At 61.8% G+C, this 43729-nt stretch carries 45 protein-coding genes; 26 read left to right on the top strand and 19 right to left on the bottom strand.

What is annotated here, in order from left to right; genetic code table 11:
* Positions 1–196: hypothetical protein (locus AC0L2C_RS24885; RefSeq protein WP_473524666.1), on the top strand; the 196-nt coding region annotated here is incomplete at its 5' end.
* 106 nt (positions 197–302) lie between these two features.
* Here the strand turns inward: AC0L2C_RS24885 and AC0L2C_RS24880 are convergent.
* Positions 303–2822, bottom strand: coding sequence for a caspase family protein (locus tag AC0L2C_RS24880; RefSeq protein ID WP_473524665.1), 2520 nt, complete (start codon positions 2820–2822; stop codon positions 303–305).
* A 1249-nt stretch (positions 2823–4071) separates the two neighbouring features.
* The gene (locus tag AC0L2C_RS24875) at positions 4072–4290 is read right to left on the bottom strand and encodes a hypothetical protein (protein ID WP_128172239.1); all 219 of its coding nucleotides are present in this window, start codon (positions 4288–4290) and stop codon (positions 4072–4074) included.
* Positions 4291–4447: 157 nt separating this feature from the next.
* Here AC0L2C_RS24875 and AC0L2C_RS24870 point away from each other — a divergent pair, with 157 nt between their 5' ends.
* Complete coding sequence (locus AC0L2C_RS24870) at positions 4448–4687, top strand: hypothetical protein (RefSeq protein WP_128172238.1); 240 nt, start codon at positions 4448–4450, stop codon at positions 4685–4687.
* 12 nt (positions 4688–4699) lie between these two features.
* On the opposite strand, the gene AC0L2C_RS24865 is transcribed toward AC0L2C_RS24870, so the two are convergent.
* A complete protein-coding gene (locus tag AC0L2C_RS24865; RefSeq protein ID WP_023801272.1) occupies positions 4700–5059 on the bottom strand; it encodes a response regulator in 360 nt (119 codons plus the stop codon).
* Positions 5056–8154, bottom strand: coding sequence for a CheR family methyltransferase (locus AC0L2C_RS24860; protein WP_473524664.1), 3099 nt, complete (start codon positions 8152–8154; stop codon positions 5056–5058). The genes AC0L2C_RS24865 and AC0L2C_RS24860 overlap by 4 nt, the downstream gene beginning before the upstream one ends.
* A gap of 167 nt (positions 8155–8321) precedes the next feature.
* Between AC0L2C_RS24860 and AC0L2C_RS24855 the strand changes: the two genes are divergently transcribed.
* Together AC0L2C_RS24855 and AC0L2C_RS24850 are read left to right on the top strand one after the other, a co-directional pair.
* Complete coding sequence (locus tag AC0L2C_RS24855) at positions 8322–8519, top strand: hypothetical protein (protein WP_473524663.1); 198 nt, start codon at positions 8322–8324, stop codon at positions 8517–8519.
* A gap of 1 nt (position 8520) precedes the next feature.
* Positions 8521–9117: a response regulator gene (locus AC0L2C_RS24850; RefSeq protein ID WP_287050427.1), complete on the top strand. Its 597-nt coding sequence runs from the start codon at positions 8521–8523 to the stop codon at positions 9115–9117.
* Between the two features lie 78 nt (positions 9118–9195).
* Here the strand turns inward: AC0L2C_RS24850 and AC0L2C_RS24845 are convergent, their stop codons facing one another.
* Entirely contained in the window at positions 9196–9465 is a 270-nt protein-coding gene (locus AC0L2C_RS24845; protein ID WP_027153502.1) for a hypothetical protein, read from the bottom strand.
* A 229-nt stretch (positions 9466–9694) separates the two neighbouring features.
* Between AC0L2C_RS24845 and AC0L2C_RS24840 the strand changes: the two genes are divergently transcribed.
* The 21 genes from AC0L2C_RS24840 (at position 9695) to AC0L2C_RS24740 (ending at position 29066) form a co-directional block, all read left to right on the top strand.
* Positions 9695–10801: an NAD-dependent epimerase/dehydratase family protein gene (locus AC0L2C_RS24840; protein WP_287237170.1), complete on the top strand. Its 1107-nt coding sequence runs from the start codon at positions 9695–9697 to the stop codon at positions 10799–10801.
* The gene (locus tag AC0L2C_RS24835; protein WP_287237169.1) at positions 10798–11865 is read left to right on the top strand and encodes an NAD-dependent epimerase/dehydratase family protein; all 1068 of its coding nucleotides are present in this window, start codon (positions 10798–10800) and stop codon (positions 11863–11865) included. Before AC0L2C_RS24840 ends, AC0L2C_RS24835 begins: the two co-directional genes overlap by 4 nt.
* Positions 11862–13154 carry a TIGR04295 family B12-binding domain-containing radical SAM protein gene (locus AC0L2C_RS24830; RefSeq protein ID WP_287237168.1) on the top strand — a complete coding sequence of 431 codons (1293 nt, stop codon included), beginning with the start codon at positions 11862–11864 and terminating at the stop codon, positions 13152–13154. The genes AC0L2C_RS24835 and AC0L2C_RS24830 overlap by 4 nt, the downstream gene beginning before the upstream one ends.
* Positions 13139–14239 (top strand): glycosyltransferase family 4 protein, encoded by a 1101-nt coding sequence (locus tag AC0L2C_RS24825; protein WP_473524662.1) that lies wholly within the window; start codon positions 13139–13141, stop codon positions 14237–14239. The genes AC0L2C_RS24830 and AC0L2C_RS24825 overlap by 16 nt, the downstream gene beginning before the upstream one ends.
* Before the next feature lie 2 nt (positions 14240–14241).
* Positions 14242–15372: a CgeB family protein gene (locus AC0L2C_RS24820; RefSeq protein WP_128245351.1), complete on the top strand. Its 1131-nt coding sequence runs from the start codon at positions 14242–14244 to the stop codon at positions 15370–15372.
* The gene (locus tag AC0L2C_RS24815; RefSeq protein WP_128245350.1) at positions 15369–16463 is read left to right on the top strand and encodes a CgeB family protein; all 1095 of its coding nucleotides are present in this window, start codon (positions 15369–15371) and stop codon (positions 16461–16463) included. The genes AC0L2C_RS24820 and AC0L2C_RS24815 overlap by 4 nt, the downstream gene beginning before the upstream one ends.
* Positions 16460–17569, top strand: a complete 1110-nt coding sequence (locus tag AC0L2C_RS24810) for a CgeB family protein (RefSeq protein WP_473524661.1) — start codon at positions 16460–16462, stop codon at positions 17567–17569. The genes AC0L2C_RS24815 and AC0L2C_RS24810 overlap by 4 nt, the downstream gene beginning before the upstream one ends.
* 23 nt (positions 17570–17592) lie before the next feature.
* Positions 17593–18639 carry a UDP-glucuronic acid decarboxylase family protein gene (locus tag AC0L2C_RS24805; RefSeq protein WP_473524660.1) on the top strand — a complete coding sequence of 349 codons (1047 nt, stop codon included), beginning with the start codon at positions 17593–17595 and terminating at the stop codon, positions 18637–18639.
* 161 nt (positions 18640–18800) lie between these two features.
* The gene (locus tag AC0L2C_RS24800) at positions 18801–18950 is read left to right on the top strand and encodes a hypothetical protein (protein WP_084646751.1); all 150 of its coding nucleotides are present in this window, start codon (positions 18801–18803) and stop codon (positions 18948–18950) included.
* A 163-nt stretch (positions 18951–19113) separates the two neighbouring features.
* On the top strand, positions 19114–20217 hold the full coding sequence (locus AC0L2C_RS24795) for an inositol-3-phosphate synthase (RefSeq protein ID WP_091590805.1): 1104 nt from the start codon (positions 19114–19116) through the stop codon (positions 20215–20217).
* The gene (locus AC0L2C_RS24790; protein WP_287227002.1) at positions 20214–20810 is read left to right on the top strand and encodes a histidine phosphatase family protein; all 597 of its coding nucleotides are present in this window, start codon (positions 20214–20216) and stop codon (positions 20808–20810) included. Before AC0L2C_RS24795 ends, AC0L2C_RS24790 begins: the two co-directional genes overlap by 4 nt.
* Before the next feature lie 13 nt (positions 20811–20823).
* Positions 20824–21939 carry a CgeB family protein gene (locus AC0L2C_RS24785; protein WP_236378483.1) on the top strand — a complete coding sequence of 372 codons (1116 nt, stop codon included), beginning with the start codon at positions 20824–20826 and terminating at the stop codon, positions 21937–21939.
* Positions 21939–22745, top strand: coding sequence for a sugar phosphate nucleotidyltransferase (locus tag AC0L2C_RS24780; RefSeq protein WP_473524659.1), 807 nt, complete (start codon positions 21939–21941; stop codon positions 22743–22745). Before AC0L2C_RS24785 ends, AC0L2C_RS24780 begins: the two co-directional genes overlap by 1 nt.
* 2 nt (positions 22746–22747) lie before the next feature.
* Complete coding sequence (locus AC0L2C_RS24775; protein WP_027153515.1) at positions 22748–23509, top strand: TIGR04290 family methyltransferase; 762 nt, start codon at positions 22748–22750, stop codon at positions 23507–23509.
* Complete coding sequence (locus tag AC0L2C_RS24770; RefSeq protein ID WP_023801253.1) at positions 23502–24434, top strand: glycoside hydrolase 5 family protein; 933 nt, start codon at positions 23502–23504, stop codon at positions 24432–24434. The genes AC0L2C_RS24775 and AC0L2C_RS24770 overlap by 8 nt, the downstream gene beginning before the upstream one ends.
* 7 nt (positions 24435–24441) lie before the next feature.
* Positions 24442–25293 (top strand): PIG-L deacetylase family protein, encoded by an 852-nt coding sequence (locus AC0L2C_RS24765; protein WP_287227008.1) that lies wholly within the window; start codon positions 24442–24444, stop codon positions 25291–25293.
* Entirely contained in the window at positions 25290–26354 is a 1065-nt protein-coding gene (locus AC0L2C_RS24760) for a glycosyltransferase (RefSeq protein WP_473524658.1), read from the top strand. The genes AC0L2C_RS24765 and AC0L2C_RS24760 overlap by 4 nt, the downstream gene beginning before the upstream one ends.
* A gap of 9 nt (positions 26355–26363) precedes the next feature.
* A complete protein-coding gene (locus AC0L2C_RS24755; protein WP_023801250.1) occupies positions 26364–27353 on the top strand; it encodes a GNAT family N-acetyltransferase in 990 nt (329 codons plus the stop codon).
* Positions 27350–28384 (top strand): class I SAM-dependent methyltransferase, encoded by a 1035-nt coding sequence (locus AC0L2C_RS24750; protein WP_473524657.1) that lies wholly within the window; start codon positions 27350–27352, stop codon positions 28382–28384. The genes AC0L2C_RS24755 and AC0L2C_RS24750 overlap by 4 nt, the downstream gene beginning before the upstream one ends.
* 66 nt (positions 28385–28450) lie before the next feature.
* Positions 28451–28630, top strand: coding sequence for a hypothetical protein (locus tag AC0L2C_RS24745; protein WP_287258420.1), 180 nt, complete (start codon positions 28451–28453; stop codon positions 28628–28630).
* 253 nt (positions 28631–28883) lie between these two features.
* Positions 28884–29066 (top strand): hypothetical protein, encoded by a 183-nt coding sequence (locus AC0L2C_RS24740; protein WP_023801247.1) that lies wholly within the window; start codon positions 28884–28886, stop codon positions 29064–29066.
* Here the strand turns inward: AC0L2C_RS24740 and AC0L2C_RS24735 are convergent, their stop codons facing one another.
* The 8 genes from AC0L2C_RS24735 to AC0L2C_RS24700 all read right to left on the bottom strand — a co-directional run bounded on the left by AC0L2C_RS24735 (position 29067) and on the right by AC0L2C_RS24700 (position 34451).
* Positions 29067–29630, bottom strand: coding sequence for a sigma-70 family RNA polymerase sigma factor (locus AC0L2C_RS24735; protein ID WP_128245339.1), 564 nt, complete (start codon positions 29628–29630; stop codon positions 29067–29069). It abuts the gene before it with no gap.
* Between the two features lie 143 nt (positions 29631–29773).
* On the bottom strand, positions 29774–30268 hold the full coding sequence (locus tag AC0L2C_RS24730; RefSeq protein ID WP_023799486.1) for a hypothetical protein: 495 nt from the start codon (positions 30266–30268) through the stop codon (positions 29774–29776).
* Between the two features lie 339 nt (positions 30269–30607).
* Positions 30608–31135 carry a YciE/YciF ferroxidase family protein gene (locus AC0L2C_RS24725; protein ID WP_023799488.1) on the bottom strand — a complete coding sequence of 176 codons (528 nt, stop codon included), beginning with the start codon at positions 31133–31135 and terminating at the stop codon, positions 30608–30610.
* Between the two features lie 188 nt (positions 31136–31323).
* Entirely contained in the window at positions 31324–31497 is a 174-nt protein-coding gene (locus AC0L2C_RS24720; RefSeq protein ID WP_245277671.1) for a hypothetical protein, read from the bottom strand.
* A 118-nt stretch (positions 31498–31615) separates the two neighbouring features.
* Positions 31616–31837: a hypothetical protein gene (locus AC0L2C_RS24715; RefSeq protein ID WP_023799490.1), complete on the bottom strand. Its 222-nt coding sequence runs from the start codon at positions 31835–31837 to the stop codon at positions 31616–31618.
* A gap of 20 nt (positions 31838–31857) precedes the next feature.
* Positions 31858–32262 (bottom strand): SpoIIAA family protein, encoded by a 405-nt coding sequence (locus AC0L2C_RS24710; protein WP_287227018.1) that lies wholly within the window; start codon positions 32260–32262, stop codon positions 31858–31860.
* 55 nt (positions 32263–32317) lie between these two features.
* Positions 32318–33481: a DUF3182 family protein gene (locus AC0L2C_RS24705; RefSeq protein ID WP_023799492.1), complete on the bottom strand. Its 1164-nt coding sequence runs from the start codon at positions 33479–33481 to the stop codon at positions 32318–32320.
* Positions 33482–33926: 445 nt separating this feature from the next.
* A complete protein-coding gene (locus AC0L2C_RS24700; RefSeq protein WP_023799493.1) occupies positions 33927–34451 on the bottom strand; it encodes a metallophosphoesterase family protein in 525 nt (174 codons plus the stop codon).
* A gap of 113 nt (positions 34452–34564) precedes the next feature.
* Here AC0L2C_RS24700 and AC0L2C_RS24695 point away from each other — a divergent pair, with 113 nt between their 5' ends.
* Positions 34565–34819 (top strand): DUF982 domain-containing protein, encoded by a 255-nt coding sequence (locus tag AC0L2C_RS24695; protein ID WP_023799494.1) that lies wholly within the window; start codon positions 34565–34567, stop codon positions 34817–34819.
* 108 nt (positions 34820–34927) lie between these two features.
* On the opposite strand, the gene AC0L2C_RS24690 is transcribed toward AC0L2C_RS24695, so the two are convergent.
* The 6 genes from AC0L2C_RS24690 to AC0L2C_RS24665 all read right to left on the bottom strand — a co-directional run bounded on the left by AC0L2C_RS24690 (position 34928) and on the right by AC0L2C_RS24665 (position 43707).
* The gene (locus tag AC0L2C_RS24690) at positions 34928–37474 is read right to left on the bottom strand and encodes an NAD-dependent epimerase/dehydratase family protein (protein ID WP_473524656.1); all 2547 of its coding nucleotides are present in this window, start codon (positions 37472–37474) and stop codon (positions 34928–34930) included.
* A 251-nt stretch (positions 37475–37725) separates the two neighbouring features.
* Positions 37726–37995 (bottom strand): hypothetical protein, encoded by a 270-nt coding sequence (locus AC0L2C_RS24685; RefSeq protein WP_023799497.1) that lies wholly within the window; start codon positions 37993–37995, stop codon positions 37726–37728.
* Positions 37996–38077: 82 nt separating this feature from the next.
* Positions 38078–39388: an HlyD family type I secretion periplasmic adaptor subunit gene (locus AC0L2C_RS24680; RefSeq protein ID WP_473524655.1), complete on the bottom strand. Its 1311-nt coding sequence runs from the start codon at positions 39386–39388 to the stop codon at positions 38078–38080.
* A complete protein-coding gene (locus tag AC0L2C_RS24675; protein WP_084833729.1) occupies positions 39388–41142 on the bottom strand; it encodes a type I secretion system permease/ATPase in 1755 nt (584 codons plus the stop codon). Before AC0L2C_RS24675 ends, AC0L2C_RS24680 begins: the two co-directional genes overlap by 1 nt.
* Before the next feature lie 84 nt (positions 41143–41226).
* The gene (eglC, locus tag AC0L2C_RS24670; RefSeq protein ID WP_023799500.1) at positions 41227–42618 is read right to left on the bottom strand and encodes an endo-1,3-1,4-beta-glycanase EglC; all 1392 of its coding nucleotides are present in this window, start codon (positions 42616–42618) and stop codon (positions 41227–41229) included.
* A 267-nt stretch (positions 42619–42885) separates the two neighbouring features.
* The gene (locus AC0L2C_RS24665; protein WP_023799501.1) at positions 42886–43707 is read right to left on the bottom strand and encodes a D-glutamate cyclase family protein; all 822 of its coding nucleotides are present in this window, start codon (positions 43705–43707) and stop codon (positions 42886–42888) included.
* Positions 43708–43729 lie beyond the last annotated feature (22 nt).

Here is a 43729-nt window from a genome sequence, read left to right as displayed (position 1 = left end):
TCTTCCGCCACCCCCGCCTCCTCCCGAAGAAGGAATGATTACGGGAGGTGCGGCAGCAGGCTCGTCCGCGACCGGTTTGACCACTTTCCTGGCGGCCACCGGTTTGGGAGCCGGGTTGACGACCTTCCGCGGAGCCGCGGCTCTGCGAACGACCTTCGGCGCCGGCGTGGGCGTCGCCACCAGCGGCATCGGCTGAAGGGGCGGCCAGGATGTGCAGCCCATGACCCCCGCCAAGGCGATGGACAGAGTTATCCCGATTGTTGCCTGCTTCAGATTTCTGCCCACCATTGCCTCCTTGTTGATCAGAACAAATCCCGACGCGGATTGGCTTGTTCCCAGACCGCCCTGGCCGCTTTGACCAGTTGCTTGTCGACAGAGCCGCTCAACGGAATCTTCGACTTGAGTTCCCCACGCAGCTGCTTCAACGCCGCCGCTTTCGGCTTGGCCCCGAATTGCGCCAACGTCGCCCGGGCGTCAGGCAGCTCATTGCGAAGATCGAGCGCAACTGTGAATGCCAGGAAACGCACGGCGACGGCCTGGTCGGCCTTGTCGCCCTTTTGCATCTCGAGGGCCGCGCGATCATAGGCGCCGGACTGGTCACCGCGCGAGGTTGCCAGTTCAAACAGACGTTGGGCTTCATCAAGGTTCTGCTCCACGCCAACGCCATCACGGTACATGCGCGCAAGACTGCCCGGCGCATAGGGCTGGCCGAAGTCCATGGCCTTCTGAAAAAGCGCCAGCGCAGCCTTCGGATCCTTCTCGACGCCCCGGCCGCTGAGGTAATTGCGACCGAGCAAGTTCATCGAATACATGTCCTGGCGTTGGACTCCGGCCTCCAGGAACGCAACGGCACGGGCCTGATCGGCGGGCACGCCGTTGCGGCCTTCGGTGAAGATCGCGCCGAGATCGTTCATGGCATAGGTGTGCCCCATCGCGGCCGCCTTGAGCAGCAGGTCCAGCCCCTTGCCGGTGTCGCGCTCGACGCCGTAGCCATGGAACAGGGCACGGCCCCATGACGTCATCCCGTAGGGATCGCCCTTGTCGGCCGCAGCCGCGTAGAAGGTGTTGGCCTGCTTGCGGTCGACAGCCTGGCCCGTTCCCGTCGCATGGAGGTAGCCGAGTTCGAACACCGCGCGCACGTGCCCCCTGTCGGCGGCCTGCTGTATCGCTTTCCTGGCCTGGTCGACCTTGCCGGCTGCAAGCAGCGCGCGTCCCAGTTCATAACGGAAGCGGGCGACATCGGGATACGCCTTCACCGCGGCCTCGCACAGCTTGACCGCGTCGGCGCCGATTTCATTTGGCAGCAAGCCGGGGACGACGCCTTGAAGGTCGAGAGGTTCGCCGGCAGCCAAATCGCACGGATCGACGCTCGGCGACAGTTTCATCTTGGCGGGTTTGGCTGTGCCGCTGTCCGCCCGAATTTCGAAGGCGATCTCGACTGGTGCGCTGGCTCCGATCTGGGGTTCATAGCGCAACCCCTCGACTTCGCCGACCGTCAAGCTCGATTCGGGCGACAGGGTGCGATCCGGCAGGGAGAGCGTCCCCGTTGCCGGATAGTTTATGACTTTCAGGCTGACCGCCGCATCGTCTGTCGGGACGTCGAGGTTCAGGGCAACGGCGCCGACGCCGACCGGAACGTCGACGTCCCGGTTCTCGATCGCCTCGGCCGCACCGGTGACATGAATGCCGCGCTGCAGCACCTGCTGCTTCTGCTCGGCTTCGAGCGAGGCCATCACCTGTTCGCCCTCGGCTCCTTCGCCGCTCTTGACCCGGAACACCAGCATGCCCTTGGCTTCGCCGCCCCAACTGTCGCGTGCGGCATAGGCCAGCATATCCATCTCTTCCGGCTCGCCAGTTCCCTTGGGGACATCCAACTGCAAACGCGGCAGATCCTTGCCCTGGATCAGGTCTCCCGCCTCGATGACCTTGCCGTCCAGCATCAGGCGTCCCAAGGCGGGTGGTCTTTCGATGCTGACGGTTATTGTCCCGCCATCGACCTGGACCGGTTCCGGGAGGTCCAGATCGATAGGGCCTGCCCCGGACAGCACGACTTTCTCCAATACCGGCGGCAGCGATGGGCGGCTGATGCGACGCATCAGAACGACTTCGTCGATCAGCGAAGAGTTCTCCCAGGGAACCTGCAGGCCCTTGGTAGCCTCAACCACATCCCGGCGGACGGCCGACATGACCGTGCGGATCTCCTGGTTCGGGGCGAGCGCGCGACGAGAAAACGCCGATGAGAAAGGACTGAGGTCGCCGGCGCCGTCGTAGGCGACCGCGCCGGGTTCGGTGGCGAAAGCAATCAGTGTGTTCAGTGAGCTTCTTACTTGCGCAAGGCCGGTGCCGCTGGCAGTAAGAAGCTGGTCCCTGAGCCAATAGTCCTTGCGAGGGAATGGATTGTTGCGGCAGGCATCGAGGATGATCACCTGGATCTTCGATTTCGAACGCATCTGCTGCAGCACATCGTTCAGCTTGATTGCCTGGACCTCGATGTCCGCCGCATCTTTCAACGAGGCGTCGACTGGGATCAGGAAATTTTCGCCGCCGATCTGAAAGCCGTGGCCGGAATAGTAGACGACAGCTACGTCCGCGCCGTCCACGGCGGCAAGATAGTTGCGGAACTGATCTTCAAATTGCAGCTTTGTAAGATTGCTGGCGACGAAAACATCAAAACCAGCCGCTCGAAACGTGTTGGATACGTCCACCACATCCTTGGCCGGGTTCTTGAGGGCCGAGATTTCCTGGTAATCGGAGTTGCCGATTACAAAGGCGACCCTTCGTTCGACTGCAGAAGCGTCGAAGGTCGCGACGCTTGCGAGCATCAAGGCCGCAACGAATGCGCAACGTCGGAGCATGGCAAATCCCTTAACCGTCGTTACCTGGCGACCACAAGAACACAGCTTGCAGTGCCAAGGTCCGTTAGAGAGCATGCTATCTGCCGAGACAGAAAAGAGAGAAAAGCCGTCGCGACAGCGGTATATTCCTCACTTGATCGGTCCCTAAATTACATCAGAGGCCGAGTGTCCGCAATGATCGTCAAAAGGTTTCTCAACTATTTGCCCGTGGTCGATTTGGCCCCCTCGGGCCGCGCGCGGCCGGCATAGCCTTGACTTGCGCATGCATCACGCGTCAGGGCGCCTGGGGTTTTCCACTGCTAATGTCGGCCTGCCCCTGATTTTTCCTAGCCACCATTTCCGCGACTCAATTAGCGTCTGCTTATGGAGCATCGGCACGCCATTCGACGGAACAAGGAAGGGCTTTGGGAGGTCTACGATATAGACGACGATAGGGTGGTCTTCGCAGAAGGGGTGGCTCTGACAGATTTGCTGGATGAGGAGGCGCTCGACGCCCTGGAGTTGCTAAAAGGTGGATTCCTGGTCCCGAGCAGCGCTCCCAAGGCCAGTTGACACTTCCCCAAGGGATACGCCGAGGCGCCGCGAGATGGGGCTGAAGGCGGATCGCCGACACGCAAAAGCGCCGCCGCCTGGCGGGCTCCTGGATGCGTTCGCTCGTCGAGATCTATTTTCGGCCACGTCGCAGCCGCGATACAGACGGTGTGGATCAATTTGCGAGGCTCAGCGCGCCGCAGCGTGGCAAAACGAAAAATTCTCCTTCGTTTGGTTGATGCCGGAACAGTGCTTCGTCCGTAAGTTCGTGCTATATATTAGCAGGAGCTGTTATGAGGTTTTTGCCGGTTCAGGAGCCTACCAACACATGGGCCGTGTTCGACACGACGGTGGATGTGCCGGCGCACTTCGCTGGTATTTGCCTTATCGGCTTGCCGCGGGAGCGGGCAGAGTGGCTCGCAGCAAGGGCCAACCAAGATGCGTTGGCAAGAAGCAGCAGGATCGGCCGGCTCTCGTCTCCGGAGACTGAGCACGCCGTGCTGCCGATACGCAAATGCCAGAAATCGCTTACATCAGCAGGAGGGGTTTCAATGACGGGGGAAGAGGCCGCGGCGTTGGCAGCCGGGTACCAGCAGCCACCGTAAGTCCGATATCACCAGCGATACAGCCATTGGTTCTGGGCAAGACCATCCAGCTTGCCCGGTTCCTGCCGGAAAGATCGCGGTTATTGCTGATCCGGCATCTCGGTATTCTCTTGGGGGTTCTTTTCGATGCCCGCGGCAGGCGAGGTGTCGGCCGGGGCGTTCCCACCCTGGTTTTGCTCAGGGGCTCTTGTGAGTGGCGAGGTGCGCCAGCCCATGTCGGCATACAAAAAGCCAATGAGAAAGCCGACGATAATGATCGCTGCTATGACCAGCGAAAGTATGGCGTTACGTCGCTCCATGTCCGGCTCCTTCCTGCGAGCCGAACAGCCAGTATCGAAAATGGTTCCCATCCAGCGGCAGGTCGTGGAACTTCGCACCGTGCCGGCGGTTGACACGCAGGGCTGCGACCGGTGAACGAAGCCTCCGTTGTTTCCGTCGCAGCAGGAAGGAGACACCATGGCCCACAAGAAAACTACATCGAAACCGGCAATCCGGCAGGCAAATGCCGCTGGCTTGCGTCGTCCAAGGCGGGATGCTGACGATACGGATGCCGGAGCCAGGCCACCGACGCCGAAAAGCGCGGGAGCCTCGAAGCCCTCGACCGCTCCGCTGGACAATCCGGTGGCCAACCGCAATGCCGGCCGGCCGCGCCAGCAAGGCGCCACGCCCCGACCGACCGAAAAGCCGCTGGACTGAAGGGCAAACGAGCTAGGACGTCGGGACCAATTCCGCCAAGGCTCTGAGAATGGCCGCCTGATCTGCCGGCTTGCGAACAAATCTAGCGTTGGCGAACGCGGATGGAACATCGCGCGGCCCAAAGCCGGTCAGGCACGCGAACGGAATATGGCGGGTTTTTAGTTCTTCTGCGATCGCCAGGCTCGTTTCGCCATGCAGTTGAACATCCAGCAGCGCCACGTCGACAGGATTTTCGCCGATAAGACGAAGGGCCGCCGCCACCGAAGGGGCCGGGCCGATCACCTGATGTCCCGAATCGCGCAGACAAGCAGCGATGTCCTCGGCGATGAGCCATTCATCCTCGACCACCAGAACGCGCAGCGGGTCGGTCACGGCGTCTCCTTGCGCAGCATCGGGAATGTGATCTGGACCTCAAGACCGTCACGGTTGAAGGTGGTCTCGACGTTTCCGCCAAGCCGGTAGCCGATCTCACCCTGCAGCAGGGAAAGCCCGAAGCCGCTGACTTCAGGTTTTCTGACCGGCGGCCCGTGTCGCTCGCACCAGGTGAGCGTGAAAACATCGCCGTCGCCAGACCATTTCAGCACGACCCTGCCCTCGGGCGTCGACAGCGCGCCATATTTGGCGGCGTTGGTCGCCAGTTCATGAATGACCATGCTAAGGGAAAGGCTCTGTTGCGGGCTAAGCTTCACTTCAGCGCCGTTAAGTTCGAACCGGTCAATGCTGAAAGGCTCGAGCTCCTGATGCAGCAGTTCGTTGATCGAAGCTTCTTTCCAGCGTTCCTTCGACAGCAGACCGTAAGCCCGCGACATGGCGTGCAGGCGACCAATCAGCGCTTCGGCGAACTCTTCCTTCGATTCCGAACTTTCACGGGTGCGGTTGGCGATGCTGGCGACCACCGCCAGCATGTTCTTGACGCGGTGGTTCAGCTCCGAAATGAGCACCCGGTTTTGCTCTTCCGTCTCGGCCAATGTGGTGACATCGACCAGCGTGACCACGACGCCCTGGATCCTGTCGTCCTTGTCGCGATACGGATTGATGCGAACCATATAAAACCGGCCCTGGTTGTCGCGCGCCAGATGATGGTTCAGGGTCTCTCCGGTTTCGAAGACGGCATCGATATGCGGTTTCAGCTCGGGATAGTCGAGCTGGCTCGAAAGCTCGGTCAGCGGCCGGCCGACGTCGGAGGGACGCAGGCTGAAGAAGGACGAGGCCGGCGGAGTAAAGGTCCGCACCACCAGATTGCGATCGAGGAAAATGGTTGCGATCTTCGTGCTCTCGAACAGATTGCGCAAATCGCTGTTGGCGCGATCGAGCTCCTCTATCTTGTTGGTCAGTTCCGAATTGATGGTGTTGAGTTCCTCGTTGAGCGACTGCATCTCCTCCTTCGAGGCCTCGAGCTCCTCATTGGTCGACTGCGCCTCCTCGTTGACGGAGACCAGTTCCTCGTTCGAGGATTTCACTTCTTCCAGTGCGGTTTCGTACTCCTCGATCGTCGATTGCAGTCGCTCCCGCGTTTCGCGCAGCTCCCGCTCGAGATCGGCAGTGCCTTCGCTGCTACGGTTTTCGGGCCCAACATCGGACCGCGCCTGCACCGGCCCCGTCGGTTCGAACAGGACGAGATAAAGCCGTTCGCCCTTGCCGCGTTCCGCCAGGGGCTCGACAGTGAGTTTGATCGACAGGGCCTGTTCGTCGTCCTCGTCAACGACGACATTTTCCCGCACGACGGTGCGGCGCGTCGTGGCGGCTTCCCGCAATGCCGCGCGCAGGTCGAGCCTTATCCCGGAGCGGGCCAAAGTCAGCACCTGCCGGCTCGGAATGCCTTGCGGCGCTTCGAGATATCGGCCGGTCCGCGCCGAATAGTAGACGACGTCACCGTCGCCATTCACCACGACATGCGGCGGCGCGAAACGCTCCAGCACCTGTGCCTCGACCGCCTGTCGAAGCGGATAGCTGGCGGTTCGCTTGTTCGGCCCCGTTCCTTCAGGCAGGAAGGCGCCTGAACGGCCATCGCCGATCAGCATCGGCAGCCTAATGTGTGGCGAGGCATGTTCCCGCGCCTGAAAAATGCGCTGCTTCTTGTCGACGGTGGCGAAGAGGTTGTCGTGCTGGCCGACGCTTTCGGACGTGCCGAGGAAAAGATAACCGCCCGGCTTCAGCGCGTAGTGGAAGATCGGAATCACCCGGTTCTGGATGTCCGAGCCGAAATAGATCAGCAGGTTGCGGCATGAAACCATGTCCATGCGTGAAAACGGCGGGTCGCGGACGACGCTGTGAGGGGAAAAGACGCACAGCTCCCGGACCTCGTTGGCAAGCACGTTGCTCTCGCCGTCGCTGCTGAAAAAACGCTGCCTGCGCTCGGGCGAGACGCCCTGCAGCAATGCCGCCGGGTAACGCGCCGCGCGCGCCACCGCAAGCGCGGGCTCATCGATGTCGGTCGCAAATATCTGGACGCGCGGCACAACCGAAAGCGTCTCCATGTGTTCGCGCAACAGCATGCCGATCGAGAACACCTCCTCGCCGGTGGCGCAGCCAGGCACCCAGATCCTGACGGCGTCGCTGGCGGTCTTGCCCTCGAACAGCTGCGGTACGACCTTCTCCTCGAGCAGCTTGAACGCGTCGGGATCACGGAAAAAATCGGTGACGTTGATCAAAAGGTCACGAAAAAGGTTCGCCACCTCGCGAGGGTCCTTCTTCAGCCATTCAACATACTCTTCAATGGAATCAAGCTGTCCGATTTGCATGCGCCGCTTGATGCGCCGCAGGAATGTCTTGGTCTTATAGCCTGAGAAATCGTGGCCGGATTGGCCCTGCAGAATGCCGTAGATCTCGTCGCGGAGCCGATCCAGTTCTGCCGTCTCGTGCTCGCCGTCTCCGGCAACGCCGTTCAGCATGTCGAAGCTGCGGGCGAACCCCTCGAGCTTCGCGCCGATCTCCTCCGCCGGCGCCGCAATGTCGATCAGCCCGCTGGAGATCGCACTTTTCGGCATGTCCGGGTTGCGCGGACCGTAGCCGTCGGGAGCCTGGGCGACCGTCAGTCCGCCACGCTCCTTGATCGCCTTGGCGCCAAGCGTGCCATCGGAATCGCCGCCCGACAAAATGACGCCAACCGCATATTCGCCCTGATCCTCCGCCAACGCGCTAAAAAAGATATCGATCGGCTTGCGCTCGCGGCTGAGCACGTTGGATGGCCGCAGGTGCAGCACTCCCCGCTCGATCGTGAGAACGACGTTTTGCGGCATCACATAGACGTGGTCGGACAGGATAGTGGTGCTGTCCTCGACGACGACAACCGGGAGTTGCGTGTAACGTCCGACGACCTCATGAAGCAGGCTTTCGCGCTCGGGGCTGAGATGGGTGACGATGACGAACGCCATGCCGGGCTGGCCGGTGATGCCTTTGAACAGGCCCTCCATTGCAGGAATGCCGCCGGCCGACGCGCCGACGCCCACAATTGGAAATCTCTTCACCTGAGATGTCACCGCAAGCCCTCGGTTGAACAGCCTAGACGACAAGGCCGCCAAATCGACCCAAAGCCCACTACCGGGCTGAACGCAACGCCCAGCATATAACGTGCGCGAGGGCCGGAACAAGTCCGTGCAGACGGCGTTAAAGTCGGGATTATTGTGGAACTCCAATGTCAAAGCGCACACCTGAGCTGAAGCTGACAAGACGAGCGTCGTTGCGCTTCGAGGATCTGCTGAGTTTGCCGGGAAACGAATCCATTCCGCCGCGCATGCTTGTTTTGGCGAAGCGATTGCAGGCAGCCTTGCAGGAACATTCCGAACAGGCCCGTGCGGACACTTGCAAATTCCGCTCGAAGAAAGGGCGATGAGGTGCGCGATCTCCGAGGAGTGCGCATCCTGATAGTCGAAGACGATTGGGTATTGGCCGGCGATCTTGCAAGATATTTCGGCAATATGGGCGCGGTCGTCCTTGGCCCTGCGGCGACCGTCGAACATGCCTCCATGCATACCGAGGTGGCTGAGGCTGCGATCCTCGACGTCAATCTCAACGGCCGGCGGGTGTTTCCGATCGCCGACGAACTGATGCGCCGCGGCGTTCCCTTCGTCTTTTTCAGTGGTGACGAGGACATCGTCATCCCCGAACGTCTCCGCCACGCCAGCAATCTTCGAAAATCGTCGGATAGCTACGCCGTCTTCGACGCCTTGTTCCCTCCGGAAAAATCCGCCCTTGCCGGTCGCCCTGCCGTGAACTTGTCGGACAACGTGTTTTCACTTCTGCCGAAGCTCAGGCTCGCAGCGCGGCTGCTTCTGGGCGACGTCGGTGCTTCCGATCGGCTGGTCGAACGAACACTGGAGCGCGCCATCGGCGAGATCGACAGGCGGCGGCCCGGTGTATCGACCGAAGACTGGCTGAACGGCATCATGCGAAACATTGCCGGATCGGGCGGAACCAGCCTGCTGCACTGAGATTGGTTTTCTAACAGTCTAAAAAGTAGGCGAAAACAGCCATCTATAGTTACCCGACAGCGCTGAGTAGCAGCTTCCTCAGCCGTTCTTGCGGTCGATGAATTTGTTGAACCGGCTGTTTTTTCCGGAGCCGGTTTCGTCCTGGTAAAGGAAAGTCAGGTCGTTCTCGTCGAAAATCCGGAAGAACTCATCCCATTCGATGGGTTCGAGCTTCTCCTCGGGCTCGCCAAAATCGATCCGCAAGATGCCGCCCTCGCCCCTGGTTCGTACAACTGCCGGTCGGCCACCACGATCTTCGGCCCATTGGCGGATCTCGTCATGATTGGTGGTTGTTTTCGATTCAGACATTGAAATCTCCCTTTGATCCAGGCTTGAGCGTGTGAGCCTCGCGCCCACGGGCCGGTTGAGCGCCCTAACCCCAAAGAAGCTGCAATGTTCCAGCGCATCGCCCAAGGCTCGTTCGCCATGCGTTCACCTCAGGTTGCAGCCTCGCCAAAACCATCTTTGTTGAAGCAGAGGGAACAAACCTTTTGCCAAACAGTTCGGGGCGCCAAGGCCAACTGCGTAAGGAGTTGTCGTGAAACGCATACTGGTTACAGGAGGGTGCGGTTTCATCGGCCGCCACGTCGTCCAGGAACTCGTCGAACATGGTTATGCCGTCTGCATTCTCGATGCGCTGCTGGAACAGGTGCACGGCAGCGAGGCGATCAGCCTGCCGGCAGGAGCCGAACTGATCAAAGGCGACGTTCGCGATCGCGCCGCCGTCGCCGAGGCGCTGCAGGGCGTCGACGCCACCGTTCATCTCGCCGCCGAGGTCGGCGTCGGCCAGTCCATGTACGAGATCGCCCGCTATGTCGGTGCCAACGACCTCGGCACCGCCACCCTGCTCGAGGCACTGATCAAGCATCCGGTCGAGAGGATCGTCGTCGCCTCTTCGATGAGCGTCTACGGCGAGGGTCTCTATGCCACGCCAGGCGGTAGGCGCGTCGACAATGCACGGCGGCAGGCCGGCGACGTCAAGAGCGGCCAATGGAATCCGCTGTCGGCGGCGGATGAAAGTCTGTCGCCGCTGCCGACAGACGAGGAAAAGCCGGTCGACCTCGCCTCGATCTATGCGCTGACGAAATATGCCCAGGAGCGCGCCGTGCTGATCTTCGGCGATGCCTATGGCGTCGACGCGGTCGCGCTGCGCCTGTTCAACGTCTTCGGCGCCGGACAGGCGCTGTCAAACCCTTACACCGGCGTTCTGGCGAATTTCGCTTCCCGCCTCGCCAACGGCCAGCGGCCGATGATTTTCGAAGATGGCGAGCAGAAACGCGATTTCGTGCATGTGCGCGACGTCGCCCGCGCGTTCCGCCTGGCGCTGGAACAACGCCAGGCGCGCGGCCACGTCATCAACATCGGCAGCGGACGCGCCTATGCGATCAGCGAGGTCGCCCGGCTGCTCGCCGACGCCATGGGTGTGCCTGACCATCGGCCTGATATCCTCGGCAAGGCGCGCGCCGGCGATATCCGCAATTGCTTCGCCGATATCTCGAAGGCGCGCGAACTGCTCGGTTTCGAGCCGCAGCACCGCCTGGAGCATTCACTCGACGAGTTCGTCGCATGGGTGCGCAACACGGCCGCCATCGACCGCGGCGCCGACATGAAACGGGAACTCGAAGAGCGAGGACTGGTGTCATGAGGCCGGACGGTTTTCGTGAAGCGCCGGTGGCTATCCTCGGCGGCAGCGGCTTCATCGGCTCGAACCTCGCCGACAGCCTGTTGTCGGATGGGGTGCCGGTGCTGGTCATCGACAATCTCAGCCGCCCGGGCGTCGATCAGAACCTGGCCTGGCTGGCGCAGAAGCACGGCAATCAACTTGCCGTGGAAACCGCCGATGTCCGGGACGAAGACGTGCTGGCGCCGCTTTTGGTGCATGCCAGGGCGATATTTCATCTCGCCGCGCAGACCGCCGTCACCACGAGCCTGGCCCAGCCAAGCGAAGATTTCGACATCAATCTGCGCGGAACCTTCAACGTCCTGGAAGCGGCTCGCCTTAGCGGCAGACGCATTCCCGTGATCTTCGCCAGCACCAACAAGGTCTATGGCGGCCTGCCCGACGTCACAGTGCGCGAAGAGGACGATCGGTGCGTGCCCTGCGATGCCGGCATCCGCGCCAACGGCATAGACGAGGCCTGCGGCCTGGATTTCTGCACCCCCTATGGCTGCTCCAAAGGCGCGGCCGACCAATATGTGCTCGATTATGCCAAGTCGTACAATCTGCCGACCGCGGTCCTGCGCATGAGCTGCATCTACGGGCCGCGCCAGTTCGGCACGGAGGACCAGGGCTGGGTCGCCCATTTTCTGCTCAGCGCGCTTTCCGGCCGGCCGATCACGATCTACGGCAACGGCAAGCAGGTGCGCGATATCCTTCATGTCAGCGACGCCGTTGCGGCCTATCGCGGGGTACTTGCCCGGATCGACGACATCAAGGGCCAGGCATTCAATCTCGGTGGCGGACCGGGCAACGCCGTCAGCCTGCGCATGCTAATCGAGGAGATCGGCGAGCTGACCGGGCGGAACCTCGCGATCCGCTACGACCGGGAACGCACCGGCGACCAACCTTTCTTTGTCGCCGATACCCGCAAGTTAGAAGCGACGCTCGACTGGAAAGCGCATGTCTCCTGGCGCGACGGCGTCCGCGATCTCGCCGACTGGCTCCGGCGTCATCGCCTCGAGCCTGAACCAGCGAGGTACGTGGCATGAAAGTCGCCCTGGTCAATCCGTTCTGGACCTACGAGGACAGCATCTATTTCGGCTGCCGCCAGCCACATCTGCCGCTGGAACTGGGCTACTCGAAAGCCTCGCTGGAGGCCGACGGCCATCAGGTGCTGATGCTGGACGGGCAAATCCAGAAGCTCGACAACGCGGCACTTGCCGATCGCGTCGCCGCTTTCGCACCGGCCATGACCGTCGTCAGCACGGCGCCGACCTATTTGTTTTGGCGCTGCGCGCCGCCCGAGCTGCGTGTACCAGCCGACTTCCTCAACCGCCTCGCCCGGCGGGGCGGCCGCACAGTGGCTGTCGGGCCGCACGGCTCGGCGACGCCGGCGCCGACGCTGCGCAAGCTGGGCGTCGATGTCGTCGTGCGCGGCGAATGCGAAGAGGTCGTCGCAGAACTCGCCCGCGGTGACGATTGGAGCGCCGTGCCCCACACCGCCCACCTCGACGAGGGGAAACTTGTCGGCAGCGGCGGCGTTCACGCCAGTTCGTTTGTCGATCATCCGCCGCTCAGCTGGCCGTCCGATTGGATAGCCGCGCATTCGCACCATCACCACCGATTCGATGACAATCAGCTGGGTTTCGGCGCGGAGGTCGAGGCATCTCGCGGCTGCCCCTACAATTGCAGCTTCTGCGCCAAGATGGATTTCCGCGACGCCTACCGCCGCAGGAGCCACGATGCGATCATCGCTGAAATCGATCGGCTGATCTGGCAAGGCGTCGGCTACATCTATTTTATCGACGAGATATTCCTGCCGCAGAAGGCGCTGCTGGAGGCACTGGTCGATCGCGACGTCAAGTTCGGCGTGCAGACCCGCATCGATCTTTGGAAGCCGGAGCTCCTGGAATTGCTTGGTGCGGCCGGCTGCGTTTCGATCGAAGCCGGCCTTGAAAGCCTGACGGTGGAAGGCCGGGCCATGCTGGCAAAGCGTTGCCGGCTGGGCACCGAGGAACTGGCCGCTTTGCTGGTCAATGCACGACGTCACGTTCCGTTCGTCCAGGCCAATCTGATCGGCGTCGTCGAGGACGATCCGGCTCTGGTCGATCATTGGCGCAAGCACCTCATCGACCGCGGCGTGTGGGCCAACGAGCCGGTGCCGCTCTATCCCTATCCCAGTTCGCCCAGCTATCGCGAGCTTTGGGGCGAGCCCGACGATCTCGCCTGGGAGCGCGCCCACGAACATTACCTAGCCTCGTTCCGGACCTTCAGCGATATCCAGGAGAAACGCCCGCGAGCGCTGGCCGAGTTGGAGGCGACATGTTGCAGTCACTGATCCGCCGCCCGCGGCGAATCCTGATGACCGTCGATGCCGTCGGCGGCGTCTGGCGCTACGCGCTCGATCTGGCGCGGGAGTTGGCTCATGGCGGCGACAGCATCGTGCTCGCCGGGCTGGGCCCGGAACCGTCGGAGGAGCAGGCGAAGGAGGCGCAGGCTTTCGCCGGCCTGGCGTGGCTCAAGACACCGCCGGACTGGATGACCCGCAATGAGGACGATCTGGAAATGTTGCCGCAGGAACTGCGCGCGCTTGTTGGCGATCACGCGATCGACCTCGTCCATCTCAATGCGCCGACACAGGCCGTTGGACTTGATCTGCCCTGCCCGGTCGTGACGGTCTCGCACTCATGCGTCGTGACCTGGCTCCACGCCGTCAGGGGACAGGCTGTGGACGGCGAATGGGCATGGCAGAAGGACCGCAACAGACGCGGTTTCGATGGGGCCAATGCGGTAATCGCGCCCAGCCGCAGCCATGCCGGCATGCTCGAGGCCTGCTACGGGCCGATCGCCGGCCTGAGCGTTGTCAGCAACGGCACACGGCCGGGTCCAAAGGCAGAGCGACGCGAACCGGTGGTTGTCGCCGCCGCGCGCTGGTGGGACGAAGGAAAGAACGCAGCTACGCTGGACCAGGCAGCAGCGCTGACGAAATGGCCAGTCTTCGCTGCCGGGCCGATCGAGGGCGGCGATGGCCAACGCGTCAGTTTCAGCAATGTCGTTGCTCTGGGCTCGGTCTGCCACGACGAGGTGCGTCGCTTGATGGCGCGGGCCGGCATCTTCGTATCGCCCTCCATTTATGAACCATTTGGCCTTGCCGCACTGGAGGCAGCGACGTCGGCGACACCTTTGGTGCTTGCCGACATCCCGACCTATCGCGAATTGTGGAATGGCGCGGCTTTGTTCTACGACGTCCACGATCCAGGCGATCTCGCCAGACGTGTCGATTGTCTCTCTGACGACGCCCAGTACAGGCGCCGGCTCGGCGACGCCGCCGCACGCCGAGCCCGCAGGTTTTCACCAGCAAGGCAAGCGGCGGCCATGCACGACATCTACGATCGGGCCGCCCTGGCCGTTGCGGAACGCTGACAATGCGGTTCCTGTTCTATACCCATTCGGTCGTTTCCGACTGGAACCACGGCAACGCACATTTCCTGCGCGGCATCATGCGGGAGCTTGTTGCACGCGGGCACCAGGCGATCGCGCTGGAGCCAGCAGACGGCTGGAGCCGTTCGAACCTGCTGGCAGAGAAAGGGCCCTACGCGGTCGAGCGCTTCAGAAAAGATTTTCCGGAGCTGATGTCGGTGACCTACGACGCGTCCTTCGACCATGAAGGCTGGATTGCCGACGCCGATGTGGTGATCGTCCACGAATGGACCGACCCGGACCTTGTCGCGCGCATCGGCAGGGCCAGGGCGAATGGAGGCGGTTTCACGCTTCTGTTCCATGACACCCACCATCGCGCCGTCTCGGCGACGCAGGCGATCTCGGCTCTGCGGCTGGAGCAATATGACGGCGTGCTGGCTTTCGGCGAGGCGTTGCGGCAAAGCTATTTGCGCGCCGGCTGGGGCAAACGTGCTTTCACCTGGCACGAGGCGGCGGATGAGCGCCTGTTCAAGCCTCACCCGGAGATCGACCCGACTGCCGATCTGATCTGGATCGGCAACTGGGGCGATGATGAGCGCAGTGCCGAAATCAAGGAATTCCTGATCGATCCAGTCGAAGAACTTGGCCTGCGTGGCACTGTTCATGGCGTGCGCTATCCACGCGAAGCGCTCGCCGATCTTGCCGCCGCCGGCCTGAGTTACGAAGGCTGGATTGCCAATGCCGACGTGCCCAAGGCATTCGCGGCCCACCGCGTTACCGTCCACATCCCGCGGCGCCCATATCGGGAGACCCTGCCCGGCATCCCGACGATCCGCATGTTCGAGGCGCTCGCCTGTGGCATCCCGCTCGTTTCGGCGCCTTGGGCCGATGTCGAACAACTCTTCAGGCCAGGCATCGACTTTCTTTTCGCGCGCGACGGTTCCGAGATGTGCCGCCATCTTCGCGACGTGCTGGACGATGCTGGCCTGGCCGCCTCTCTGGTGAGATCCGGCCTCGAAACCATCGGGAGGCGACACACTTGCCGGCACCGGGCGGACGAGCTGTTCGACGTGCTCGCCGAATGCGGCAACCGCCAAGCCATCGATCGCATCGCCAAAGAGGAGACAGTCGCATGAAGATTGCATTTTATGGATCGAGCCTGCTGTCGTCCTATTGGAACGGCGCGGCGACTTATTACCGCGGATTGCTGAAGGCTCTTTCTCAACTTGGCTACGAGATCACGTTCTATGAACCGGACGTCTACGACCGGCAGAAGAACCGCGATATCGAGGCACCGGACTGGTGCAACGTCGTCATCTACGAGGCGACCCCGCATGCACTGATGCAGGTGGCAGCAAGCGCCGGCAAAGCCGACATCGTCGTCAAGGCGAGTGGAGTGGGCTTCGAGGACGAGGCGCTGCTGCGCGCCGTGCTCGACCACGCCCGTACGGATGCGCTTACAGTGTTCTGGGATGTCGATGCACCGGCCACTCTTGGCCAATTGCGCGACGAGCCGGATCACCCGCTGCACCACGCTTTGCGGGAGATCGACCTTGTCCTCACCTATGGCGGCGGCGACCCGGTCGTCTGGGCCTATCGTGCGCTGGGGGCTGCCGAATGCGTGCCGATCTACAACGCCCTCGATCCCGAAACGCACCATCCGGTCGCGAAGGACAAGCGTTTCGCCTGCGACCTCGCCTTTCTCGGCAACCGCCTGCCGGACCGTGAAGCACGCGTCGAAGCCTTCTTCCTCGATCCGGCCAACCGTTCGGGCGATCAGCGTTTCCTGCTCGGCGGATCTGGTTGGGGTGACAAGCAGCTGCCGGCAAATGTCGCATGGCTCGGCCACGTCGGGACGCGGGACCACAATGCGTTCAACGTCACCCCCAAGGCGGTGCTGAACATCAGCCGCGACAGCATGGCCGCCAACGGCTTTTCGCCTGCCACGCGCGTCTTCGAGGCTGCCGGTGCCGGCGCATGCCTCATCACCGATGCCTGGCTCGGCGTCGAATTGTTCCTGGCCCCCGGGGAAGAGATCCTGGTGGCGCGCGATGGTAATGATGTCACTGAGATCTTGCGCACCCTCACCCCCCAGCGGGCAAGGGCGATCGGCGCATCTGCGCTTCGGCGTGTTCTCGCCGAGCATACCTATGCGTTAAGGGCCGCTGTCGCCGACGCTGTCTTCAGGCGTCATTTCGAGCGCCCCACCGTGGAGGCAGCGGAATGACCCAGCGGCTCGACATCGTCTTTCTTGGCCTGTCGTTGTCCTCTTCATGGGGAAACGGCCATGCCACGACCTTTAGGGGGTTGCTGAAGGGCCTGCACGAGCTCGGCCATCGCGTCACCTTCCTGGAGCGCGACGTGCCGTGGTATGCGAACCATCGCGATCTGCGCGACCCGGATTTCTGCACGTTGCGCTACTACGAAACGACGAACGATCTTCGTCGGACCTATGCCGGCTGTCTGCAACAGGCCGATGTCGTGGTGGTCGGGTCGTTCGTTCCGGAGGGGCGAGCCGTCATTGACATCGTCGCGTCCCTGTGCACGGGCCAGTTCTGCTTCTACGACATCGACACGCCGGTCACGCTGGCCAAGCTCGCCGCGCATGATTGCGATTATCTATGCCGGCGGCAGATCCCGTATTTCGACGTCTATTTCTCGTTCACCGGCGGGCCAACACTCGCCCGATTGGCGGCGGACTTCGGTGCACGGTGCGCCGAGCCGCTCTACTGCTCCGTCGACCCGGAGCGGCATCGCCGAACGGCCGATCCGATCCGCTGGGACCTTGGCTATCTCGGCACTTACAGCTCGGACCGGCAGGCGACGCTGGATGCTCTCCTGCTCGAACCGGCAAGACGCATGCCGGACCGTCGCTTCGTCGTGGCCGGCTCGCAATTCCCGTCCGAGACCGTCTGGCCAAGCAACGTCGATCGCATCGAGCACCTGCCGCCGGCGGACCACGCCTCGTTCTACAGCCGCCAGCGCTATACGTTGAACGTCACGCGCAGCTCCATGATAGCGGCTGGGTGGTCTCCCAGCGTACGCCTCTTCGAGGCGGCGGCCTGTGGCACAGCGATCATCAGCGATCGCTGGACCGGTCTGGACAGCTTCTTTCCGACAGCCACGATCAACACGGCGGGCCAAGCCGAAGACGTGATCGATATCCTGTCCAGCCAATCCGACCGCGTCAGGCTTGCTTTGGCCAAGCGAGCGCGTGCAACGATCCTGGCGGCACATACAAGCGCCGCGAGAGCCCGCGAATTCGTTTCGCTGCTGGCGCGGCCAAGATCGACACGTCCAGCGCTCGATCTGAACATCGAAAGTGCAGCATGACTGGTAGACAGGAGAAAATAGAGATGCGGCAATCAAGAAGGACACAACGGACCAGAACGGCGCTTGTCGCCGGCGGCGCGGGTTTCCTCGGTTCGCATCTTTGCGAGACACTGCTTCAGGCCGGGTGCCGTGTGATCTGTGTCGACAATTTTCTTACCGGTCGGATGGAAAACATCGTCTCGATGCTGGACAGTCCTCGTTTCCGGCTAATCGAGCAGGATATTTGCCGACCATTGGACCTTGCTGAGCCGGTCGACCGCATTTTCAACCTGGCGTGCGCCGCATCGCCGCCGCGCTACCAGGCTGACCCGATTCACACCACGCGGACCTGCGTGATCGGAACCCTCAATCTACTTGAGCTTGCCGCCCGAAACAATGCGCGCCTCCTGCAGGCATCGACAAGCGAAGTGTATGGCGATCCGGAACAGCACCCGCAAACGGAAGACTATGTGGGTCACGTGAACTGCACCGGTCCTCGTGCCTGCTATGACGAGGGCAAGCGAACCGCCGAAACCTTGTGCTTCGACTATTTGAGGACCGAAACGGCCGACATCCGGGTCGCGCGCATCTTCAACACCTATGGTCCGCGGATGGATCCTGCCGACGGCCGGATCGTCTCGAACCTGGTGATGCAGGCGCTCGAGAAGAGACCGCTGACGATTTTCGGCGACGGGCTGCAGACCAGGTCGTTCTGCTACGTCTCCGATCTGGTCGAGGGTGTGGTCCGCCTCATGGATGTCGATCCCAATCCGAGCCAACCGGTCAATTTGGGCAATCCCGGGGAATTCACCGTTCTTCAACTGGCCGGATTGGTGAGGGATATGACCCACAGCAACTCGGCCTTCAAATTCCTGCCACTGCCGCAAGACGATCCTCGCCGGAGGCAACCGGACATTTCCCGTGCAAAAGCCCTTCTCGACTGGTCGCCAAAGGTGCCACTCAAGCAAGGCCTGATGCAGACGATCAGCTATTTCATGGAACTCGAGGCCAGCCGTAACGAGGATCGAATCTCCCCAGTTGCGACAAGCGTGAGGTCCGTTTCAGGTCGACTGCAAAACCTGCCGGCCTGAAGTCGGGGAGAGCTATGCCCTCGGGCATGGTGAGACCATCCCGACAGGCGTCTTCACTTTTTCTCGTTGTGGGAACATCCGGTCTAGCTCGCCGTTGGGCGAATATCGGCAGGGAGAACGGACCCGTGCATCGAAAACGATCCGCCAGGGACATCGAGCAAATGGCAGAACGGGAAGCGGCTGCCTTTCTGAGACGTGCCTCGATCACCTACCTCGAATGCTGTGTGAGCCTGATGATGACGCATCTTGAGCGCGAGGAAGTGGCCACCATCCTGGAAAAAGAAGCGGATATGCTGCGAACGCTCGATTGAGGCGCGCGTCGCTCAGGCTTCGATCGGCCCAGGCAACGCAAAATACATGGCGCAGCTTTGATCCGAATAGAGGTTGGTGATTTTTCCAGGTCGCAAGGAACATTCCTGGCAGCTGACAGTTCGGCGCGAGGAACTTACCTTCAACAGCGATGGCGGCGGTTTCGTGGGATCGAAAAAGGTACGGATTGGAATAGCCGGCGTCGGCAATTGCGCGTCTTCCCTTGTCCAGGGCCTCTCATACTATCGGGACGCCAGCGGCAATGAGCCGATACCGGGCCTGATGCATGCTGATCTCGGCGGCTATCATGTCGGCGACATCGAGGTGGTTTGTGCTTTCGACGTCGCCAAGGGTAAAGTCGGGCGCGATGTGGCGGAAGCCATTTACAATGCGCCCAACAATACCTTCCGCTTTGCCGATGTTGCGGCAACCGGCGTTCGCGTCGAGCGCGGACCGACACTTGACGGCATCGGCAAATATCTGCGCGATGAGATCGAGGAGGCAGAAGAACCGGTCGCGAATGTCAGCGCGCTGCTTCGGGAAAGCGGCGCCGACGTACTGGTCTCATATCTGCCGGTCGGCTCGGAAGAAGCCACGCGTTTTTATGCAGAGTGCGCGCTCGAGGCCGGCTGCGCCTTCGTCAACTGCATACCGGTCTTTATCGCATCGCGGCCGGAATGGCGCCGGCGCTTTGAGCAGCGCGGTCTGCCGCTGGTCGGCGACGATATCAAAAGCCAGGTCGGCGCGACGATCGTGCACCGGTTGCTCGCCAATCTGTTCCGCGAGCGCGGCGTCCGCATCGACCGCACCTACCAGCTGAATTTCGGCGGCAACACCGATTTCCTCAACATGCTGGAACGCGAGCGGCTGGAATCGAAGAAAATCTCCAAGACGCAATCCGTAGCCAGCCAGTTCGACGTCCCTCTGGAGGCCGGCAACATCCATGTCGGCCCCAGCGACCATGTGCCCTGGCTTACCGATCGAAAATGGGCCTACATCCGCGTTGAAGGCACGACGTTCGGCGGCGTGCCGCTGAATGCAGAGCTCAAACTGGAAGTATGGGATTCGCCCAACTCGGCCGGAGTCGTTATCGACGCTGTCCGCTGCGCCAAACTGGCGCTTGACCGCGGCATCGCGGGGGCGCTGACCGGCCCTTGCAGCTATTTCATGAAGTCGCCGCCCGAGCAGTTCACCGATGCCGAGGCACGCCTGCGCACGCTGTCTTTCATCGCCGGGAGGGACGAGCCGATGCTTGATGCCGCGGAATGACGACGACGTTCTTCTTGATCCGCCATGCGGCGCACGACAGTGTCGGCGACTATCTTGCCGGACGCATGGCTGGAGTTTGCCTCGGCGAAACCGGCAGGGCACAAGCCTCGCGCCTTGCCAGCCACATGGCGCCGCGGCCGCTGGCGGCCATCTGTTGCAGCCCGCGCGAACGAACACTGGAAACCGCAAAACCGATCGCAATCGCCTGCAATCGCGAGAAGATTACAATCCGCCAGGAACTCGATGAGATCGACTTCGGCGCGTGGTCGGGCAAGACCTTCGAAGAGTTGAGCCAGGACGCCGACTGGCTGACGTGGAACAGTCAACGCCAGCAGGCGAGGACGCCCGGCGGCGAGACAATGCTGGACGTCCAGCAACGTGTCGTCTCGCTGATGCAGCAGCTTCGCAAACCCTACCAGAACCAGTCCGTGGCACTGGTCAGCCATGCCGACGTGATCAAAGCCGCCGTCTGCAAGGTGCTCGGCTTGCCGCTGGGAGACTGTTTTCGCTTCGATATCGACCCCGCTTCGATCACCACGGTCGTGTCCGGTGACTGGGGCTCCAAGCTGATCCGACTGAACGAAGCCGCCTGACGAGGACTGCCGGATGCGTATGGTCATTTTCGGTCTCACCGTCACCTCCTCGTGGGGAAACGGACACGCGACGCTGTGGCGCGGGCTGATCCGTGCGCTCGGTCGCCTGGGCTGGTCGGTCAGCTTTTTCGAACGCAATACCCCGTACTATGCCGGCGCACGCGATCTTGACCATCTCGATGGCGGCAATGTCGTTCTCTATCCGGAGTGGGAGGACATTCGCCATGTCGCGGAACAGGCTATCGGGGAATCCGACGTCGTCATCGTCACGTCCTATTGCCCCGACGCCGTGGAGGCATCGCGCCTGGCGCAGCAGGCCTGTCGCGGGCTGAAGGTTTTCTACGATCTCGACACCCCCGTCACGCTCGCCCGGATAGAACAAGGTCTACGACCGGCCTATTACGGGCCCGAGGGCCTTCACGATTTCGACCTCGCCCTCAGTTATACGGGGGGAACCGCAATCGATGCGCTGAAAACGCTGCTGGGCGCCCGCCGAGTCTTGCCTCTCTACGGCCATGTCGATCCCGACCGACACCGGCCGGCCCAGCCCCGGGCTGAATTCGCCGGGGATTTGTCCTATCTCGGAACGTATGCGGCCGATCGCCAGGCCGGCGTCGAAAAGCTGCTGGTCCGCACGGCAGCGCGCCTGCCGGACCGCCGTTTCGTCATCGGCGGCGCCCAATATCCGCATGAATTTCCGTGGGGCGAAAACATCTTCTTTGTCAGGCACCTTCCGCCTGCGGATCATCCGGCCTTCTTCTGCTCATCGCGCCTGACGCTGAACGTGACGCGCGAGGCGATGGCCAAGAGGGGCTGGTGTCCTTCGGGCAGGCTGTTCGAGGCGGCAGCCTGCGGCGCGGCGATCGTGAGCGACACCTGGCCCGGGCTGAGCAGTTTTTTCCAGCCCGGCAGCGAGATCATCCTGGCGGACAGCACCGACGACGTGGTCGCGGCAGTCGGCTTGCCTGACAGCGAAGTCGACGCCATCCGGCGCCGAGCGCGCGAGCGGGTGTTGGACGAACACACCTCTGCGCAGCGCGCCAGGGAACTGGACCGCCTCCTGTCCGATTCATTGCCGGGCTTGGGACAGGGCTTGGCGGCGGGCGAGCCGTTGAAGGAAGCAATCTGATGTTGGGCATCGTGCCCGCCGCCGGCCGCGGCAGCCGCATTCAACCGCTCGGCTTCTCAAAGGAGCTCCTGCCGGTCGGCAGCCGCATCGACGGCCAGACCGAGCGTCCTTGCGCGGTGAGCGAGTATCTGGTGCGTCGCATGGTGCGCAACGGTGTCGACAAGATCTGCTTCGTCATCGGATCGGGAAAATCAGACATTCTCGAATACTACGCCGCCGGCTACGGCGACGCCGCCGCATTGTTTGTCGTGCAGCCCAACCCCGTCGGTCTTTGCGACGCGATCTTCCGCGCCGCGCCGCTGGTCGCGCCGGACGAGACGGTTCTGGTCGGCCTGCCCGACACGATCTGGTTTCCGGAAGATGGCTTTTGCCGCCTGCCGGACGACCGGCTGTCGTTTTTGCTCTTCCCGGTGGATCACCCGGAACTCTTCGATGCCGTCGTTCTCGACGGGGATGACCGGGTGAAGGAGATCCAGGTCAAGCAACAAGGCGCTGCATCGAACTGGATCTGGGGGGCGTTCAAGATGCCGGGCCGCATACTTCACCAGATTGCCGCGCTTTGGCGCGAGCGGGATCAAAGCGACGAATATGTCGGCACCCTTATCAACGCCTATCTGGCGGCCGGCGGTGAGGCTTGCGGCGTCAAGGCAGGCACCGCCTATGTCGACGTCGGCACGTTCAACGGCTACCGCACCGCACTTCGGCTGCTCGAGAACAACGACACTACGTTGGAGGACACGAAAAACCTCATGTTCGTGCTGCCGGGGCAAGCGCAGATACCAAGCCATCCAGGCGAAGGAGGCTAGCCATGCTGCATTCGAACGCCGAAATCCGCCGCCGCATCGATGCCCTTGGCCCGTGGTTCCACAACATGGAACTGGCGGGCGTCGAAACCGCCCCCGACCATTTCCTCGGCAATTATCCGCTGATCAAATGGCGCAAGTTCGCCGACGCCATTCCTGCCGATCTGTCCGGCAAGGCCGTGCTCGACATAGGCTGCAACGCCGGCTTCTACTCGATCGAAATGAAGCGACGCGGCGCCGGCCGCGTCCTCGGCATCGACTTCGATGAAGCCTATCTGGCGCAGGCGCGCTTCGCCGCCGAAATCGCTGACTGCGACATCGAATTCCAGCAGCTTTCGGTCTACGACGTTGGCGCGCTGCGGGAGAAATTCGACATAGTCCTGTTCATGGGCGTGCTTTATCACCTGCGCCACCCGCTGCTCGCTCTCGATCTGATCCGGGAGCACGTTGCCGGCGACCTGATGATCTTCCAGTCCATGCAGCGCGGCAGCATCGAACTGCCTGCACTCGATGAGAATTATCCTTTCTGGACCCACGATCTGTTCGACCGGCCGGAGTTTCCGAAGCTGCATTTCGTCGAGCATCGCTATGCCGACGACCCGACCAACTGGTGGATTCCCAATCGCGCCTGCACAGAGGCGATGCTGCGCAGCGCCGGCTTCGAGATCGTGCTGCACCCGGAGCAAGAGGTTTATTTCTGCCGCGCCGCCGGTGAGCCGGCCTGCGGCGGCGCCGTCTACCCGTCGAAAGGACCACTTCATGATTGAAGCTGCGATGATCTGGAACGAGCCAAATAACAAATCCCATTGGGATCCCGAACTCGACCCCGACTGGAGCCGCTTCGCCAACATGGCAATACTGGCCGCCGATGCGATCGCATCGGCAAACCCGGCCGTGACCAGGATACTGGGCGGCATTTCGCCGATCGATGCCGATTTCATGGCGCTCATGAAGCAATACGGGGTGCTCGATCATGTCGATGCCGTCGGTGTGCATGGTTTCCCACTCGACTGGAATCTCTGGCAGATTCAGGAATGGCCGCAGAAGATCGGCGAGATTTCGACCGTTACCGATCTTCCCGTATGGGTCAGCGAAGTTGGCGTGTCGAGCTTCGGGGCGGAGGAGGTGCAGCTCTGGGGTTTGCGTCGGAGCGCCGAACTGCTGCTCGGCAATGCCTCGCGCGTGCAATGGTACAGCCTCTACGATCTTCCGCGCGAATGGGGGGCAACGACGCGTCATCGCGAGGCCGAAGGCTCCTCCTACTATCGCCACTTCTACATGGGCCTGCTCCGCGAAGATGGCACGCCCAAACCCGCGCTCGAAGAATTCCTGCGTTACTTACCCGGGATGGGGCTGGTGCAATGGTTCCACTTTGAAGATCCCCGGCTGGACGACGCCGTCGCCTGGATGAAACGGCTGGGCGTCACCAATCTGCGCACCGGGCTTTCCTGGGCCGACAGCTTCAGGCCGAATGCGCTGGATTGGTACGACCGGCAGATGGAAGCACTTGCCGATTTCGACGTGACCATCACCTTCTGCTTCACGCCGGAGCACCGCGGAGTGATGCCGCATCACACCAGTCCGCCGCTGGTGCCGGAGGAATTTGCGGAGTTTTGCGCGACGATGACCCGCCGCTATGCTCCCGCCATGGCTGCCTCGCCGGTCAGAGCGGTGCGGGCTTCGGCAGCATGAGTGTGTCATGCAACACGCAGCTGACAGGTCCGGACCGCTTGCCGAATTCGCGGCCTTGTTGCTAGGTGCTGCTCCGCACCGCTCAGACGGTGCTGAGATCATGATCGTTGTCGCGCATCCGGACGACGAAACCATCGGCATCGGCGGGCATCTTGCCGGCTTGCGCGGATCTCGCATCGTTCATGTCACCGATGGCGCGCCGCGAGACCTTGAAGACGCGCGAGCATACGGCTTCGAGACGTGGCAGGACTATGCCGAGGCCCGCCATCGGGAGTTGGAGGCGGTGCTGGCGGCAGCGGGATTGCCGTCGGCGGCCCTGATTAGCCTCGGTTATCCCGACAAGCAGGCCGCCGGAAATCTTGGCTCGCTCGCACGGGAACTGACCGGCCTTTTGGCCGAGCGCGATGTCAGCTTCGTCTGCACGCATCCTTATGAAGGTGGTCACCCCGATCATGACGCGACCGCCTTTGCCGTCCATGCGGCCTGCCATTTGCTGCGCCGCGACGGACGCCAGGCACCGGCCATCGTCGAAATGGCGTTCTATTCGGCCGGGCCTGAGGGTGCGGTCCTTCAGGATTTCAACAGTCATTCCGGCAGCGAGCGCATCGAATTGCACCTTACGGAAGCGGCTTTCGAACGGAAGCAGTGCATGCTGGCCTGCCACCGGACACAGCAACGGACGCTGGCGCCGTTCACGGCGCGCATCGAACGTTTCCGGGTGGCGCCTGCCTATGATTTCCTGGCGCTGCCGAACAGCGGCAGGCTTTATTACGAGGCGCTGCCGCTCGGCTTCGAGCCGGCGGTTTGGCTTCACGCCGCGGCCGCTGCGCATGAGGAGCTTGGGCTCGACCGGCCATGACCCTCACCGTCCTGAACGTCGCCTACCCTCTCGCGCCAGTCGGCCCGGATGCGGTTGGCGGTGCCGAGCAGGTGCTGTCGATGCTCGACCAGGCACTCGTGCGCGCGGGACACGCTTCCATCGTGATCGGTTGCCAGGGCTCGAAAGCGACGGGCGTGCTCATCGAGACGCCTGCTGAACCAGGTGTGCTCGACGATGCGGCGAAGAAACGGGCACAGCGCTCTCACCGCACCGCGATAGAAGTCGCACGCGCCCGTTGGCCGATCGACGTGGTTCATCTGCACGGCATCGATTTTGATGCCTATCTGCCTGATGATGGCCCGACCCTGGTAAGCCTGCACCTGCCGCTCGACTGGTATCCCGCCGATGCCTTGCGCACGGTCCGCGACGACCTATGGCTTCACGCCGTCTCGATGGCCCAACAGAGGACCGCGCCGCCGGGTGCCAGGCTGCTGGCACCCATTCCAAACGGCGTGGATATCGATGCGCTGAGCGGTCGGCAGTTCAAGCGCAACTTCGCGCTGGTGCTCAGCCGCATTTGCCCGGAAAAGGGCATCCACCTGGCACTGGACGCGGCCAAACAGGCTGGCGTGCGGCTGATCATCGGCGGCAAGGTCTACCCTTACGAAACGCACACGCTGTACTTTCGTGACGAAGTCCAGCCGCGCCTCGACCAGCGCCGCCGCTTCCTCGGTCCGCTTGGCTTCGTCGCGAAGCGGCACTTTCTCAACGCCGCCCGCTGCCTGGTCATTCCCAGCCTTGCCGCGGAAACCAGCTCGCTTGTCGCGATGGAGGCTCTCGCCTGCGGCACGCCGGTCGTCGCCTTTCCAAACGGTGCGCTGCCGGATGTGGTCGAACACGGCAAGACGGGCTTTCTGGTCAACGACATCCATGAGATGGCGGAGGCCATCGTCGCAGCCTCCTGCCTGAATGCTGAGACATGCCGGGCCGAGGCGCGGCGGCGCTTTTCGCTCGACCAAATGATTTCGTCTTACATGGACGCCTACCAGGCGCTGGCAGGGCTTGGTGCCGGCCGCAGGCGCCTGGCGACGGTGCAGTGAGCGGCTTTCATGCTCCGCTCCGAGATCATCGACGATCCGGCCGCCTTTGAGGCGCTGGCACCGCGCTGGCGGGAGCTGTGGGCGCACAGCCGGACAGCGACGCCGTTCCAAAGCCCCGCCTGGTTGGTGCCGTGGTGGCGCGCATTCGCGCCCGGAGAGCTGGCGACGATCGCCGTCTGGCGAGGCGACGATCTGGTGGGATTGGCACCGCTTTACCTGGAACACGCAACTTGCGGGTCGAGACTGCTTCCGGTTGGGATTTCGTTGAGCGACTACCTGGATGTCCTGTGTTGCCCCGGCATCGAAGCGGCTGTCGCCGCCGTCATCGCCGACCGGGTTCTGGCGATCAATTGGTCGCAATGGATCTTACCGGACCTGCCGGCCGGTGCTGCCGGTCTCACTATCGCGCACCCTGCGCTGGAGGCGGATCAACCCGTCGACCACGCCGCTTGTCCCGTGCTGCCGATCGCTGGCGACGATGCGCTCGCGATCTGCATTCCGGCGCGGCGAAGACGCCAGTTGCGCCGCGCGCACAATGCCGCACGCCGGCGCGGCTGCGTCTCCATCATACCGGCGCAGGCCAATCTCAAAGCGTTTTTCGATCACCTGATCCGCCTTCACGGCGCGCGTTGGGCCGGGCGCGGCGACGGCGTCCTGGCCGATCCGGCTGCAGAAGAATTCCATCGGCAGGCGCTTCCCATGCTTGCCGCACAGGGTCTTGTCCGATGCTGGCTTGTTGCCATCGACGATGCGGTCGTCGGCGCCTATTACGGATTTCATCATCGCCACCGCGCCTACGCCTACCTTGGCGGTTTTGATCCGGCCTATGCCGAGGAAAGTCCCGGCGCAATCCTGATCGGTCACGCGATTGCCGAAGCGGCTCGTGAAGGGGCGCGGGAGTTCGATTTTCTGCGCGGCCAGGAGAGCTACAAGTATGGCTGGGGGGCCGTCGACCAATGGACAATGCGAAAGGTCTGGACGCGGAGCATGGCTCGATGAGCGCCACCGGACGAAAGCCATCGCCCCAGGCGGCATCGACCGCAAAAATGCTGATCGAGGAGTGCATGGCCGACGGCGCCTGCGTCGACGCCATGATTGCCAGACTGGCGCTGCGCTTCGAGACCGGGGTCGATGCCGCAGAATTGGCCGATGTGGCGCTGGAGATGCGTTCAGCCGACCTGCGAAAACGCGACAGACTGGAGCGGATCGCCGATCTGCTTCGTCACAGGCCTGACATCTTCACCACGCTGCGCCAAACAGGTGCCGCCGTCCGCCACGAACGCGATGAATGGGAAACTGACGCCGCGGTCGTCAGGCGGCTGGCCGCCGGCTTTGATGCCGCGGCGACGATTTCCCAGGCGGCGAGCGTTCAACTGTCTTCGCTGGGAGACGAGGAGAAACTCACCGCCGCCACCGACGAGATCGTCGCATGGTTGCAGCGGCAAGGCTTCAGCGGCCCCGACCAGGACATACTGGACATTGGTTGTGGCATCGGCCGCTTCGAAAGCGCACTCTCGGATGCCGCGCACCGGATCGTCGGCATCGACATATCCCTGGAGATGATTTCGGTCGCTCGTCGGCGATGTGCCGGGCTGCGCAATGTGGATCTGCGGCCGACCTTTGGTCTCGATCTCGCCGATTTTTCCAACGCAAGCTTCGATTGCGTGCTGGCTGTCGACAGCTTCCCCTACCTGGTGCTGGCTGGCCTGGCGGAGCGGTATTTCGAGGAAATTGCGCGTGTTCTGAAACCGTCAGGCGTGGCAGCACTTCTGAATTACTCCTATCGCGGATCGACGGCGCTGGATCGTGCCGATGTTCACCGCCTCGCCGAAGCCCATTGCATGCAGGTCGTGGCTGACGGCGCGAAGCCGTTCCGGCTGTGGGACGGCAATGCCTTTCTACTTGTGGCATCCGAGGGAACATTAATGCGCAATGATTGTTCGGGCGTCAAAGAGACGAGGGCGTCAAAGAGACAGGCGCACCAAACAGACAGGGCACCTGTGAGTGCCGACAATCCGAAGGAGGACTAGAAGGCATCCGGCGGCAAGATAGACATCATCTCTGCCGTCAAGATAAAGGCTCCGGCGGCCGGCGCGATGACCGATTTGGCCAAGGACAAGGTCAAGGAAACGCGGCTTTGCTTTGTCCAGCAGAGCCTGGGAAGCAGCACACCGAGCAACGCCGGCTCGACGGCAATCGGATCAACTCCGATCAGTATTACGCCGCAGATCGTCTCTCCCAAGACTGACTGCTGCAACCGCAAACGCCAATCATGACCAGTGGCCAGTCGAGGTCACGAGAGTCGAAATGTCGAGCGCACCCGGCAACAGCGCCGGGAGGACCCGAGGGGAAAGCATAGGCTTCCCCGACGAGCCCAGCAGCTTCGATACACAATGCTGTGCAAGGGACGGGCTGTGCAAGGGACGGGCAGTGCAAGGGACGGCGCTGACTGTGAGGACGCGCGAATCCTTGCAAGCTCTGATTGCCGTCACCACACTGGTGAAGGGACTGATTCGTTAAGAGAACACTATGTCTCGCTCGAGCGACGATAGCATCAGCCCGAAACTCCGGCTGGCAATAGACCGGAAGATTGCATCTCTGCTGACTGCTATCGAGCAGGAAAAGGTCCCCGACCAGCTGACCGACCTTGCGGTTCAATTGCAGAATGCGCTTGTCGAGAAGCGTCGATGCAAAGCAAAGAAACAGGACTAGCTATCGGCGCCTGTCGACTGCGAAGTTTCCCTGTGCTGCTGACAGGTGATTGCGTCGTTCCACCAATGTCTGCAAGGAACTTTCGCCGAGGTATTCCAGCACGCTGGCACGCGCTCGGTTAAGGCGGCTTTTTACCGTTCCAACCGCGCAACCGCATATTTCGGCAGTTTCTTCATAGCTGACGCCAAGGACCCCGATCAGCATCAGGACCTCGCGCTGATGCTCCGGCAACCTCTGGACCGCGTTGGCGACTTCCTTGCTCTGAACGGACCACTCCTGCGTCGCTTCCGTAATCGGGATTGCGGAGGCGCAGTCAAGCAGGCCCGGCTTTTCCCTGTCGGCGGCCTTGATGCGCGTATAATAGCTATTGCGCATGATGGTGAAGAGCCATGACTTCATACGCGTTCCGGGCTCGAACTTGTCGATGTTGGCGAGCCCTTTGGTCAATGTCTCCTGGACCAGGTCGTCGGCATCGTCGGGAACCCGGCAGAAGGTGCGGGCGAAGGCGCGCAAGGCAGGTATCAGGTCAACGATGGAAACGTCATCCGTTTCCTGGTTGGCCAAGGGGTAGCCCCTGGAGGACAATGGTCCAGCTCCCAGCAAGAAAGAGTTGATGAACGCAGACGCTAGCTAAATGCATGAAGGTTTGGATCGTTCCGGACATCGAAATAAGGTGCTGGAAAATCTCGGATTGGGCGGGCGGCCGTCTATGACCGGTCGTTGTTCTTGGCCGCCTCTTCCCGCTGCTTTTTCAGGACTTCGTCAGTCCCGACCAGCTTTTTCGCCCCGCCGGATATCGCTGTGGACACCACCGCCGGCGGGTCGCTCGCGGGAAAAGAATCCTCAAGCCCGGCCTGCAACTGGTCTTCCAGGGTCTTCGGCTCTTCCGACCGACCAGGCGTCCTTCGGGCTTCTGCTCCCTCCAGCGGCTGTTTCATGTCAGGCGAACTACTGACCTCGCGAACGCAGGCGTAAAGCTGTTCGATGGCAAATTCCTTCATTGTCTCGAAATCGGCCTTCTCATCGCGCATTGCCTCGATCTTATCGACCATGGTCTTCTCGAACCGGTCAAGGCTATCGCGTCCGCAAGCCTGGCAAAGACGCAACAATGCTTCGTGGAGCACTTTCGGACCAAAATAAGCAGACGCCTCGAGCTTGAGCCGCTGCAGATGCTCTGGAGTCACCGCCTGAAGTTTTGACATTATGCAGCCCCTTTCGCCTGCCGAGCATATCAACGGCGTTGGTCGGCAGATGTTCCAATCACCCGCGACCGGGCTCGCTAAACGGGTCGCTCGGCCACTCAACGCCATGCCGAACGCCAACGCCAACGCCAACGATAGCGGGCTCTCTCACCTGACATTTGCGTAATGTCTTTTAACCCATTGGTCTTCTTGAAGATTCCGGCTCAAGCTAATTCAAGCCTGGCAATGTCAGTCGGCCACGCCGGTTCAAGAATCCCGGACGGCAAGGCACTACCTGCATCTTGCGAGCGGAGCCTGGCGATCTTCGCCTGGGCTCCGCAAGCCTGTCACCACCAGGAATCAGGCGGCGGCTTGGAGGGCACGTTGGTTGACACCACCCTCGCCCAACCCGGTCAGCGCTTCGTCTGTCGCGACCTCTTCCTTGAGCGTTGCCTTGAGAAGGGCGGCGACATCGGCCTTTCCCATCTGTTCCGCCCAGGCGACAAGAGTGCCGTACCGGGCGATCTCGTAATGTTCGACGGCTTGCGCCGCTGCGACCAGTCCGGCATCGAGCGCAGGAGCACCGTCATAGTCTTCGAGGATCTCGGAGCCTTCTTCAATGATGCCGTCGATCGCCGGGCAGGTCTTGCCGCGTGCCGCCTTGCCAAATTTCTCGAACACCTCCTCGAGCCGGTCGACGTGAACTTCCGTCTCCATGCGATGTTTTTCGAAGGCAGCAGTCACTTTTTCCGACTCCGCGCTTTTGGCCATTTTCGGCAGCGCCCTCAGTATTTTCTTTTCGGCGTAGTAAAGATCTTTCAGCCCGTCGAGGAACAGGTCCTCAAGGCCCTTGGTTGTCGCTTTCGCAGCTTTTTTCGCAGTTGCCATGGTCGTCTCCCGCTGAGGTTTGGAGCTAGCCTCCCTAACTGGGAAGGCGACCGATAACCCCGCCGGCCGGCAACAAGTTCCCTGATGATTCGAGCCGCTGGAAATTTTTCGCCTCAGGCCGCGCAGGTGCTGCAAGGCTTACGCTGGCGAGACGGCGGTGCGAGCAAATGGCTTCGCCAGCAATCGGCTCAATCGATCCGCTTGATACGACCCTTGTCGAGACGGAACACTCCATCCTGGCCGCCCTGCCTCTCAAAATCGGTAAGCAGATCGTCCCAGGTCCCGAGGAATTCGCCACAGTCGTCGCAAAGGATCCGGTCGTCAGGACCGGCGTCGGCCGGAATCCTCAGCCTTATCGTCAAGCAATAAGGGCATTCCAACTGGTGGTTAAGATACTGTGTGGTCATCGACGACAGCAAGAATGCACTGGAAACGTGGCCCCTGCAACCTGCTCGCGCCGGGGCAGGACGCTTGCATTGATTATATGCCGTCTTTGGTCGGAGGCCAGCCAGACTGGGCAGTCGGCGGAATGTTGTCGGAAGTCACCTCACCCCGCTTGAGTTTTCGAATGGCCTCATTGGCTTCGAGTTCATCGAGGCCGGAAAGCGGCATGCCGTCAACCACGACGGCTTCCTCGCTCTCGTCGTCATAGACTTCCCACAGGCCGTCCGAATTCTGTCGTTTGTTGTAGATGGTTGGCATGGCCGCTCCCCCTGATACCGCTATTGAACGCGTGCTACCCACGCCAGAGCCTGGGTCTTTTCGTCCGCCGGGAACACCCGCGCCTCGATCTGCGGGAACAGTGCGCCCGTCATTTCGGTAGCTGCCTTGATCCACTGTTTTTCGGACACCACTGCGGCACGCTGGAAGCGGTGGAGTTCGCCAAGTTTGCTCAAGCCGTACTGCAGATCGCGGCGCAACGCGTCGCCCGTCATGTCCTCCAGATCGGTAAGGTCGGCCAGGATGCCGATCTCTTCATCTTCGCTCAGTTTCTCTTCGATGGTCGGGATGATCTTGTCGTAGTCCTCCGCGGTCACGGTACCGGCAACGCGAAATGCGGCGACATTCCCAGGAGCAGAAATAACCTCGATCACTTTTTCCTCCTTCGGATTGGTTTTCGGGATCATGCCGAACAACTCAAGCCGCCGACGGATGTTCCCTGGTCCTAAGCGTTTTTAGACACTAATCCGCCGCTTTCTTTGGCGGCTCCCGGGTCGCATGCGTGACGACGGTATAGCGCGTGATCGGACCCTCATCGGGGTCTTCTCCTTGAAAGTGAACGTCCGCGTTGTCAGGCGGCCGGCTGGTATTGCCGAACGTCTTGACCGCGGACGCACGCACCAGTTGGATGTCCGGGTCCTGCTTCATGATTTTTATTGCCGCAAGCTCGGCCGTGCTGCTGCCGCCAATGCGCCAGCTGGCCTCGAGCACACCGGATCGCCAGATACCCGACGAATCGACACCCTGGCCGATATCGTAGTTGCGCCGCGAGGCGAAAAATCCAGGACACTCGGCCATCGCCGCGTCATAGGCCCTCGCCTGCGCAATTGCCAAAGCTAGTGCGCGGGGAAGCTGAAGGTCTTCGAGAGCTTCCCATCCGCCGCGCACGACGATGAGATCAGACCCGCCATAAACGGATTGTCCCGCATTGTCGGTCGTCGTCGTTTGAGTGCCGTAGTAGGCGACCATGATTTCGTCGATCTCCGTTCTGCCAACACTCAATGTGACGACGTCACGAAGGTCGGCTTCGAGCACCAGACCGCACTCGTCCAAGTCGGGGGAGCGGTATTGCTCGAGCAGTCTCTCGACGTCAGCGACCGTGCGAACGATGTGCTGGTCCTGGCCTCGCGAGGCAAGCGGTGGCTTGAGCCGGGCCAGCCCATGCCTCAGCAGGCGTTGCGCTGCTCGCAGCGCATCGTGCCGCGAAAACACGGTGTAGCCAGGCAATACTGCGGCGGCGACAGTTCTGCCGAAGCCGGTTGACCATTCTTTCGGTCGCTCGGCCAGGTCGTCGACCAGTTCGTGGGTTATCGCCTTAGTGGTCGCGAATCGCCAAGGCACCACGCCGCCGAAGAGGTCTTGCGGCCCGTTGATACCCAGCCGCGCCGCATCGCTGGCAAGCAAGCTGTCGTCCGGCACGAAGTACAAGCGCCCGCCATTGCCGCTGCTGTGGCCTAGACCCTGCCGGAAGGCAAACCCCTTGAGCGTGGCAATGGTGCGGGCGACGGCAGCTATGGCTTCCCGCTCGTGAGCGTAGAGAGGCTCGCAGCCCGGCGCGGGGAATGCGATCACGGTGCCTTTTGGCTGGCTCGGCTGAGTGCCTCTGTGCTCGGTCATCTCGCTCATTCCGGTGCTTCCTCGTCATGGCCATTGGGCGCCGATGTTTGCGGTCCCTACGCGCCCTGCCCCGGGAGAACGCAGCAGATGGCAGAACGTTCAGCCCGGATTGGCATGCTCGCCGCGTGGGCGCAGACGCTGGTATCCAGCCGTGACCTTGGAGCGCGCTGCGGTGCAGAACCTTTGATCGCCGAGGGACAGCGCCCCCCTCTGTCCTGCCGGACATCTCCCCCACACGGGGGGAGATCGGCAGCTTCGCGGACAGCGTCCCTTTTTTGCACGGTTGGTGGTTGGCGAAATCAGTGATGGAGGCCAATCTCCCCCCTCGTGGGGAGATGTCCGGCAGGACAGAGGGGGGCGCGACGGATCGCTGCGGAGCGCTTTTATTCTGAGCCGCTGCATTCTTCGGCTGATTGCCACTGGAACGGCAACAGCCGGATGACCCGCGTTTTAATCATTCGCGTTGAATATCCCGGCTGACCGTTCGCCGCCGTCGGCTTGCAAGGATGGCGGAAAGGGTGACCGGGCGGAAATCCCAGCTGTCGACGCCGGCGTCGTACTGGCGTGTGACCGGGCTCAGCCTGCCGTGGGAATGGCCATGCAGATTGATCGATTTCTTGCCGATCTGATTCCAGGTGCGAAAAGGATAGTGGCAAAGGATCAGCAATCTGCCGTCTATCGTCAGTTCCTTGTAATGCTGTGTGCTGGCCCAACCCGCAGCCTCTATGGTCGCCGCGCCATCGTTGTTGCCGATAGTCAGATGCTTCTCGCCATGAAGAGACGACAGCAGCGATGCAACGAATTCGGCCGATCCCTTGGCAAAGTCGCCGAGATGCCAGATCTGGTCATCCGGGCTGACGGTTTCGTTCCAGAGCGAAATCAGCGCTCGATCGTGTTCGGCCAGCGAGCCGAACGGGCGGCGATCGATGCGCAGAATGCGGGGATCGCTGAAATGTGTGTCGGCCGTGAAATAGATCATGGTCGTTCACAGCCTTTGCGGACGTTGTCCGAACCTCGCCTTCCCGCAATTAACATTTGAGATGGCCAACAAGATCAGACGCGGCTAACATACTCCTCGCTTTGGAGAGTATCGTGCGCACGAGACGTTTCAGAAAGCCAATTGTCGTTCAACCCGGTCGGATCGATCGTGACAGGGTTGTTTTGTCTGTCTCCGATGCGGCTGAAGTGCTGCTGAAGGACTGGCCGACGCCAGCGTCCAAGACGCGTCTGGCTGCAATCGCAGCCTGCCTTGCTGTTATCCGCGGCGATAAGCCGCCAAGGGTCGCGCGCCAGGCGTTCATCGTCGCGGCCAAGGACGCGAGGATCCTGCTCGGCGAACAAATCTAGCCCCGTCAGGCAGAGCCTCGTTCAGGCCGTTCGATCTCTTCCTTTGACCTGCTGCTGCAGATTGGCACTCGGCGCGCTTCGCTTCGCCAGGTGCTGAAGTCGAGTTGCTCAGACAATCGCTCGATCCCAACCGCCATAGTGCTGGTCGCTGCGCGTGCCGCGCGGCAGGCTGAGCACGATCAGCGCCAGACCGATCGCAACGTCCGCCACCATCGCCAGGGTTTCACCGCCGGCAAGCACGAAGGGGGACACCGCGATCCATGCGCCAAGCACGACATTGAGGAAGCGCAGCGGCCGGACCACTTCGGCCATGGCCGTGACTGCGACCATGATAATGAGACAGCCGACGACGTGATCGCTGAAGTAAAGCGGTGGCTGCGTGCCGAAGATCAATGGCGTGGTCATCAGCAAGGCGCCAAGCAGCGTGCTCGCTGCCAGCGTCCACGGGAAGTTGACGCCGCCGGTGACAAATTCCTTCAGCACCTCGAAAACCGGACGGTCGAGATCGGCGCCAGGCGTCTGGTTCTCCGACAGCGCCGGTCCGCCCATCCAGAAAGTACGCCAGAACGGCTCGCCTGCCCTCGTGGCGCCCCAGAGATACTGGATGGTCGCCAGCACCTCGTCGACGGAGTAAGGGATCAGCACCACCGTGACGGCGGCCTGGAGAATGCAGAGCGTGCACAGCGCGCCAATCAGCGGTGGCTGGATGATGATGAAGGACACGCTGACCACGCCAAGCGGAACGATCAGTAGGCCGAAGAGGAGCACCATCCACGGCATGGTGCGCCAGCGCCGGCGGTCGCCGATCGCGCCGGCGAGGATATCGAGGCAATAGGCGAAGGCGCCGAGCCCGGCATCGGCGATTGGAAAACCCTTTGAGACCCATGACGTCACCACCGCCTCGCTGCCGTTGCGCACCGGCGCGCCGCCGGGGCCGAAGAACGGATCCCACAGCCCATCCGCGTGGCCCATCTGGAAAGCGGCGAGATAGCGCGAGACGAACAGGCCGACGAAGGCCAGCGCCACGATCGGTATCCGCTGCGTGAAGGTCGATGGCGAATAGGTCCAGCCCAGCGGAATGTCGTCGTCGGCCGCCAGCGCGCGGCGGCTGATGCCAGGGGTCGGCGGGATCATCACCGCAAAGGCGACGATCAGCATGCCGACGAGCGTGTCGATGGCATAGGCGGCGGCGCTGGTCGTCCAGAACAGCAACGGCGCCAGCATCACCCAAACTCCGAGCGACGCCGTGATCCACTGCACCCAGCGCCAGCGTCGGGACATGCCCATCAACGCAAAGGCCGTCACCAGCAGGCCGGAAACGATCTCGCTGACGCCGAGGCCTGCGTTGCGCAATTGCGGCTCCGCGACAGCGTGCCCCAGAGCGGGTGGCATTGCGGCTGTGACGGGATCGAACAGGCCAATTGTCATTGGCGAGGTGACCAGCCACAGCCCAAGCGCAGCGTTGGTCATCGGCGCCCAGAGCGTCCTCGACCGATGCCGTTTTATCGCCGCTTCGACCTCTTCCTTGCTTCGCTCGAGCGGTCCCTTGAGGCGCCTTTCGGCCTGCTCGATCTCGGGGTCAGAAGCCGCGACAACCGGCGGATCGAGCTTGTTGGCCGCATACCAGTCCGTGGGGTCCTGTTTCAGCCGGCGGATCATCTCCGGCAATGTGTCCAGCAGATTGTGTCTGGGCGCCCAGCCCAGCAGGGTTTTGGCCCGCGAAATGTCGATCTCGTAATGATCGTCCGAGTTCTCGATCATCCACGGTTTGATGTCGGTGTCCTGGTCGAGCACCTCCGTCTGCACCCACGCGCCCAGCTTCGTCAGCTGCTTCGGCAGCGCCAGGGTGCGCCAGTCCTCGCCATGGATAAGCCAGCCGATGCGCCTCTGCATCTCCTCGTATGACGGTGTGTCTTCTTCGCCGATCAGAAGCACGGTCTCGGCCGGAAGTTCGGCGCGCCGGTCGACGGTGCGCACCACTGCATCGACGAGATCGTCCTTGTGCAGATAGGGCTGGCCGGCGGTGATATCGCCGGCGAACAGATACGCGGTCGGCAAGCGTTCGAAGATGCGGGCGATCTGCTGGGCAATAAAGGCCGCCCGGCAGTCTTCGTCATAGACGCCGGCGAGCCGCAGGGTCACCGTCTTGATCTGGCCGCGCTCCCGCGAAATCAGCGCCTCGGTTTCGGCCTTCGATCTTGGATAGGCCCAGGCCGGGTCGAGCGGCGAGTCCTCATTGATTTTCGCGCCTTTCCCCGGGCTTGGCGCATGGACGAGAAGCGTGCTGGAGAACACGAACTGCTCGGTCTCGACCGCCGCCAGCGCCTTCAGGAGCCGGCGCGTGCCCTGCACGGTGACGGCGTCATATCTGGGGTTGTCCTCGCCGGTCGTGTCGTAATAGGCAGCAAGATGGACGACCGAAGCGATGCGGCCGCCGCTGCGCTCGCGTGCCGCCTGCACAGCCTTGCTCACGCCCTCATCCGAGGTGAGATCGATCTCGATCGTCCCCATGCCGGCAGGGGCATGCTTCGGTTTTGCAACGTCGAGGCCGATGACTTGGTAGCGGTCGATCAAGCCTCGCGCGATCGCCTGCCCCAGGAAGCCGCTGCTGCCGGTGACAAGAACCGTCGGAAGGGTCGTGCCGTTACTCGCCACAGCTCAGGCCCGTTCGCCAAGCCGTCTGCACTTCAACCCGGCAACCTGCCGGTCCGGATCCCGGTTAGCCGTGGTCTCGTTCAGCCGGATGTGGGCGATCTGCAATGTCTCGTCGAAGCTCATCATTGCCTCAAAGAAGGAAGCGCCTCGCGCCCCACTCAGTGAGTAACACCGGCATGGCGGAAATGTTTCCGCGTCAGGTCGGGAAAATTGTTGCTATCCATCCGGAGAGACGGATCTGTTCCGCCCGCCTATTCGGCGTTCCATTCCGCCTTGCGTGCCCGCGCTTCCTCGAAGATCAGCTTGAACTCCCGCATCATCGCGCTCTCAATGGCGAATGCACAGCTTGGCACGGCGCCGGGGTCTTCCTGATTGTTCTGGAATTGAAAACGGGCCTCCAGTTCGGCCCATATTCGCTCGGAGATCCTGTCGGGGCCGGCAAGAAGCGCGACGACCAGCGCCAGAGTCTCTCGCTGGGCATTGAGCCGACCCTCTATCTCTTCATTCGTCAACTCGGACATGTGGGATCGCTTCCGGTTTCAGGCGAAACGGCAAAATCGCATCCTTGTTCCGGAATTCAGCTCGTCGGCTCGCAGAGAGAGCCTACTGCTCCCTGAAAGCTCGCTGGATCTGATCCGCCAAAGGTTTCACGAGATAGGACAGCATGGTGCGGTTGCCGGTCGAAAAGAACACCTCGACAGGCATGCCTGGCGCCAGGGCCACGCCCTTGAGCCGGCTAAGCTCTGTGCGCGGTAAAGCAACATGCACGGTGTAAAAGCCGGTGCCTGTTTTCTCATCGACATTGAGGTCGGCGGAAATCTTGCTGACGGCACTATTCAGTTCCGGCGTCGTTTGCTGATTGAATGCCGACAGCCGCAGGGTCGCGCCTTGCCCTGGCGTCAACTGATCGATGTCTTGCGGAGCCACGCGCGCCTCGACGGTCAGGTCGTCCGTCACCGGGACAATCAGCATGATGAGCTCGCCTGGAGATATAACGCCACCGACCGTGTGCACGCCGAGCTGATGAACGACACCGTTCTGCGGACTGCGTATGTCGATGCGTTTGAGCTGATCTTCGGCCGAAACCTTGCGCTCGACGGACTCGGAGATCTTTGCCTGGACGTCTCGCAGTTCGCTTGCCACTTCGCTGCGCAAATCCTGGTCGATCTGGATGATCTGCAAACGGATTTCGGAGGTACGACCCTTCGATTGCGCTATGGCCGCAGTCAGTTGCCCGTGCTCGCCTTTAAGCCGCACGGCATCGCGTTCAAGCGCAGTAATACGATCGATCGAAACCAGCTTGCGTTGCCAAAGTCTGCGCATGCCTTCGAGCTCAAAGCCGATCAATTTGATTTCTTGGCTCTTGGCATCTCTTTGCTCGGTCAATCCGGAAACCTCTTCGGCAAGCTGCGCAATGCGCTCCTGCAACTGAGCCTTCTGACCGGCGCGTGCCTGTCGGCGAAATTCGAACAGAGATTGCTCGCCGGCCATCGCCCGACCAATCTCGGGGGCATCCTGGCGTGACACAAGCGAAGCTGGAAAGACGATGCTTGCCTTGCCGTCGCGCTCGGCCTCAAGGCGAGCCAGCCGCGCCTCGAATTCGTCCAGGCTCTTCGAGACGATCGCCAAATTGGCCCGGGTGATGGTCTCATCGAGGCGGATCAAGACCTTGCCCAATTGCACGGCATCGCCTTCCCGGACGAAGATTTGACCGACAACGCCACCCGTCGGATGCTGCACCTTCTTGACGCTGGAATCGACAACCAGCTTTCCCGAAGCGATGACGGCTCCGGAAATCTCGGTGACGGCAGCCAAGCTCCCCGCCCCGCCAACCAGCAGGATGCAGGTTGCGACACCGCCAAGCAGATAGCGTCGAATGGTGCGATCGGCCGCGAATATCATGCGTTGCGCCATCAGGATGCCGTCTCTTCTAGTCCGGAAACGACTTTCAAGGGAACGCCCGCTGGGCGGGTTATCTTGTTCAAGATCTCATTTTTTGGGCCAAAGGCCTGAATACGGCCGTTCGCCATCACAAGAACCTGATCCAGGCTGGCAAGCGCGCTCGGACGATGTGCGACCACGACGGCTATACCGCCTCGCGCGCGCACGCCTTGGATCGCCACCGTCAAGGCCGCCTCGCCTTCCGCATCGAGGTTGGAGTTAGGCTCGTCGAGAATAACCAGAAACGGGTCACCGTAGAGAGCCCGGGCAAGCGCCACCCGCTGCCTCTGGCCAGCCGAAAGCGCCGAACCGGCCTCGCCGATGCGCGTCTCGTAGCCTTCCGGCAGGTGGATGACGAGATCATGAACGCCGGCCGCGCGCGCAGCCGCCAGTATCTTGTCCGAGGGCGCTTGCGGTTCGAAGCGCGCGATGTTCTCGGCAATTGTGCCGTCGAACAGTTGCACATCCTGAGGCAGATAGCCGACATGCTTGCCCAGTTCTTCCGGCGACCACTGGTCGAGCGTTGCGCCGTCCAGCCTGACGGTGCCGCGGATTGGCAGCCATATGCCGGCAATTGCCCGAACGAGCGATGACTTGCCCGAAGCGCTTGGCCCGACGATGCCGAGGCCGACGCCCTGTTCCAATGCAAAGGTGGCGTCCTGCACGACCATCCGGCGCTCACCCGGCGGTGTGACACTGATACTTTCGACCGAAAGAGCAGATCTCGGAGCAGGCAGCGAGACACTTGTCGCAGTTTCGGGAAGCTGGACCAAAAGCTGGGTCAGCCGGGCCCAGGCCTGGCGGGCGGTGACGAAGCCCTTCCAGTGGGCGATAGCCAGTTCGATAGGTGCGAGCGCCCGGCTCATCATGATCGAACTTGCGATCATGATGCCGCCGGTCGCCTCCTGATGGATGACCAGATAAGCGCCGATCGCCAGGATGCCCGATTGCAGCATCATGCGCAGGATCTTCGCGATCGTTGCGAGCGTCCCGGCAAGGTCGCTGGCTGTTGCATTGGTGTCGAGGTAGCCGGCATTGATCCCTGACCAGCGCTCGGCGATGCGCGAGCCAAAGCCCATGGCCTGCAGAACCTCGGCATTGCGACGTGTCGCTTCGGCAAGTGTATTGCGCGCTGCCGCTTGACTGTTTGCCTTTTTGGCGGGCTCTCTCGTGCGAATTTCGGCAAGCAATGCCAGGCTGAACAGAATGACCACGCCGGCCAGCGCCGTCATGCCGATCCAGAAGTGGAACAGGAAGCAGATTCCGAGATAGAGCGGCACCCACGGCAGGTCGAAAAGCGCGGTCGGACCGGCACTCGACATGAACGATCGCACCTGGTCAAGATCGCGCAAGGATTGAAGGCCGTCGCCTGCGAGCTTGGTTCGCAGCGGCAGACGCATGAGGGCGGCATAGACCTGTCCGCTCAAGCGCGCGTCCAGCGCCATCCCGATGCGCACCAGCAAACGCGACCGGATGAGTTCGAGAACGCCCTGAAAAACGAAAAGTGTGCCGGCAAACACGGCGAGCCCGACGAGCGTCGGCACGCTGCGGCCGGGTATGACACGATCATAGACCTGCAGCATGAAGAACGAGCCGGTCAGCGCCAGGACATTGACGACGCCGCTCATCAACGCAATTCCGGCCAACGCTCGCCGGAAGGAGGCCAAAACCGCCGCGAGTGTCGTTCGCGGCGGCTCGGGTGGAATGGGATGCGACGTCGGCTTCACATCAGTTCCAGTTCGGTCTCAGGCGGCAATGGCCGCGCCCGAAATGATGACGAACGTGTCGGTGCCGAGTCCATCTGTCAAATGTCAGATAACCCAGTCTTGCAACGCATAGGCATGGATGTAGTCGATCTGCATTTCGGCAGGCGTCGCAAGCTCGTCGGCGGGCTCTCCCGCCTGGCCACCAATCCCCATATTCACCAGCATATACATCGGGTCATGCATGTCGGCAGGCGTTGCGGCACGAGCGACTTCGACGTCGTCGAAATACCAGACGAGTTCGTCTTCTGTCCAAAGCACGCCATACGTGTGGAACCCTTCGGTATCCGCGGCATAGGCCGTCGTGCCTACTGTTGTATGAGTTCCCGTCGCGTTCGAGTGGCCTGTCAGGATGAGCTTGTTTGGATCTTTACCGAACATCTCGATGACGTCCAGTTCCGGTGGCCAGGAGCCGTCCGCCGGGAGAAGCCAGAAGGCCGGCCAAGCACCTTGTGTTTCGGGCATGTCGGCTCGAATTTCAAAATAGCCGTAGGTCTGCGCGAAGGATTCGTAGGTCGTCAGCAACCCTGACGTGTATTCGTAGTTATTTATGTAGGGACGGATCGCTTCAGGAGCCCGGGCGGCGGTAATGGTGAGAACGCCGTCCTCGATGCTGAACGGATTGACGGAGCGTGTCGGGGCGTAGTCGGTATCGATGTACCATTGAAGATCATTGTTGCTCGTGAGCGTGCTGCCGTTCTCGGCCCCCCACCAGTAATTCGAATCCCAGGTGCCGCTCGAGCCGTTCCACAGGTCCAACGTATCGAACTCGTCCGAAAAGGTCAGTTCCAGGGCCGACCTGTCCACGGCCAGCTTGAACTGGCTTGCAGTGAAATCGCCGATGGTCTTGTTGGCGAAGACGAGAAACTCGCCGTCGGACAGATTTAGGCGGACGTTGGCTCCCGACTGGACCATGTTGGCGCGCACCTCTTCGAAAGAGGTGAAGCCGTAGCTCCCGACGCGAACCGTATCCGTCGCGCCAAGGTCCAGGATCAGGTCACTGCCGTTGCCGGGGTTGACGACGAAAATATCCGCCCCGGATCCGCCCTTGAGCACGTCATCGCCCTGCAAGCCGTCGAGCGTCTGTTGGCCGGAGCCGCCGGTAACGATGTTGTTCAGCTCGTTTCCGAAAGCATAGCGTTTGTCGCCGGTGACCGTCAGGTTCTCGAAATTGGCCGGGAGCTTGTAGCTCATCCAGGTCGAGATGGTGTCTACCCCTTCGCCGGACAGCTCGACCGCCTTGTTTTTCGCGGCATACAGATAATAGATGTCGTCGCCCTTGCCGCCACGCATTGTGACGGTGACGGCAGCGTCGCCATACATCGAGTCGTTGTATGTGCTGCCATAAAGTGTCGGGCCGGAATTCGTCGCCGAATACCACCTTACGGAGGATCCGCTGTAGGGAAGTGGAACGCCTTTGGCGTTCAGTACCGTGGCCATCCCGGTCCTATCTCCTTTGTCTCGCTCGATACCAGCCCTAACATCTATCGAGGGCAAAAGTAGCCAGTACTTTTTCACTTTCCAGTTCGGAAGGTTACCAAATGGTTATCACCTAGTGGGAGCACTTGCCGGGGAGCTTCACTGCCTCGAGTGCATAAGGTTGGGCCACTGCAACATGATCGAAGATGTGGTGAGGCAGATCGAGACCGACTCTCACCGCATTTCGCATCTCGAATAGCATTAACGCTGACCGGTGATGAAGAACTGCTAGTAGACTTTGAAAGCGCCCGCGTCGGCTCGTGCATCGACATCGGTGATCAGCATGTGCCCCGGCGATACCGTGATCGAGGTCGCCAGCTCGGCACGAGCAAGTGCATCCTGTGCGGTGATGCTGCTGGCCCAGAATACAGGGACCTCCCCGTCGATGATTTTGACCGCATCGCCCCAGTCGGGAGCCATCAAATCGGCTATTCCGATGACCGTGGGATCTCCGACATGGATGGGAGAGCCGTGGGCATGCGGGAAGCGTGCGGTGACGGCGCGAACCCTGTCGACATCGCAACGGCTTATCGGACGCATCGAGACGACCATTTCGCCACCAAACGGTCCGACGCGGCACGTCTGGATCCTGGTTCGGAACTTGGGTGAGGCCTTGCCGCAGCCGATGCGGCTCAGTTTCTTTTCGGCAAGTGCAGCTTCGACGGTCAGCGAACTGCCGAGCGCGAAAGCGGCAAAATCATCCTGCCACAGGTCGATGATGTCCGTCCTCCGACGGGTCAGCTCGCCGAAATGATAGATGTTGTACTGGGGGGCATCGGTGCGGATGTCGATGTCGCCCAGCGCTGGGATCAATGGGCTGCCGGCGCGATTAACGCCGACCAATGGACAGGGTTTCGGGTTGCGGATGCAGAACTGGTGGAAATCGCTGGCAAAGCTGCGCGGCACAATCACAACATTGGCCTGGAGCTTGCCATGCGCCAGCCCCCCTGTATGCCCCTCATAGGCGCCCATTCTGACAAGCCTGCGCAGCCTGTCCGCATCGACCAGTCGCAGGTCCTCGAAGATCGGTGAAGTGGTCAGGCGAGCCATCGCTTCCGGTTCAGAGACAAGT

The organism is Mesorhizobium sp. WSM4845 (assembly GCF_055811455.1).
This window is presented reverse-complemented; position numbering and strand designations above follow the sequence as displayed.

What these genes read in the sequence shown, in the direction of transcription:
- AC0L2C_RS24870 (WP_128172238.1), top strand. Translation starts at nt 4,448, where the DNA reads ATGGCCCACAAGAAAACTACATCGAAACCGGCAATCCGGCAGGCAAAT.
- AC0L2C_RS24685 (WP_023799497.1), bottom strand. Translation starts at nt 37,995, where the DNA reads ATGTCCGAGTTGACGAATGAAGAGATAGAGGGTCGGCTCAATGCCCAG.
- AC0L2C_RS24805 (WP_473524660.1), top strand. Translation starts at nt 17,593, where the DNA reads ATGCGGCAATCAAGAAGGACACAACGGACCAGAACGGCGCTTGTCGCC.
- AC0L2C_RS24725 (WP_023799488.1), bottom strand. Translation starts at nt 31,135, where the DNA reads ATGGCAACTGCGAAAAAAGCTGCGAAAGCGACAACCAAGGGCCTTGAG.
- AC0L2C_RS24750 (WP_473524657.1), top strand. Translation starts at nt 27,350, where the DNA reads ATGAGCGCCACCGGACGAAAGCCATCGCCCCAGGCGGCATCGACCGCA.
- AC0L2C_RS24880 (WP_473524665.1), bottom strand. Translation starts at nt 2,822, where the DNA reads ATGCTCGCAAGCGTCGCGACCTTCGACGCTTCTGCAGTCGAACGAAGG.
- AC0L2C_RS24760 (WP_473524658.1), top strand. Translation starts at nt 25,290, where the DNA reads ATGACCCTCACCGTCCTGAACGTCGCCTACCCTCTCGCGCCAGTCGGC.
- AC0L2C_RS24765 (WP_287227008.1), top strand. Translation starts at nt 24,442, where the DNA reads ATGCAACACGCAGCTGACAGGTCCGGACCGCTTGCCGAATTCGCGGCC.
- AC0L2C_RS24740 (WP_023801247.1), top strand. Translation starts at nt 28,884, where the DNA reads ATGTCTCGCTCGAGCGACGATAGCATCAGCCCGAAACTCCGGCTGGCA.
- AC0L2C_RS24730 (WP_023799486.1), bottom strand. Translation starts at nt 30,268, where the DNA reads ATGTCAAAACTTCAGGCGGTGACTCCAGAGCATCTGCAGCGGCTCAAG.
- AC0L2C_RS24810 (WP_473524661.1), top strand. Translation starts at nt 16,460, where the DNA reads ATGACCCAGCGGCTCGACATCGTCTTTCTTGGCCTGTCGTTGTCCTCT.
- AC0L2C_RS24775 (WP_027153515.1), top strand. Translation starts at nt 22,748, where the DNA reads ATGCTGCATTCGAACGCCGAAATCCGCCGCCGCATCGATGCCCTTGGC.
- AC0L2C_RS24745 (WP_287258420.1), top strand. Translation starts at nt 28,451, where the DNA reads ATGACCGATTTGGCCAAGGACAAGGTCAAGGAAACGCGGCTTTGCTTT.
- AC0L2C_RS24700 (WP_023799493.1), bottom strand. Translation starts at nt 34,451, where the DNA reads ATGATCTATTTCACGGCCGACACACATTTCAGCGATCCCCGCATTCTG.
- AC0L2C_RS24790 (WP_287227002.1), top strand. Translation starts at nt 20,214, where the DNA reads ATGACGACGACGTTCTTCTTGATCCGCCATGCGGCGCACGACAGTGTC.
- AC0L2C_RS24680 (WP_473524655.1), bottom strand. Translation starts at nt 39,388, where the DNA reads ATGGCGCAACGCATGATATTCGCGGCCGATCGCACCATTCGACGCTAT.
- AC0L2C_RS24815 (WP_128245350.1), top strand. Translation starts at nt 15,369, where the DNA reads ATGAAGATTGCATTTTATGGATCGAGCCTGCTGTCGTCCTATTGGAAC.
- AC0L2C_RS24710 (WP_287227018.1), bottom strand. Translation starts at nt 32,262, where the DNA reads ATGATCCCGAAAACCAATCCGAAGGAGGAAAAAGTGATCGAGGTTATT.
- AC0L2C_RS24820 (WP_128245351.1), top strand. Translation starts at nt 14,242, where the DNA reads ATGCGGTTCCTGTTCTATACCCATTCGGTCGTTTCCGACTGGAACCAC.
- AC0L2C_RS24825 (WP_473524662.1), top strand. Translation starts at nt 13,139, where the DNA reads ATGTTGCAGTCACTGATCCGCCGCCCGCGGCGAATCCTGATGACCGTC.
- AC0L2C_RS24800 (WP_084646751.1), top strand. Translation starts at nt 18,801, where the DNA reads ATGGCAGAACGGGAAGCGGCTGCCTTTCTGAGACGTGCCTCGATCACC.
- AC0L2C_RS24665 (WP_023799501.1), bottom strand. Translation starts at nt 43,707, where the DNA reads ATGGCTCGCCTGACCACTTCACCGATCTTCGAGGACCTGCGACTGGTC.
- AC0L2C_RS24705 (WP_023799492.1), bottom strand. Translation starts at nt 33,481, where the DNA reads ATGAGCGAGATGACCGAGCACAGAGGCACTCAGCCGAGCCAGCCAAAA.
- AC0L2C_RS24780 (WP_473524659.1), top strand. Translation starts at nt 21,939, where the DNA reads ATGTTGGGCATCGTGCCCGCCGCCGGCCGCGGCAGCCGCATTCAACCG.
- AC0L2C_RS24715 (WP_023799490.1), bottom strand. Translation starts at nt 31,837, where the DNA reads ATGCCAACCATCTACAACAAACGACAGAATTCGGACGGCCTGTGGGAA.
- AC0L2C_RS24845 (WP_027153502.1), bottom strand. Translation starts at nt 9,465, where the DNA reads ATGTCTGAATCGAAAACAACCACCAATCATGACGAGATCCGCCAATGG.
- AC0L2C_RS24875 (WP_128172239.1), bottom strand. Translation starts at nt 4,290, where the DNA reads ATGGAGCGACGTAACGCCATACTTTCGCTGGTCATAGCAGCGATCATT.
- eglC (WP_023799500.1), bottom strand. Translation starts at nt 42,618, where the DNA reads ATGGCCACGGTACTGAACGCCAAAGGCGTTCCACTTCCCTACAGCGGA.
- AC0L2C_RS24830 (WP_287237168.1), top strand. Translation starts at nt 11,862, where the DNA reads ATGAAAGTCGCCCTGGTCAATCCGTTCTGGACCTACGAGGACAGCATC.
- AC0L2C_RS24755 (WP_023801250.1), top strand. Translation starts at nt 26,364, where the DNA reads ATGCTCCGCTCCGAGATCATCGACGATCCGGCCGCCTTTGAGGCGCTG.
- AC0L2C_RS24785 (WP_236378483.1), top strand. Translation starts at nt 20,824, where the DNA reads ATGCGTATGGTCATTTTCGGTCTCACCGTCACCTCCTCGTGGGGAAAC.
- AC0L2C_RS24855 (WP_473524663.1), top strand. Translation starts at nt 8,322, where the DNA reads ATGTCAAAGCGCACACCTGAGCTGAAGCTGACAAGACGAGCGTCGTTG.
- AC0L2C_RS24770 (WP_023801253.1), top strand. Translation starts at nt 23,502, where the DNA reads ATGATTGAAGCTGCGATGATCTGGAACGAGCCAAATAACAAATCCCAT.
- AC0L2C_RS24835 (WP_287237169.1), top strand. Translation starts at nt 10,798, where the DNA reads ATGAGGCCGGACGGTTTTCGTGAAGCGCCGGTGGCTATCCTCGGCGGC.